We start from the raw sequence: 56,555 nt of genomic DNA, 5'->3' as shown, positions 1-56,555 counted from the left end.
GCGGCTCCAGGGCCGCGACGACCGCGCCGGTCGTGTTGCGCGGGCTGCCGCGGTGCTCGCCGTCACGGGCGTAGACCGCGACGGCGTTCGGCGGGAACACCGCCACCGCGGGCTCCCCCGGCACCACGTCGGCCGCCGGGAGGCCGCTGACCACCTCGCCGGACGCCGTCCGCAGCCCCTCCGCCACCGCGGTGCCGGCGACCAGGTTGAGGCCGGCGATCCGCGCGGTGAACGCCGTCCGCGGCGCCGACAGCACGTCACGGGTCGGGCCGCGTTCGACGATCCGGCCGTCGTTCATCACCGCGACGTGGTCGGCCAGCGCGAGCGCGTCCAGCGGGTCGTGGGTGACGAGCACGGTCGTCGGCCCGGTCTTGAGCACCCGCCGCAGCAGGCCTCGGATCGCCGGTGCGGCGTCGACGTCGAGGGCGGCGAAGGGCTCGTCGAGCAGCAGCAACTCCGGCTCGGCGGCCAGCGCCCTGGCGATCGCGACGCGCTGGGCCTGGCCGCCGGACAGCTGTCCCGGCCGCCGGTCGGCCAGCGGGACGGCGTCCACTTCGGCCAGCCAGTAGAAGGCACGCTCCCGGGCGGCGCGGCGGCCGGCGCCGATCGAGCGCGGCGAGAAGGCGACGTTGTCCGCCGCCGAAAGGTGCGGGAAGAGCAGCGCGTCCTGGGAGAGCAGCCCGATGCCACGGCGGTGCGGCGGGACGCCGGCCAGCGCCCGGCCGGCCACCGTGATCTCCGCCGACGCCGGCGCGATCAGCCCGGCCAGGCAGCCCAGGACCGTCGACTTGCCCGAGCCGTTCGGGCCGAGCAGCGCCAGCACGTGCCCGGCGGGCACGGCGAGCTCGACGTCCAGGGAGAACGAGCCGCGCGCGGCGGTGATCCGGGCGGCGAGGCTCACCGGAGGCCGCCTTCCCACGAGCGCGGCCGCGCGACGGCGATCACGACGACCGCCACGGCGATGAGCAGCAGCGCGAGCGCCACCGCGCTGTCGATGTCCACTTCGGCCTGCGTGTAGACCTCGAGCGGCAGCGTGCGGGTGACGTCTTCGAGACTGCCCGCGAAGGTGATGGTGGCGCCGAACTCGCCGAGCGCGCGGGCGAAGCTGAGGACGACTCCGGAGCCGAGCGCGGGCAGCAGCAGGGGCAGCGTGACCCGGCGGAACACCGTCCACGGGCGCGCGCCGAGCGTCGCGGCGACCTGCTCGTAGCGGTCGCCGGAGCCGCGCAGCGCGCCTTCGAGGCTGACGACGAGGAACGGCATCGCGACGAACGTCTGCGCGATGACGACGGCCGCCGTGGTGAACGGGACGGATTCCCCGGTCAGCGCGGTGATCAACGCGCCGAGGAAGCCCTTGCGGCCGAGCAGGTAGAGCAGGGCGAGACCACCGACGACCGGCGGCAGGACCAGGGGCAGCAGCACGATCGAACGCAGCAGCCGGACGCCGGGGAACCGCGCCCGGGCCAGCACGACGGCCAGCGGCACGCCGAGCAGCACGCAGGCCACTGTGGACAGCCCGGCGGTGACCAGCGACAGCCGCAGCGCGTGCAGCGACGACGGCGAGACGATCAGCGCGGGCAGCCGGGTCAGGTCCGTTCGGACCAGCAGCCCGACGACCGGCAGAACCACGAGCGCCAGCGCGAGCGCGGCCGGCACCCCCAGCACCCAGGGGACGCGCGAGTGGCCGGCGGGGGCGGCACCCCGCCGGCCACTCGCGGAACGCCTACTGCGCAGAACCGAACCCGGCCTTCGTCAGCTCGTCCTTGCCCTGGGCGCCGAGCACGAACTGCTCGAACTGCCGGGCCAGGTCCGCCTGGCCGCCCTTGACCGCGGCGATCGGGTAGCTGTTGACCGCCTGGGCCGCCTCGGGGAAGTCGACCTTCTCGACCTTGCCCGCGGCCGACGTCGTGTCGGTGACGTAGACCAGGCCCGCGTCGGCGTCACCGGAGGCGACCTTGTTCAGCACCTGCTTGACGTCCTGCTCTTCGCTCTTCGGCTTGAGCGTGACGCCGGTGGCGGTCTCGACCTTCTTCGCCGCCGCGCCGCACGGCACCTGCGGCGCGCAGGTGATCACGGTCAGGCCGGGCTTGTTCAGGTCGGCGAAGGACCTGATGTTCTTCGGGTTGCCCGGCGCCACGGCGATGGCCAGCTTGTTCGTGGCGAACACGGCGGCCTGGCCGTCGATCACGCCGCCCTGGACGGCCTTGTCCATGGTGGCCTGGTCGGCCGAGGCGAAGACGTCGGCCTTGGCGCCGTTGTCGAGCTGCTGGACCAGCCCGGACGAGCCGGCGAAGCTGAACTTCACGGTGACGCCGGGGTGCTGGGCTTCGAACGCCTTGCCGAGTGCGGTGAACGACTCGGTGAGCGACGCGGCGGCGAACACGGTCAGCGTGCCGCCACCGGTCTTCGCGGCCCCCTTGGGCGCGGGCGCGGTGACCGACGCGCCGGGCTGCGTGCTGGGCTCGTCCGAGCTGCTGCACGCGCCCGCGAACAGGGCGACTGCGGCCACGGCGAGAGCGAGCTGTGACATCCGGGACTTCGTCCCGGGCCGGGGGCTCCGCCACCCGGACCCCCGAAAAGCAAGGTTCTTCATCGATTTCCTTCCGGTGTCTCCACCACAACAGTGGTCGCCTTGACGACCGCGACCGCGAGCACCCCCGGGCGCAGGCCCAGCTCGCGGACGGCTTCGGTACTCATCAGGGACACCACGCGGTGCGCCCCGCACTGCAGTTCGACCTGGGCCATCACCTTGTCGGCGATGACCTCGGTGACCAGCCCCACGAACCTATTGCGGGCGGATCGGCCGACCGCCGACGGGTCGTCGGGCGCGGCGGCCTGCGCGCGGGCGAACCCGGCCAACTGGGCGCCGTCGACCACCTTGCGGCCGGCGGCGTCGTCGGTCGTGGTCAGCTGCCCCGCGCGCACCCACCTCCGGACGGTGTCGTCGCTGACCCCGAGCAGGCGCGCGGCCTCGGACAACCGAAATTGCGGCATGCCGGAGACGTTATCTCCGCAGTTGAGGAAAAGCTACGCGGGGCGCGCGTTCCCCATGACTTCGGCGCGCAGCTCGTCGAGCATGACGTTCTGATAACGCTCGATCACTTTTCGCTCCGCCGGGGAGAACCGCGCGAGCAGGTCCCGGAGGGTCTCGAAGGCCGACTCGAAGAGCGGGGCGAAGCGTTCGGCCGCGCCCGGCACCACCTCGACGAGGACCTTGCGGCGGTCCTCGGGGTCGCGCACGCGGCGGACCAGCCCGACCTTCTCGAGCCGGTCGATGACGCCGGTGACCGCGCCGGTGGACAGGCCGGTGAGCCCGGCGATCCGGCCGGCGGTGAGCGGCCCGTCGGCCTGGATCAGCAGGTCGAACGTCTTGTGGTCGGTGCCGGACAGGCCCATCCGCTCGGCGATCCGGGCGTGCCGCAGGACGGTGAACGTGCTGCCCTGGCGGCCCAGTTCCGCGAAGCGGAAGAGTTCCTCTTCGGTGACCGGGTAAGTCTTTTCCGTCACAGGCCCTCGTTAGTTCGCTCACTGAACCACTTACTACGCAAAGTATCCCAGCGGGCGTTCGGAGAGCTACTCTGTGCGTAATGACAGCAGTGGATCTCGGGTTTCCTCGCGTCCCCGGTACACGAGGATCATCTCGCGTGCCCCGGCCCGAGAACCCCCATCTCATCGACACCTTCGGCCGGGTGGCCACCGATCTGCGGGTTTCCCTGACCGACCGGTGCAACCTGCGCTGCACCTACTGCATGCCCGCGGAAGGCCTCGACTGGATGCCGGGCGAGCAGGTGCTGACCGACGACGAACTGGTCCGGCTGATGCGGATCGCCGTCGAGATGCTCGGCGTCACCGACATCCGGCTCACCGGCGGGGAACCGCTGCTGCGGCCGGGCCTCGAGGACCTCGTCGCGCAGATCACGGCGTTGTCGCCGCGGCCGCGGTTGTCCATGACCACCAACGGGATCGGGCTCGCCAAGCGCGCGGCCGGGCTCGCGGCGGCCGGGCTGAACCGGATCAACGTCTCGCTCGACACCGTCGACCCCGAACTGTTCAAGACGATCACCCGCCGCGACCGGCTCTCGCATGTGATCGCCGGCCTCGCCGCGGCGCGCGACGCCGGGATGGCGCCGGTGAAGGTCAACGCCGTGCTGATCCGCGGGCTCAACGAGACCGAAGCCGTGCCGCTGCTGAAGTTCTGCCTCGAGCAGGGCTACCACCTGCGGTTCATCGAGCAGATGCCGCTGGACGCCCAGCACGGCTGGAACCGCGGCGAGATGATCACCGCGGCCGAGATCCTGGAGATGCTGGGCTCGGCGTTCACCTTGACGCCGTACCCGGGCTCGCGAGGCGGCGCGCCGGCCGAGCGCTGGCTGGTCGACGGTGGCCCGGGCGACGTCGGCGTGATCGCGTCGGTCACCCGGCCGTTCTGCTCGGCCTGCGAGCGGACGCGGCTGACCGCGGACGGCGCGGTGCGCTCCTGCCTGTTCAGCAACGACGAGACGGATCTGCGGTCCCTCGTGCGCGCGGGCGCGCGCGATGAGGAGGTGGCGGACGCCTGGCGGGCGACGATGTGGGGCAAGCTGGCCGGGCACGAGATCAACGACGCCGGGTTCGCGCAGCCGATCCGGCCGATGAGCGCGATCGGCGGTTGAGGTGGCGACGGTGACCATCGTGGTGCGGTACTTCGCGGCGGCGCGGGCCGCGGCGGGCGTGGAAGAGGAGAAGGTGCAGCTCCCGGCCGGGGCATCGGTCGCCGACGCGGTCGCCGAACTGCGTCGCCTCCACCCGGAAGGCCTGCCCCGCATCCTGGACGCGGTCAGCTACCTGCTGGACGGCATCGCGGTCCGCGACCTCACCCGCCCCCTGCGCGACGGCGCCGAACTCGACGTCCTCCCGCCCTTCGCCGGCGGCTGACGACCCGCTCGCCTCTTCGAAGGGTCGACTCGCGTGATCGAGCAGTCGACACGCGTGATCGAAGGGTCGACACGGTCAGGGAGTTGCTCCGTCCGGAGTAGGCACGCGAGTTCGTTCTGCCTGTAGAACGGCGACCGCTCGGGTACGGAGGCCGACCGCTCGGCGACGGGCGTTCCGGGCCCTCGGCGTGGCGCGTCACCGATTCCGGCTGTTCGCGAGAAGCTGATCGCGACCGGTCGCCACCCGTCCGGTGACCTGTTTCACCTGGTCCGTCGCCCTGCGTCGGCGCCCAAGCGCAAAGCCGGCGGCAGGCCTCGCTCCGACCGTGGCCGGAAACCCCACGAACAGGTGGGACTACTGTGACTCTTGAGGCAACTGGGGCAGGATTGTCAAGTCTGGCGCCGCGCCCCGGAGGCCCATAAGATGCGCGCCCCAATCGCGATCCGGGCGTCGCGAACGGCCCATTCGCGACGCCGAACACGTGATGCAAGCCTCACGATCCGTGTTTTATCTCGGGTAGGAAACGGGCAGATAACGGCCCTCTGACCTGCACAAACAGTGGTATCGACCGAGGTTGCGAGCCGTTACTGTGACGTAGGTCACGCCCCGAATAATTTCCGATCACGGCGATCGTTACGTACCGTCGCTTTTCGGTTGGCCCCGACCGACCGAAGCAAGACCGGGAATCCGTAGCGCCTAGCCCTGTCCAACGGATCCCCGGACCCATACCCCGAGCGAAAGCATTTCCGGACAGGGACGAGGGGACGACGAAGACGCGTTGTGCGTCGGACTCGCCTGCCGGCCTGGGATGGCCGGCGCAGGACCCCGATCCTGACCCTCACATCGGTTCGTAGGCGCTGGGAAACCGAGAAGCATCCAAATGTCTTACCGAGGCAAGCACCGCAAGATGTCCGCCGCCACCCGCACCGTCGCTCGCGTCGCCATCGCGGGCATCGCGGTCGGCGCCCCCCTCGCGATCGCCGCGACCCCCGCGTCGGCGACCAACTGGGACGCCATCGCGCAGTGCGAGAGCAGCGGCAACTGGAACACCAACACCGGCAACGGCTACTACGGCGGCCTGCAGTTCTCGCAGAGCACGTGGAAGGCCTACGGCGGCACCGGCAGTGCGGCGAACGCTTCCCGCGAGGAGCAGATCGCCGTGGCCGAGCGCGTCCTGCAGGGCCAGGGCATCGGCGCGTGGCCGGTCTGTGGCAAGAAGGGCGGCAGCGGTTCGGCTGCCCCCAAGGCCACCGGCAAGACCACCAAGAAGGTGACCCCGAAGAAGAGCACGACCGCGACCGCCCCCAAGAAGGCGGCGGCGGCCCCGGCGGCTCCCGCGGCGACGGCGACCGGTGTCAGCAGCTCCAACCCGGCCGGTGACTACACCGTCGTGGCGGGCGACACCCTGTCCAAGATCGCCAAGCAGTTCAACGTCCAGGGCGGCTACCAGAAGCTGCAGGACCTGAACGCGAAGTACATCCCGAACGCGGACCTGATCCTCGTCGGGCAGAAGATCGCCACCAAGTGACGATCACGCAGTGATGCGCGAGTCCGGTCTCGAGCCGTGACCTGACAGGGCTCCCACCGCCGATCCCCCGGGCGGTGGGAGCCCTTCACGCGTTTCCGCGGCCGATCCGGCGCCGTCAGCGCGCCCGGATCCGCTCCGCCTCCGCGAGCTGCATCCGCTCGCCCTTCCGCAGCACCTCGATCACCAGCTCCAGCTGCTCCGGCGTGTACTCCGCCAGCAGCGCGCGCCCGGCCCGCTCGATGGGCCCGTAGACCTCCTCCAGCAGCTCCGCCGCCGTGGGCGTCAGCTCCACCACCGCCCGGCGCCGGTCGTCCGCGTCCGTGCGACGCGTCAGGTGGCCCGCGTTCGTCAGGCGCTGGATCGCCGTCGTGGTCGCGGCCGGACTGAGGTTCGCCTCCGTGGCCAGCCGGCCCGCCGTCAGGCTTCCCGCCGCCGCGACCAGGCCGATGATGCGCAGGTCCGTGCGGTTCACGCCGAACGCCGCCGCGGCGGCCTCGTCCACCACGTCGTTCGCCGCGCCGAACGCCGCTGCCGCGTGGGTCGCCTCGGTGACCAGTGATTGCTTCGACACTCGAAAGAGTCTACCTTGGCCAGCAAGTATTTCGATCGTCGAAAGGATTTGCCGTGCCGAGCACCCGTCAGGCGCTGCCGCGCTGGCTCCGCCCCGCCAACCGCCTCATCCGCCTCCTGACGCGCCTGGGGCTGCGTCTGGGCACCGTGCACGTCCTGACCGTCCCCGGCCGCCGCTCGGGCGTTCCACGGCCCACTCCGGTCTCCCCGCTGACCGTCGACGGCCACCGGTACGTCATCGCCGGGCTACCGGACGGCGATTGGGCGCGCAACGTCCGCGCCGCCGGCCGGGGCGAGCTCGCCTACGGGCGCGAGAAGCAGGCCGTCACGCTCACCGAAGTCACCGACGACCGGCTCCGCGAGCGGGTGCTGCGCGCCTTCCCGCGCGAGGTGCCGCACGGCGTGCCCATGTTCGTCCGGCTGGGCCTGGTCACCGGCCCGGACCCGGACGAGTTCGCCGCGGCCGCCTCCCGGGTCGCGGCGTTCCGGATCACGGCGAGTTGACCCACTCGTCCGAGCCGTCGGTGAAGTGCTGGTGCTTCCACACCGGCAGCCGCGCCTTGACCTCGTCCACGAGCTCCAAGCACGCCGAGAACGCCTGCCCGCGGTGCTCCGCCGCCACCGCGCACGCCAGGGCGACGTCGCCGATCGCCAGCGCACCCAGCCGGTGGCTCACGGCCACCGCGCGGACGCCGGTCCAGCGCGCCGACAGGTCCGCGACGACCTCGGCGATCACCTGGCCCGCGCTCGGGTGGCCCTCGTAGGTCAGGTCGCGGACGCCCTTGCCGCCGTCGTGGTCGCGGACCACCCCCGCGAACGTCACCACCGCGCCCGCCGCGTCGTCCTCGACCAGGCGGGCGTGCTCCTCGACCGACAGCGGCTCCTCGGTCACCAGTGCCCGCGCCACGCGCACCTCAGGCGCGGCGGCGGCCGGGCGCGGGTGGTCGCCGCCTGCCAGCTGGTCGACGGCGTGCTCGAGGATGCCGTCCAGCACGCCCAGGCCGTCCTTGACGCCGCCGCTGGAGCCCGGCAGGTTCACGACCAGGGTCCGGCCCGCCACGCCCGCGAGGCCGCGCGACAGCACCGCCGTCGGCACCTTCGGCAGCCCGGCCGCGCGGATCGCGTCCGCGACGCCGGGCAGCTCGTGGTCCAGCACCGCCCGGGTGACGTCCGGGGTGCGGTCGGTCGGCGAGATGCCGGTGCCGCCCGTGGTGAGCACCACGGCGACGCCGTCGGCCAGCGCCGCCCGCAGCGCGGCGCCCACCGGGTCGCCGTCTTCGACGACGACGGGCGCCGGCACGTCGTACCCGCGGTCGGCCAGCCAGGCGGCGATCACCGGGCCAGTCTTGTCTTCGTAGACGCCCTTCGCGGCGCGGTTGGACGCCACGATCACGCGCGCGGTGCGCTTCACGGCCGCTCCCAGGTTCCGGTCTTGCCGCCGTCCTTGCGGAGCAGGCGGACCTCGTCCAGCGTCGCCGCCGGGTCGACGGCCTTGATCATGTCGTGCAGCGTCAGCCCGGCGACGGCCACCGCGGTCAGCGCCTCCATCTCGACGCCGGTGACGTCGGTGGTCTTCGCCGTCGCGCGGATGCCGACCTCGGCCTCGCCGAGGGTGAACTCGACCTTGACCCCGGACAGCGCGATCTGGTGGCACAGCGGGATCAGCTCGGGCACCCGCTTGGCGCCCATGATCCCGGCGATGCGCGCGGTGGCGAGGGCATCGCCCTTGGGGAGGCCGTCGGTGGCCAGCAGCCGGAGCACCTCGGCGGTGGTCCGCACGGTGCCGGCGGCGACCGCGGTGCGCGCGGAGGCGGTCTTCCCGGAGACGTCGACCATCCGGGCGGCGCCGGTCTCGTCGACGTGGCTGAGTTCACTCACACGCCGAGGTTACTTCCGCACGACCGCTTCGCGGCGACGACCTCCGGGTCGGCCGCGTGGCTCAGCGCTCCGCGAGCACGGCCTTCCGGACCGCCTCGGCGACCGCCGGCGCCACGGCGCTGTCGAACACGCTCGGCACGATGAACGAGGCGTTCAGCTTCCCGTTGTCGACCACGTCCGCGATCGCGTCGGCCGCGGCCAGGAGCATCGAGTCGTCGATGTTGTGGGCGTTGGCGTCCAGCAGTCCGCGGAACACGCCCGGGAACGCCAGGACGTTGTTGATCTGGTTCGGGAAGTCGCTGCGGCCCGTGGCGACCACCGCCGCGTGCTTCTGGGCCTCCAGCGGGTCGATCTCCGGGTCCGGGTTGGCCAGTGCGAAGACGACCGCGTCCTTGTTCATCGTCGCCACCTGCTCGGCTCCGAACAGGTTGGGCGCCGAGACGCCGATGAACACGTCGGCGCCCGCCAGTGCTTCGTGCAGGGTGCCGCTGACCTGCTGCTTGTTCGTGTGCGACGCGATCCAGGCCAGGTTGTCGTCGAGGTTGCCGCGCGCGGAGTGGACGATGCCGTCGATGTCCGCCGCGACGATGTCGCCCGGGTTCTTCTGCAGCAGGAGGCGGATGATCGCCGACCCGGCCGCGCCGACGCCGCTGACCACGATCTTGCAGTCCTCGATGCTCTTGCCCACCACGCGCAGGGCGTTGCGCAGCGCCGCGACGACCACGATCGCCGTGCCGTGCTGGTCGTCGTGGAACACCGGGATGTCCAGCTGCTCGCGCAGGCGCTTCTCGATCTCGAAGCAGCGCGGGGCCGCGATGTCCTCGAGGTTGATGCCCGCGTACACCGGGGCCAGCGCCTTGGCGATCAGGATGATCTCTTCGGTGTCCTGGGTGTCCAGGCACACCGGCCACGCGTCGACGTCGGCGAACTTCTTGAACAGCGCCGCCTTGCCCTCCATCACCGGCAGCGCCGCGGCCGGGCCGATGTTGCCGAGGCCGAGCACCGCGGACCCGTCGGTGAGCACCGCGACGGTGTTGCGCTTGATGGTCAGCCGGCGCGCGTCCTCGGGGTTGGCGGCGATCGCCTGGCAGACGCGGGCCACGCCCGGGGTGTAGGCGCGGGAGAGGTCGTCACGGTTGCGGAGCGCGACCTTCGGCGTGACCTCGATCTTGCCGCCGAGGTGGATCAGGAACGTCCGGTCGGAGACCTTGCGGACCTTGACGCCCGGCAGCGAGTCCAGCGTCTGGGTGATGTCGTTCGCGTGGTTCTCCGACAGCGCGTTGGCGCTGATGTCGACCACGATCGAGTCGGAGTGGGACTCGACGACGTCGAACGCGGTCAGCACGCCACCGACGCGCCCGACGGCCGCGGTCAGATCACCGGCCGCGGTGACGGAGGACGGGGCCTCCACCCGGACGGTGATCGAATATCCGGGACCGGGAACCGGCATGGCACTACCCCCGTGTGGGAAAGCTGGGCTGGGACGGGTGGAAACCTACTCCCGTGACCGCCCTCACGAGGGCCCGATACCGGTACTGACCAGTAACTATGCGATCAGCGATTGATCTCGGTCTCGGGGTGCACGTAGGGCACCGTGTCGAGCGGGAAGGTGACGTCGCCGAACGGCGACAGCGCGCCCTGGCGGTCGGACGCGAGCTCGGTCACGGGGTGCTCGCCGTCCTCGCCCGGCCAGGTCGGGTCGATGCCCTTGTGCTTCTTCTCACCCTTGGCCACAACGTCCTCCCACCACCGGTCTTCGGCTAACGCAGACAGTCTGCCTGAGCCCGCGCGGCCCGGCGCAACCGCCCGGTACCCTGGTCTTCTATGCCCGCGACCTCTTTGGCGGACTGGCTGCGTGCGGAGTCCGACGACGCACTCGCAGAGCTGCTCCGCACGCGGCGCGACCTGTCCACGCCCCCGCCCTCCGACAGCACCGTGCTGGCCACCCGGGCCGGCACGCCGGGCTCGGTCGCGCGCGCCTGCGAGGACCTCGACACCTTCACCCTGGCCGTGCTCGAAGCCTGCCTGCTCGCCGGCGCGGACCGCGACCCCGTGCCGGTCGAGGACGTCGCGAAGCTCGTCGGCACCGACATCACCGAGCCGCTGGCGTGCCTGCGCGCGCGGGCGCTGACCTGGGGCCCGGACGACGCCCTGCGCGTCCCGCCCGCCGCACGGGAGGCCCTCGGGCCGTTCCCCGCCGGGCTGGGCGCGTCCTCGCCGGCACTGGCCGACGAGGACCTCGACGCGCGGCTCGCCGAACTGCCCGACGACGAACGCGGCGTGCTGACCGCCCTCGCCGCCGGGCCGCCGATCGGCCGCACCCGCGACGCCGGGCTCGACCTCCCGCTCGGCAAGGCCGAGACGCCGGTGCAGAAGCTGCTCGCCCGGGGCCTGCTGCTGCGGCGCGACGACCAAACCGTCGAGCTGCCGCGCGAGCTCGGCATCGCCGTGCGCGGCGGGGTGTTCGCGCCCGGCACGCTCACCGAGCCCGAGCTGCCGGTCCACCCGCACCAGCCATCCACTTTGGACGAGGCGGCGGCCGGCGAGGCGATGGAGTTCCTGCGCCACACCGAAGCGCTGCTGCGCGCGTGGTCGGCGGCGCCGCCGCCGGTGCTCAAGTCGGGCGGCCTCGGCGTGCGGGAGCTGAAGAAGCTCGCCAAGGACCTGGAGATCGACGACACCCAGGCGATCCTGGTGGCCGAGCTGGCCGTGGGCGCCGGGCTCGTCGCCGACAGCGAGACGACCGTGCCCGAGTGGGTGCCGACGACGCTGACCGACTCGTGGCTCGCGTCGCCGACCGCGCAGCGGTGGATGACGCTCGCCCAAGCGTGGCTGGAGCTGCCGCGCCTGCCGGGGATGGCCGGCGGCCGCGACGCCAAGGACAAGCCGATCGCGCCGCTGTCGGAGGACCTGCGCCGCCCGCTGGCGCCGGTCGCCAGGCGGCGGGTCCTCGCCACGCTGGCCGACCTGCCCCGCGGCGCCGGCGTGAAGAGCGTCGACGAGCTCGTCGCGGTGCTGGCCTGGCGCGCGCCGAGGCGGGGCGGGCGGCTGCGGGACGAAACCGTCCGCTGGACCATGGCCGAGGCGAGCGCGCTGGGGATCGTCGGGCTCGGCGGCGTCACGACGGCGACGCGCGCGCTGCTCGCCGACGACCGGCCGGGCGCGGTCGAGGCGATCCTGGACGCGCTGCCCGCGCCGGTGGACCGCGTACTGCTGCAGGCCGACCTGACGGTCGTCGCGCCCGGGCCGCTGGAACCGGAACTGGCGGCGGAAATCTCGGCCGTCGCCGATGTCGAGTCGGCGGGGCACGCGACGGTCTACCGGATCACCGAGGCGTCGGTGCGGCGCGCGCTGGACACCGGCCGCACGGCCGACGAGCTGCACGCGCTGTTCAAGTCGAAGTCCGCGACCCCGGTACCGCAGGGGCTGAGCTACCTGGTCGACGACGTCGCCCGCCGGCACGGACGGCTGCGCGGCGGCGTCGCGGCGTCGTTCCTGCGGTGCGACGACGAGGCCTTGCTGGCCGAGGTGCTGGCCCACCCGGTCGCGGCGGAACACGCGCTGCGGCTGATCGCGCCGACGGTCGTGATCAGCCCGGACCCGCTGCACGACGTCCTCGCCGCGCTGCGCGGCGCCGGATTCGCCCCGGCGGCGGAGGGCCCGGACGGCCGGGTGGTCGACATCCGGCCCGGCGGCCGCCGGCTGCCGGCGAAGGCGCGGGCGGCGCGCCGCAGCCCGGGCGAGCAGGCGGTGCTGACCGAAGACCAGGCGGCCCGGATCGTCTCCAACCTCCGCGCGGGCGACGCGGCTTCGGCCCGCCGCCGCGGTTCGGCGGTGCGGGCGCCGGTGGGCGGCGGCGCGGACACGTCGGCGACGCTCGAACTGCTGTCCCGGGCGACGCTGGAGCGCCGCGAGGTTTGGATCGGCTTCGTCGACTCCCGGGGGACGGCGAGCCAGCGCGTGGTGCGGCCCGTGCGCGTCGGCGGCGGGGTCCTCGAAGGGGAGAACAACGAGCGGTACTCCCTCCACCGGATCACGTCCGCCGCGCTCGTGGAGGACTGACGCCGGATCCGGTGAACCTCCGCCGCGCCGCGCCGGAGCGGTGGTAAGCCTGGCTCATGAAGCGGGGAACGCGCGTGACCGCACTGGCGGCCGCGGCGATCGTGGGCGGGACCGGGTTCGCCGCGGCGGCCCACTCGGCCTACACCGTCCGCGGGACCACGCACATCGCGAAGGCGGACGCCGATCTCGAGCTCGGGCCGGGCCGGTTCGACGTCGACACGCTCGCCGGGCCGGGCTCCTTCTCCGGGACGATCACGCTGCCGCCGGTGCCGGTCACCCGGTCGCTGCCCGGCATCGGCAAGGTCAGCGGAACCATCAGGCTCGGCCCCGGGCACGCCGAGGGCTCGCCGGCCGGCGGCTTCTCCGCCTCGGCGACCTGGCCGGTGCGGCTGTCCGACGTCCGCGTCAACGGCGTGCCGTACGACGTCGGCGACGACTGCGGCCCGGCCGAGCCGCTGACGACCGAGCTCACGTCGGAGGACTTCGCCGCGGGCCGGGGCGGGCGCCTCGAATCGACCTACGCGATCGGGGCCTTCGCGAACTGCGGGGCGGCGACACCGCTGATCAACGGCGTCGTCTCCGGTCCGGGCAACACCCTGGTCCTCGACCTCACCCCGGCCGGTTAGAGGGCGCGCAGGCCGGCCAGGACGCGTTCCATGAACTCGCGGGACGACCGGTCGCCGAGGATGAGCTCGGTCTGGTGGATCAGCACCAGGCCGATGTCGGCCATGTCGCCGACCAGCACCTTCACCACGCCCAGCGGCAGCCGCAGGTGCGCGGCGATCTCCGCCACGGACCGGGTGTCCAGGCACAGGTCGCAGATCCGGCGGTGCTCGACCGAGCGGACCCCGCGGTAGCGGCGCCCGTCGTCGGACGTCGAGACCAGGGCTTCGAGCGCCAGGTTGTGGTCGGACCGGGTGCGGCCGCCCGTGCGGGTGTACGGGCGGACCCGTGAGCCCGGCGACGCGACGGGCACCGGGCTCGCCACCCGGGCCGGCTCGTTCCAGGCCGGGTCCTCCCACGGCTCCGGCTGCGGGATCCAGCGGGTCTCCGGGTCCGGCGGAGGTGTCCAGTCGGCGGGCGGCGGAGCCCACGCGGGCGGGGGCGCCGCCTGGCGCGCCACCGGAGCGGGCGGACGCGACACCGGGGCAGGCGGCCGCGGCGCCGGGGGACGCGGAACGGGTGGCCGAGGGGCCGGCGGCCGCGGCGGAGCGGGCGGCCGGGCACCCCGCGGCGGGGTCCACGCCGGTTCGAGCGGCGGGGGTTCCGGCTCATAGGACTCCTCGTCCTGCCACTCGGGCTCGACGGGGTCGTAGCCGTCTTCGTCGACTACGGGCGAGTGCGGGCCCTGGTAGCCGAAGGGGTCCGGGTGGTCGGCGGGCTCGGGCGACCGGTGGACCGGGTACGCGCCCGACTCATCACCGAACTCCCGCGGCCGGTGGACCGGGTACGCGCCCGAATCCGGGCGACCCGGCTCATCCCCGAACTCCCGCGACCGGTCGACCGGGTATGCCCCCGACTCATCACCGAACTCCCGCGAACGGTGAACCGGAAACGCCCCCGACTCCGCACGACCCGGCTCATCACCGAACTCTCGCGAACGGCGGCCCCGGTACCCCCCGAAGGCCGGGCGGTCCCCTGACTCCGGACGTGCGTACTCCGGCGGGCGCCGACCGGGGAGGACGCCGGGCTCCGGGCGGGCGTGGTCGTCGGCGGCGTGTCCCCGCGCGGCGGAACGCCTGCCTGCGTAGTCAACGGGCTCCGGGGCTTCGTGCTCCTCGTCGTCGGCCGACGGGCCCCACTCGCGGGTGTCCTCGTCGGTGTAGCCCTGCGCGTCCGGCTTCGGGCGGGACGGCTTCCGCTTGGGCATGATCATCGACAGCGTCGACATGTCGAACTTGCTGGGCGAATCGAAACCCTCGCGCTCGGTGCCGCGGTGCAGTGCGTCCCAGCCGCTGGAGTCCGGATCGTCGAATCCCGAAATCCTCATCTCGCCCTACCCACGCACGCCGCCCTGGAGCTGGGCGCGGAGCTCGGGGGTGATCTGCTGGCCGACCCGCTCGACGAGCAGCGTCATCTCGTAGGCGACCGTGCCGATGTCGCACGTCGGCGCGGCCAGCACGGCCAGCGACGAACCGTCCGAAACGGACATCAGGAACAAGTAGCCGCGCTCCATCTCCACCACGGTCTGGTTGACGCCGCCCGCTTCGAAACAGCGCGCGGCGCCCGCCGTCAGGCTGATCAGCCCGGACGCCACCGCCGACAGCTGCTCGGCGCGTTCCTGGGGCAGCCCCTCCGACGGCGCCAGCAGCAACCCGTCCGCGGACACCAGAACGGCGTGCGCGGCACCGGGTACCCGGCGGACGAAGTCCGTGATGAGCCAGCCGAACGAACCCTGGCCGGAAGCCGTCACTCCTGCTCCTCCTTGCTCGTGCGGCGTCGCCCGCCGCACCCCGGAGCGCCCGGCACGGCCGGTCGGCGACGCCACGGTAAAGCGTATTCGCCCCGCCGGTGGTGTCGAGCCCGCCACCGGCCGGCCGCTGGGCACCCTACGGGTGCGCCCGGCCGAGTTCTGCGGCAGCCCGGTCCGCCTCCCCCATCCGGGGGACACGCGACACCGTCGTCCACGGCTTCCCGGCGACACCGGGTCGACGCAGGTCAGGCCGGGTGCCGAGGCCCCTGCCGACGGCACCGGACCCGGCGCCGGACGACGGTCAGGGCCGGCTGCTCCTCCGGACGGTGACGGCACTCCCCGAAGTGGGTGAAGCCCGCGGAGTTCACTCCAACGGCCGCATCCGGATCGGGGCGTCATGGGCTATCCCGCGCGCAACGCCGAATCGTGCGCGATCGCGTGCTGCACGACCGAGATCAGCACCTGCTTCGCGGACTCCCGCTCCCGCGCGTCGCACGCCATGATCGGGACCGACGGCGCGATGGTCAGCGCGTGCCGGACGTCCTCGATCTGGTGGTGCAGCAGCCGGTCGAAGCAGTTGATCGCCACGACGTAGGGCAGCTTCCGGTTCTCGAAGAAGTCGATCGACGGGAACGCGTCGGCCAGCCGCCGCGTGTCCACCAGCACGACCGCGCCGATGGCGCCGACCGCGAGGTCGTCCCACATGAACCAGAACCGGTGCTGACCGGGGGTGCCGAACACGTACAGCACCAGGTCCGAGTCCAGCGAGATGCGCCCGAAGTCCATCGCCACGGTGGTGGTGGTCTTGTTGGGCGTGGCCGAGGTGTCGTCGTGCCCGACGCTGGCCTCGGTCATCATGGCCTCGGTGGTCAGCGGGTCGATCTCGGAGATCGCCCCGACCAGCGTTGTCTTCCCCGAACCGAACCCGCCGGCGACCACGATCTTGGCCGACGAGGTCGGACCCGTCACCTGCGGCGCGTTCGCGTCGGAGTCAAATTCTCCGAAGCCCACTGAGCACCCTTTCCATGAACTCGATACTCGGGCGGTCGCCCACGGTCGGGCTGCTGGAGTGCACCAGCACCAGCCCGAGGCCCGCCACGTCACCAATCAACACGCGCACCACGCCGAGCGGCAGCCGCAGCAGCGCCGCCACCTCGGCCACCGACCTGGTGTCGAGACACAGGTCGCAGATCGACCGGTGCTCGGGCACCCGGACCCGGTCGAGCATCCGGCCCTGTTCGCTGGTCGAGATCAACGCCTCGATGGCCAGGTCGAGCGTCGCCTTCGTCCGGCCCCGGGTCCGGAAGTACGGCCGGACCAGGCCCGAGGTCTCCATCTCCGTCGCCGGCGGCTCGTCGACGTACTCCTGGTGGGCCTGCCGCGGCAGCGCCGCGGCCAGCTCCCCGGAGTCCGGTCCCGACGAGAAGTCCCGCTCGGTGCTGTACGCGGCGAACTCGTGCGCGTCGTACAGCGGCCCGCTCGACCCGCCGAACAGCTCCGCGCCCGGACCGCCGAGCAGGCGGTCGCGGTACTCGGTGCCGCCGGCGATCGGCCGGAGCGGTTCCTGCCCGGCATTGCTGTCGGTCAGCCAGTTCGGCGGCTCCCGCACGGGGTCGCTGTCGGAGGCCTGCACCCGTCGCGCGCGCCACTCGCGGTCGACGCGGTCCCGGAACGACTGCCAGTCCTCGCGGCTTTCGTCCGATTGCTCGGACCACCCGCCGGAGAAGTCGTCACCGAGCCGCCCATCACCCCTCAAGCGCCCGTCGTCCACGGCTCTCTCCTCGGTTTCCCAGGTCCTCAGCGGCGGACAGCCGAACCTTGCAGTTGCGCCCGCATCTCCGGAGTCAGCTGCTGGCCGACCCGCTCCACCAGCAAGGTCATCTCGTAGACGACCAGGCCGATGTCACTCTCCGGCGATCCCAGAACCGCCAGGCACGAACCGTCGGAAACCGACATGAGGAAGAGGAAACCGTTGGCCATCTCGACCACGGTCTGTGCCACCGTGCCGCCCTCGAACACCTTGGCCGCGCCGCGCGCGAGGCTGGTCAGCCCCGACGCCACCGCGGCCAGCTGGTCCGCCCGGTCCTTCGGCAGCCCTCGCGAGGCCGCCAGGAGCAGGCCGTCGGCCGACACCACGACCGCGTGGGCCGCGCCGGGCACCCGGTGCACGAAATCCGTGATCAGCCAAGCGAAGCTGCCGGCATTGTTCGCCTTGGCATGCGCCTGGCCGTTCGGCTGCGCGGAGCCACCCGGCTGCATTGCACCCGCCCGTGTCACTTTCACTCCTCACTGCTGTCTGTGGTGTTGCCACGCCCCGGAACCCTGCTGCCTTGCAGCTGTTCTTCGGCCGGGAGTTCCTTCAAGGCGTGCCGTCCCGAGGTGTAGCCCCGTTGGAAGCTTGCCATCCGGCTCCGCGCCGCGGACGCCGAGCGGGTGATCGCACCCGTTCCGGGCATGCCCGCGGTGTTGTCCGCGAAGCTGTTCTGCGGCGGTGCGTCGGCCGAAGGACTGCTGATCGACCCCGGCACCAGGTAGGCGTTCGGGACGCGCTTGGGCAGCCCGGCCGGGGTGATCTCCTCGTTCTTGGACTCGAGCAGCGACTGCGCCTTCTGCCAGCCGTCGTCGGAGGCGCTGTGCCAGCCGTCGTCGGCGGGCAGCAGCGGGTGCCGGGTCGCCGCGGTCGGCTGGAGCTCGTCGCGCGACGGCTCGGCGGGCGACGGCTCGGCGGGCGCGGAGGGCTCGTCGGTGCCGGTGAGCGGCGGCAGGTTGGGGTCTTCGCCCTCGCTCTGCGACGCCACCGGGTCGGCGGCCGAGTCGTCACCCTCACTGAACCAGCGTGACAGCACCGACTGGTAGATCGGCAACCGCCGGGTGGGTACATCGTCCTCGAGCGCCGACGAGCCCACTCCGGCCGCGGGTGGCGGCGGCGCCGGGGGTGGCTCCTCCGGCGGCACGAACTTCGGTTCGCGCTTGGGCAGCACGAGCGGCGCGAACTGCGTGTCGGCGGCCCGCGAGCTGGCCCCGTCGCCGTTCGGCGACGGCGTCAGCGGCGCCAGGTCCTCGGCGGTCGGCCAGGCCGGCGTCTCGGGTTTCGGCAGCTCCGGCGACAGGAACGGGCCCGCCGCGCGGCCGCCGCTGACCAGGTCGTCCAGGCTGATCGGCTGGTCGAGCGGCACCAGGCCGCCCTGGTTCGCCACCGGTTCGTGCATCGGCGGCGGAGGCGGCGGCGGCGCCGAGGGCGCCGGCGGGGTCTGCGCGAACGACTGCGTTTGGTCGAAGTCCGAGCGCGCGGCCGGGATCGGCGGGATGCTCGGCATCGACATCGACGTCTCGGACCGGTTCGCCGGCGGCGGCGTCTGCCGCTGCATGCCCGGGCGGAGCTGGGTGAGCAGCTCGGCCGGGACGACGACCCGGGCGATCACGCCGCCTTCGATGTCCTCGTTCTCGCGCAGCCGGACCTCGATGCCGTGGCGCTTGGCCAGCCGCGAAACCACGTACAGACCCATTCGCCGGGTCACCGACACGTCCAGGTCCGGCGGGTCGGCCAGGCGCGCGTTGACCTCGGCCAGCCGCTCCTCGCTCATGCCGACACCGTGGTCGGTGACCTGGATGGCGAGCGCCTTGCGGCGGGTCACCACGGCCCGCACGATGACCTTGGTCTCCGGCTCGGAGAAGTAGGTCGCGTTGTCGAGCAGCTCGGCGAGGACGTGCACGAGGTCGTGGATCGCCAGGCCCTGGACCGCCACGTCGGGCACGATGCCGACCTCGATCCGGGCGTACTGCTCGATCTCGGACACCGCGGCGCCGATGACGTCGGCGGCGGGCACCGGCTTGGGCACCGACTTGGCCAGGCCGGCGCCAGAGAGCACCAGCAGCGACTCACCGTTGCGCCGCAGCCGCGTCGCGAGGTGGTCAAGCTCGAACAGGCTGGCCAAGTGGTCCGGGTCCTGCTCGTCGGCCTCGAGCCGGTCGATGACGCCGAGCTGGCGTTCCACCAGCCGCTGCGACCGGCGGGAGAGGTTCACGAAGATGCCGTTGACGTTCTCGCGCAGGAGGGCCTGCTCGGCGGCCATCTTGACGGCCTGTTCGTGGACGATGTCGAACGACCGCGCGACCTCGCCGATCTCGTCGCGGGAGGTGACGGGCACCGGCTGGACGGCCTTCTTGGAGGCGCCGACCGGGTCCGGGTCGTCGAGGATCGCCTGCACGGTTTCCGGCAGCCGGGTGTAGGCGACGTCCAGCGCGCTCTTCCGCAGGATCCGCAGCGGGCGCAGCATCAGGCGGGCGACGACGAGCATCAGCGCGACCGCGAGCGCCAGGGCCGCGAGCACCACGGCACCGCCGACCCACGCGGAGTTGACCGCCGCGGTGGCGAGGTCGTCGGCGCGGGTCTTCAGCTGGGCCAGCAGGTTCGACTCGACCGCGTGCAGCTTGTCGGCCGACACGGTGCTGTCCTTGCCGAGCGCGGTCGTGTCGATGTTCGGCGGGTCACCCAGCTGGGCGAAGGAGAACGCCGAGGTCTGGATCCGGCGGCGGTCGTCGACCTCCGGGCCGGAGTAGGTGTCGTTGTAGAGCTGGCGCTGGTCGTCGTCGGCGTTCGCGAGGAAGGCCGCGACGGAGGCGTCCGCACTGGACGCCGACGCGCGCGTCTGGTCCAGGAGGTCGCCGGGGAAGCTGCCGCGGAACGCGGCGATCTGCAGCTCGGCGTCGGAGCGGGTGGTGAACTCCTTGGCCTCGCTGATCGCCTGCGTGCTCGTGCCCAGCCGCAGCACGTCCCGGTCGGTGACCGCGGTGGTCACCTCGCGGCCGAGCTCGATGAGCGAGTCGAGGATGCCCGAGTAGGCGGTCAGCACCGTGATGTCGGGCAGGCCGTTCGCGGTGTTGAACGCCGCCCGCAGCGGGCGCAGGGCGTCGAGCCGCTGGATACCGCGGGTGTAGCGGTCCTTGGTCGCCTGGTCGTCGTACTCGAGGACTTCCTTCGCGGCGCGCAGGTCGGCGACTTCGCGGTCGACCTTGGCGATCTGCGAGTCGAGCCCGGTCTGCAGCAGCGGGTTGTTCGACGCGATCCGGGCGACCGCGAGCGAGCGCTCGTTCTGCAGCTCGTGCACCACTGTGGTGACCTTGACGGCGAACGCCACCTGGTCGGCGGTGCGCTGGAACTCGGCCGCCTCGCGGGCGTCGTCGACCACGCGGAGCGCACCCAGCGCGAGCGCGGTCAGGGTCGGGATGATCAGGACCGCGGCCAGCTTGGACCGCAGCCGCCAGTCGCGCATGCCGGAGAACAGCCCGGCCTTCCGGCCCGGATCCGCTCCGGGCGACTGCGCGGGGGCCCCTCCCACCCCCGCGGCGTCTTCGTTCGGCACCGCCGCTCCACCATCATCGTTCGTGCTCGGGAAACCCTGGTCGGTCCAGCGCCCGCCAGGGCGCATCGCGTTCTCCTCAGCCACTCGTCTGCACGCTCCCGGCGTTCCGGCGCTCCGGCCCATCGGAAGGAGCCCAGCGCAAGACGCTACCCGTACGGGTGAAAAGATCGTCTCCAGTGTCGTCACTGGGGGTTCCTGAACCCCGTCCAGCCGGACGGAATCGGTTCAGCTCGAGCATCACGGTCGGGTCCCTGCGCTGGTCCTGCATTGGTCTGTTGGTCGGCCTAACCCACCGGCGCGGCGGTTGTGCCCGGCCAGGCAGTGGTCTTCGCGGGGAAGATTCTCTCAGGAAAAGCACAGTGTGTGCTGGTACACCGAAGCGGAACTCCTTGATCGGCCATCCAGGCACTCTCTCTCACTACATCGGAGGTTGATACCTCCCCGCAGGTGCAGAGGGTAGCGAACGGCAGGGGAAGATGTAACCCTCCCGACAGGACCCGCTCAATCTTGCACAGCGTTCGCTCAGCTGACGCACAGAAGCCGTCGCCAATTCAGGAACCTCACCCTACACTGGGTGAACGGCTACGGCGAGTGGAGCAGTGGGTCTAGACCAGAGGCCGAAAGAGTGACGTGCGCCACTCGGTCAGGTAGTGATTCCACCCATTGTGAGCAAGCTGTCACGTTCTCTACAGTGGCCCGCGTGACTCCAGAGAATGAGTCACGCACTTCCACTGGAATCGGTTCCCCAACCGTCACTTTCTTCAAGGAGCAGGCCTTGCTTGGAAACGCCATGAGCAGTGGCCGGGTTCGCACTCGCCGCGCCGCGCTCGGGCTCGCCCTCACCGTCGCAGCCGCCACGGCCCTCACCGGCTGCAGTGCGCTCGGCTCGGACAGCTCGAACGCCTCGTCGAACGGGGGCGGCCTGGAGAAGTCGAAGATCAAGGTCTCGATCATGCCGACCACCGACCTGGCCCCGTTCTGGCTGGCCCAGGACGGCGGCTACTTCAAGAACGAGGGCCTCGAGGTCGAGCAGATCGTCGCCAAGAGCGGCCAGGAGTCGATGCAGAAGGCGATGTCCGGCGAGGCCGACGTCGCGCTCTCGACCTACACCCCGTTCTTCGTCGCCAAGAGCAAGGGCGCCGCGGACATCCAGCTGGTCGCGGACGGCACGTCGGTCAACGCGAAGAGCAACGCGATCGTCACGGTGCCGAACTCGCCGGTCAAGACGGTCAACGATTTGCAGAACAAGCGGATCGCGATCACGGCGCTGAACACCGCGTCGGACATCCTCACCAAATCGGTCATGAAGGACCACGGCGTCGACTCCAGCGGGGTCAAGTGGGTGCCGATGCCGCTGCCGAACATGGCGGCCGCGCTGAAGGACAACCAGGTGGACGCGGCCTACATGCCGGAGCCGCAGCTGTCCCAGGCGGCGAAGATCGTCGGCGCGACCCCGGTCATCGACATCAACACCGGCGCCACCCAGGACTTCCCGCTGACCGGCTACGGCTCGACGACGAAGTGGGTGCAGGCGAACCCGAAGACCCTCGCGGCCTTCCAGCGCGCGATGAAGAAGGCCACCAGCGACGTGATCAACGACCGCTCGAAGGCCGAGCCGCTGCTGGTGAAGTACGCGAAGATCGACGAAGACACGGCGAAGCTGCTCACCCTGCCGGGTTACGGCTCCACCCTGGACGCCCGTCGCCTCCAGCGCGTCCCGGACCTGCTGCTGCAGATGGGCGTCATCACCAGCAAGGTCGACGCCGCGCCGATGATCGCTCCTCAGGTGACCAGCTGACGTGGCAAAACCGCTTCGTGGCCTGGCCGGCCTGGTCGGCTTCCTCCTGTTCTGGGAGGCGGTCTGCCAGGTCGGCCTGGTCAGCAAGACGTTCATCCCGCCGCCGAGCGTCGTCCTGGTCACCATGGGCGAGCTGTTCGGCGACGCCGCCTTCGTCCGCGGCATCGTCGCGACCATGCTGGCCTGGCTGATCGCCATCGCCATCGCGATCGCGATCGCGGTACCCGCCGGCCTGCTGCTGGGCAGCATCCCGGCGCTGCGCACCGCGACCGCCGCGATCGTCGAGTTCCTCCGCCCCATCCCGGTCGCCGCCCTCATCCCGCTCGTGCTGCTGGTGATCGGGTCCGGACCGGAAGCGAAGATCACCCTCGGCGTGTACGCCTCGCTCTGGCCGATCATGTTCAACACGATCTACGGGATGAGCGAGATCGACCCGGTGCTCATGGAAACCGCGCGGGCCTGCGGGACCAGCCGGTTCCGCATCCTGTCGTCGGTCGCGCTGCCGCAGACCGCGCCGTTCGTCTTCACCGGCGTCCGGCTGTCCGCGACGATCGCGCTGATCGCCGTCGTCAGCACCGAGTTCCTGGCCGGTTCGGAAGTCGGGCTCGGCAGTTACATCATGGTGGTCAGCACCGGCTCGACGCGGTTCGACCTGGTCTTCGCCAGTACCGTGGTGGCCGGGGCGCTGGGGTACCTGATCAACGAAGGGCTGGAACAGCTGGGCAAGCGGCTGTTCCGGTGGAGCACGGTGGACCGGGAGGCGATCGCGTGACGGCGGCGACCCTTTCGGGCCGGGTGGGCAGGCGCGCGGCGCGCGGTGCCGCTTCGGTCCTGCGCAACTGGCTGCTGTTCGCGATCCTCGTGGTCGTCTGGGAGTTCGCCGCCCGGGCCGGCGGCAGCAAGTTCTTCCCGCCGCCGACGGAGATCGCGGTCACCGCCGGGAAGCTGTGGTTCACCGGGCCGGCGGCCCACCTGTTCCTCACCGACACGGTGTTCGAGAACGTGTTGCCCAGCCTCGGCCGGATGCTCGGCGGCTGGGCGCTGGCGGCTGTCGTCGGCATCCTGCTCGGCGTGCTGATCGGCCGGTCCGACCGGGCGCTCGACTACTTCGGCCCGCTGTTCGCGTTCTTCCGCTCGATCCCGCCGCCCACGCTGATCCCGGTGTTCGCGGTGCTGTTCGGGCTGAGCTCGGGCATGCAGATCGGGTCGATCATCTTCGGCGCGGTGTGGCCGGTGCTGCTCAACGCCATCGACGGCGTCCGCTCGGTCGACCAGGTGAAGGTGGAGACGGCCCGGTCGTTCCGCACCCCCCGCGGGTACTGGCTCGGCATGGTGGTGCTGCCCGCGGCGGCGCCGAAGATCTTCGCCGGGCTGCGGGTGAGCCTGTCCATCTCGCTGCTGCTGATGGTGATCTCCGAGCTCGTCGGGGCCTACCGCGGCATCGGCCGGTCGCTGATGAACGCCCAGCAGGACTTCGAGTTCCCGACCATGTGGGCGTGGCTGGTGCTGCTGGGCATCCTCGGCTACGTCTTCAACACGATCTTCCTGGCCGCGGAGCGGCGGGTGCTGGCCTGGCAGCCGGCCCGCCTCGGCCGCGACTGACACTTCGAAAGGCCTCTCCCCATGTCCACCATGCTCGAAGTGTCCGGCCTCAGCCACACCTACGGCAGCGGCGCGAAGGCGCACACCGCGGTGAACAACCTTTCGTTCACCGTCGAGGCCGGACAGCTGGCCAGCATCGTCGGCCCGTCGGGCTGCGGGAAGTCGACGCTGCTGCGCTGCATCGCCGGGCTCACCGCGCCGACCGACGGCACGGTCAGCCTGCACGGCGACCGCGTCTCCGGCGTGCCGGACGACCTGGCCGTCGTGTTCCAGGACTACAGCCGATCGCTGTTCCCCTGGCTTTCGGTGCAGAAGAACGTCGAATTCCCGCTGCGGTGGCGGCCGATCTCGCGCGCGGAACGCCGTGAACGAGCGGCGGAGGCACTGGAGCACGTCGGTTTGTCGGGCGTCGGCGGGAAGTACCCGTGGCAGCTGTCCGGCGGCATGCAGCAGCGGGTGTCGATCGCCCGCGCGCTGGCCAGCCGCCCGGCGCTGCTGCTGATGGACGAGCCGTTCGCCTCGGTCGACGCCCAGACACGCTTCGAACTCGAGGACTTGACCCGGCGCGTCCAGCGCGAGCAGGGCAGCACGGTCCTGGTCGTCACCCACGACATCGACGAGAGCGTGTACCTGTCCGACCGCGTGCTGGTGCTCTCGAAGTCACCGGCGTCGATCGTGGCGGACCTGCCGGTGGGCCTGCCCGCCACGCGGGACCAGATCACCACCCGCGAGTCGGCGGAGTTCGTGACCCTGCGCGGCGAAGTGGCGCGGCTGCTGCACGGCGGCACCCCGGCGGACGCCGCCACCGCGGCTTCCGACGCGGCGGAGTGGGAACTGGCCGAGCGGGCCAAGAGCGTGACGGAGACCAAGACCGGGAGCTGACCCGGCGTCAGCGCTCGTCGTGGGCGGTAAGGCGGGTTCCTACCCCCGCCTTACCGCCCACGACCGTCAGTACAGGGACTTGGACGACTGGGCGACCCGGACGTGGACCAGCGTCGGGCGCGGGTCGGCCAGTGCCGCCGTCAGGCCGGGGGCCAGGTCCGCCGGCTCGGTGATCGTCACGCCGTGGCAGCCCATGCTTTCCGCCAGCGCCGCGAAGCCGATGCCGCCCAGTTCGGTGCCCGGGAGCTTGGCGCCGCCGATCGCGTCGCCGAGGATGCGGACCGCCGCGTACTCGGAGTTGTCCAGGATCACGAACGTCACCGGCAGTTCTTCGCGCGCCGCCGTCCAGAGGGCCTGGATGCCGTACATGCTGGAGCCGTCGCCGATCACGCCGACGACCTTGCGGTCCGGGCGGGCGAGGGCCGCGCCGACCACGCCGGGGACGCCGTAGCCGAGCGTGCCGCTGGCCATGGTCAGGAAACCCGTGTCGGTGGCCGTGATCGGCAGGTGGTCGTGCAGGATGCCGCGGTGGCTGGGCGCCTCTTCGACGACCAAAGCGTTGTCCGGCAACACTTCCGCGAGCGTCGAGTAGACCAGTTCACCGGTCAGCGTGTCCCCGCTCGGCTTCGCGGGACGCTGCCGCGGAGCGGGCGCGGGCCGCGTGCCGCGCTCGACGACGTTCAGCAGCGCCCGGATGCCCAGCTTCGGCGTGGCGCGGATGCCGGTGCCTTCGAAGGCGCGCGCGAGGACCTGCTCGTCGTCGCTGACGATGAACAGCGGCGGCAGCGGAGCTTCCCCGCGCCCGCGCTCGACGTGGTAGGTGAAGGCGGGCGCGCCCAGCACGACGACGAGGTCGTACGGCGCGAGGGCATCGGAGACGGCACCGCGTTCGGGGTCGAGGAACCCTTGGAACAGCGGGTGGTCTTCGGGGAACGAGCAGCGGTAGGACATCGGCGCGACCCACACGGCGGCGTTGAGCCGTTCGGCGAGCGCGACGGTTTCGACGACGGCCGCGTCCTGGTCGACGGCTCCCCCGACGACGATCGCCGGCCGCTCGGCGGCTTCCAGTGCGGCGTTGAGCTCGTCGACGGCCTCGGGATCGGGCGCGAAGCCGCGGATCCGGGGGCGCGAGACGATGGGCCGTTCGGTGGTGACGGACCAGTCGTCGGCGGGAACGGAAACGAAGACGGGACCGGACGGCGCCTGGGTGGCGACGTGGTAGGCCCGCGCGAGCGCGGCCGGGACGTCCTCGGCGGAAGCGGGCTCGATCGACCACTTCACGTACGGCTTCGGGAATTCGGGCGCTTCGAGGGCACCGAGGAAGGGCTCGTGCGGGATGAGCGACCGGACCTGCTGCCCCGCGACGACGATCAGCGGCGTCCGGTTGCGGTAGGCGTTGAACAGGCTGCCGAGCCCGTGCCCGACCCCGCCGGCGGAGTGCAGGTTGACGAGCACGGCCTGGCGGGTGGCCTGAGCGTAGGCGTCGGCCATCGCCACGACGGCGGATTCCTGCAGGCCGAGGACGTAGTCGAAGTCGTCCGGCCAGTCGGTGAGGAACGGCACCTCGGTGGTGCCGGGGTTGCCGAACACGGTGGTGAGGCCGAGTTCGCGGAGGAGTTCACGGGTGGCGTCCAGCACCGTGCGCTTGATCATGCGGACAGGTTAACGCTTAGCCTTGCGAAGGAAAGCCCGCCAAGCGGCCGAACCGACGGCCAGGGTGCCGCCGGAGCGGTCCTTGGTGTCCCGGATCTGTGACACCGGCCCGAGGTTCACCTCCACGCAGTTCTCTTCGCTGCCGCTATAGCTGGACTTACGCCACATCACGCCTCCAAGTCGGCGATCACCCCCCGGATGAGCGCGCGGGATTCCTGCTCGCTCAGGGCCAGTGCCGCCATCGCCCGCTGGGCCGCCCGGTAATCGGCCACCTGCTGCTCATCGTAGAGGTAAGCGCTGCCCCGGTACTGCTCCAGGAAGACGATCGGGGGCAGGTCGGCGTAGTCGAAGATGACGAAGGAACCGTTGAGACCCGGGTGGAACTCCTCGCTCTCCGGCAGCACCCGCAGGCTGATGTTCCGCCGCTCGGCCAATTCGGCGAGGTGCCTCAGCTGCGGAACCATGATCTCGCGGCCGCCGAGCCGCTGCCGGATGACCGGCTCGGCGAGGAAAACGGTGTAGGGAGAAGGATCGCGGCCGGTCAGCACCTCCTGCCGCAGCAGGCGGACCTTCAACCTCAGCCGCAGCTCCTCCTCCGCCCGGCGCCGGCCGCCGGTACCGAGGATCGCCCAAGCGTATTCCGGGGTCTGCAGCAGCCCGGGGATCAGCAGGGGCTCCCAGGCGAAGATCGCCGAGGCCGTGCGCTCGTACTCGATGAAAGCCGAGAGCCGCGGCGAGATGCCGGGCAGGCTGTGCTCGAGCCAGTTGGGCTCGCGGGCGTTCCTCGCCAGCTCCAGCAACCGTTTCCGCTCCACCGGCTCGACCCGCAGCGCCCCGAGCAGCAACGCCACCTGCTCGATCTTGGGCACCCGCGTCCCGCTCTCCCAGTGCGAGAGGCTCTGCGCCGCCACCTTCGCCATCCGCGCGAGTTCGCGCACGCCCAGCTTCCGGGCCTCCCTCGCCGTCCGGAGGCCGAAGCCCAGCGCGCGGGACCTCGGAGTCGCTACCAGTGTTGCCATGCACACATTGTGTCACCGGCCACCGACAAAACCGGAAAACCGGGGCCGTCGCGAACGCGCGACAGCCCCGGCCTCCGTCCCTCAGCCGATCAGGCCGGACAGCCCGCCCGCCTTGAACGAACCCCAGCCCGTCACCTGGTCGTACCCCGTCCCCGCACTGAACCCGGTGGTCCCGTGGAGGGTGTTGTTGCCCGTCGTCACGTCGTGGAAGCCCGTGCCGTACGAGGACCCGTTGCCGATCGAGTAGAACTTCGGGTTCAGGTTGCCCAGCGCCCCGCCGTGCACCTGGTTCTGCAGGACCGCGAAGGCCGCCCACAACGGCGTCGCGCCCGACGTGCCGCCGACCGTCTCCCACGTTCCCGCGCTGTAGATGTAGTAACCCGACGTCGGCGAGGCGTCCGCCGACACGTCCGGAACCTTGCGGTACGTCGTGCTCTGCGCGGACTGCCACGACGGCGCCGTGAACACCGTCGAGATCCCGCCGCCGGTCGAGCCGCCGCTGCTGCCGTCGTTCCACACCACTTCGCCGCTGTAGCCGTTGGTCGACGTCACGCTCAGCTTGGTCCCGCCGACGCCCGAGACGTTCGGGCTCGACGCCGGGAAGTCCACGCCGCGAGCCGTCGAACCCGTCTGGCGGTAGCAGTCGGTCGTGCCGTCGTCGCCGGCCGCCGCGAAGTACGAGATGCCCTCCGCCGTGCCGGTCGCGATCGCGCTGCTGACGCTCTTCGCCGCGCTCGAACCCTCGGCCGCTTCGCAGGCGCCCCAGGAGATCGAGACGACGTCGACCGTCGCGTCCGACGCGATCTTCTGGTACATCGCCAGTTCGCCGGCGCTCGAGTTCGGCGCTTCGTAGACGTAGTCGTCGGCCGCCGCGGCCAGCGCGTGCACGACCTCGATGTCGAGCTCGACCTCGATCTGGCCGTCGCCCGGCGCCGAGTCGTAGTTCGCGCCGTTCACCGGCACGGTGGTCACCGAACCCGCGGAAAGGCCGTACGTGCTGTCGTACTTGGTGATGTCGGATTTCCGGTAGCCGTCGAACTCGACGAACCCGACGTGCACGCCGCTGCCCGTCGCGGACAGGCCGCTGGTGCCGTACGCGGTCTTGAGCACCGGCGGGGTGACGGACCTGACGACGTTGGGCTGGGCCAGCGGCTTCGCCGAATGCGTGCGCACCGCGTGGTCGTCGAGGCCGACGACGCCGCTCACGACGTCCGAGACGCTCGCCGGCACGGCCGGGACGGCGTCGTTGGCGAAGAAGTCCCGCCCGGAAACCCGGTCGTGGTAGGTGCCGATCCCGGTCCGGAACGCCGACTCGAGCTGCGCCGCCGAGCCGGTGAACGTGATCGCCTGCCGGTTGCCGGAAACCTCGATCCCGGTCAGCCCGGCTTTCCCGAGAAATGAGACGGCCTTGTCAACGTCCGCCTGGGTGGGGCCGAACCTGGCATTGAACTGCGCCGGGGACAGGAACCGGTGGTATTGCGGCGACGCCGGATTCTGCACGTCGGCGAGGAACTTTTCCAGCGCCTGCTGGTTGTGCAGTTTCAGCGAGAGCGCGGCGGTGATCGGCCGGTCGGCCGCCACGTCGCCGGTGCGGGCGCTGTTGATCAGCGGGGCCGCGTTGTCAGCCAGCGTGACCAGGGGTTCCGACGCCGCGGCGGCCGGGACGGCCACGGCGAGGCCGAGCAACGCAGGCAGCGGCACAGCGGCCGCGACGAGCTTGCGCAAGCGCATGGGGAATTTCCTCTCGGCGGTGGGGACCGGGCCTGCGCGGAATGCTCGCCGCAGGTTGCCGAGAAGCATAAGAAGCCACGATCACGCCGAGGAACCTACTTTTGTCTGTCCTTCGCCGGATCCCATTTTCATTTTCCGGCAGGTTTACCTGCCCATGGCAAAACGATTATTGTCCGGAATGCCCGACCATTTCGATGATTTCCCCGGCACGGGGGTCGCGCCGGTGGCGCCGGGCCGCGGCCGACAGCGTCCGCAGCCGCTGCCGGGTCCGGGGCGAGTGCAGGGTGCCGGCCAGCTCGATCGCCTCCCGCCCGGCTTCGGCCGCGACGTCGAGGTCGCCGGCCAACGCGTGCACGGTGGCCAGCCAGATCACCGTCAGGGACCGGCTGCGGGCCATTTCCGGGCCGTAGCCGGCGATCGCGTCGACGAGCGCGGGGATGCCGTCGCGGCCGTGCCGGACGTCGACGACCTGGGCCAGCTCCCCGTAGACCGTGCCGATCATCGCCGCCAGGTCGGTCGGCCCGAAGAAGGCCGCCCACGGCGACGGTTCCGCGCCCTCGGCGTCGGCGAACTCCCGGCGGGCCTGGTGCAGGCAGTTCAGCGCGGAGACGACGTCGGCCTTCTTGGCGTGCGCCCACGCCTGGTTGGCCGACAGGATCGCCTGGGCCAGCGGCGACCGCGCCCGCAGCGCCGCCTCGCGGCCACGCGCGAACTCCGTCAGCGCCGGGTCCACCGCGTCGTAGTGCAGCAGCAGCCGCCCCGCGCGGTACCGGATGTTGGCCTGGAGGTCGTGGTTGCCCGCTTCGACGGCCAGGTCCAGCGCCTGCGCGAACGCGTCCAGCGCGGCGTCCGGGCGGTCGTCGTCGAACCTGATCCAGCCGGCGAGGTTGTACAGGTCGGCGACGGCGGTGCAGAGCCGCGGCCGCACCTTCCCGCGCACCGTGCCGCCCAGCAGCCCCAGCGCGTGGGGCAGCACCTCCGCGACGGCCTCGTCGCAGGCACCACCGCCGTAGCGGTAGTCGCGGGCCCGAAGCCGCGCGACGGTGTCCTCGAGCCGTTGCACGTCGGCGAGGCCCACACGAGTCCGGCGGGATCCGTCCCGCCCGCCACTGCCGGTCATGGCAGCCCTCCGTCCGTAGAGAGCTGCCGATCGGGCAGCCCCGCTCATTCCCCTCCCGGCCGGGCCGGAGCCCGCTCCTTCGAGGGACTGGCACCGGGCAGCACCCCGGTGGCGGTCAGCACCACGCCCGTGGCGGTTTCCGCGATCTTGACGACGGCCAGCAACCCGGTCAGGGCCAGTGAGCCGCCGAGCCCCAGTTTCGCGAAATCCTCTTCGGAAGTTTCGGTTCCGCGTTGGCGCGGTATCGCGCCGGTCACGATTCGGCCTTCCCGCTCGTCGCGGCGACCCCCGCACGAGTGCCGCGGACAATCCGCCTTCGCAAGGTGGCGGATATCCACCCGGTCGTCAGGGTCCTGGTTTCCTGTCCACGCAACGACTTCCCGAACTGAATACGCGCGCACACGGCGCCGCCTCCCGCACTGCAGATCGATTTCTGAAGATCGGCCGGATCGCGAAATGCGGGACAACCGTAGCCAGCCGATAGCCGTGAAATCAGCCACCAACCAGGTCAAAAGTGGAACCGATCGTGCAGCCGCACGCGCAACCACGCGCGCGGTCCTGCACGCGGCGGATGCAATTTCACCCGCCGGTTCATGATAAGCGCAAACACACGAAAACTCCGGCAGAAATCGTTTTATTCCGCAGATTCTCCGTGAGATTCGCGGAGACGATCAGGATTTGACGAGGTCGACCCAGGTGCGCACGGTCGCGGCGTCCACCGGCGCCTGCCAGCCACCCGGCCGCACCGCGCTGCCGACGTGGAACCCGCGCACCCCGCCCGCCCGCAGGAGGTGGACCTGCTGCGCGCGCAGGCCGCCGCCGACGAGCAGCTCGGGCCCGCCGTCGCGCTGAGCGAGCCGCTGCAGCACCGAAAGGCCGCTGGCCACGCCGTTCGGGTGACCGGCGGCGAGCACGGTGTCACACCCGAGGGACGCCAGCTGGTCGTAGGCGCGCACCGGGTCGCGGGTGCGGTCGATCGCGCGGTGGAACGTCCAGGGCAGGCCGTCGACCTCCTTGATCAGCGCTTCGCAGGCGTCGAGGTCGATCTCGCTGTCGACGTTGAGGAAGCCGAAGACGAACTCCCGCGCGCCCGCGTCGATCAGCCGCCCGGTGTCCGCGCGCAGCCCTTCCAGGTCGCCGACGTCGAAGGAACCGTTGTCCCGCAGCATGACCCGCACCGGGAGGTCGGTCGCCGAGAGCACGTCACGCACGGTCTCGACCGACGGCGTCAGGCCGTCCTGCGCCATGTCCGCAACCAGTTCGAGGCGGTCGGCCCCGCCCGCCTGCGCGCCTTCGGCGTCCGCCGCGTCCAGCGCGATCACTTCCAGCAGGGGCGTCTTCGAGCTCATGCCTCAATCCGTTTCACTGGTTCCGGGTGTCGTCCCCCCTCGCATGCCGCCCTCGCCGGAAGCCGCCTTGAAGGCTCGTCATCCGCTCGCGCACCGCTTCCGGGGAAAGAGAGAGTATCGGCCGCTGTTCCGGGACCGCTCCCGGGCTCGCCGCGGAATCCAGCGGCTGCAGGAACGGCCAGGTGTCCTCGGCGCCGTCCTCTTGCTCCAGCTCAGCCGGGGTGGGCCAGTCGTACACGGGCTCGACCGCGGCAGGCGGCGCCACCGGCGTCAACCGCGGTTCGGTGTCCTCGTCATCCACCCCGCCCCGGGCACTTTCACGTGAAAGTGCCGCCTCGGCGGGGGCAGGAGCGGCACTTTCACGTGAAAGTGGCGCCTCGGCAGGAGCGGGCGGGGCACTTTCACGTGAAAGTGCCGCCTCGATGGGAGAGGGACGGGCACTTTCACGTGAAAGTGCCGCCTCGGTCGGAGCGGGGGCAGGGGGCGGGGGCGGGGGTGGCGGGGCGGCGAGGGCGTGGCGGGGCCGGGGGTCGACCGGGCGGGGGGCTTCGGCGACCGGGCGGGGCTCCGCCGGCTTGCGCGGCTGCTCGGGTGCGGCGGAGGCGTCGAACCAGCGGGACAGGACGTCGCGGTAGGCGGGCATCCGCTCGGTCGGGGCGTCGAGGTCCAGGTGGGCGTCGTCGTCGGCGGTCGGCCACTCCGGCGCCTGGTCGCGGGCCACCACCGGGGCCCGGCGCGGCGGCCCGGCCTCGATCGACGGCGGCGTCAGCTCTTCCGGCTCCGGCTCGGGTTCGGGCTCCGGCTGCGTGAGCGGGGCCAGCGGCGCCAGCAGCTCCGGCTCCGCGGCGGCGGCCGGCTCGGCGGGCGGGGGCGGTGCCGGCATCGGCGGCAGCTCGACGATCAGCGCCGCGGGCACCAGCACGGTCGCGACCAGCCCGGAGTCCGCGCCCGCGCTCAGGCTGACGTCGATGTGGTGGCGGGTGGCCAGGGTCGCGACGACGAACAGGCCCATCCGGCGCGACACCTCGACGTCGACGTCCGGCGGGTGCGCGAGCCGGGCGTTGGTGCGGTCGATCTCGGCCTGCGGCATGCCGGCGCCGTGGTCGATGATCTCGATCTGCCAATCGCCGTCGTGGGTTTCGGCGCTCGCCACGGTGACGACCTCTTCGCCGGAGTAGCGCGTCGCGTTCTCCAGCAGCTCCGAAACGACGTGCACGAGGTCGTTGACGGCCTCGCCGCGGACCGCGACCTGCGGCGCCGGGCCGAGCTCGATCCGCTGGTAGTGCTCGACCTCCGAGAGCGCGGCGCCGATGATCTCGTCGGCGGGCACCGGGCCGGCGTCCTCCCGCGCGGAGTCGTGGCCGGAGAGCACCAGCAGGTTTTCGCTGTTGCGCCGCATCCGCGTGGCGAGGTGGTCGAGTTCGAACAGGCCCGCCAGGGTGTCCGGGTCCTGCTCGTCGGCCTCCATCCGGTCGAGCACCGACAGCTGCCGCTCGACGAGGTCCTGGCTGCGCTGCGAGAGGTTGACGAACATCGCGTTGACGTTCTCGCGCAGCATCGCCTGTTCACCGGCGAGCCGGACGGCTTCGCCGTGCACGGCGTCGAACGCGCGCGCCACCTGGCCGAGCTCTTCGCGGGTGTACACCGGCACGGGCGCGACGGCGAGCCGTTTCCGCAGGTTCTCGGGGGCGGGTTCGGGCTCGGTGAGCAGGTTCTGCACGGCCGCGGGCAGCCGGTGCTCGGCCACCTCGAGGGCCGTCCGGCGCAGGATCCGCAAGGGGCGCAACAGGGACCGCGCGATGACCACCGACAGCACGCCCGCGACGAGCAGGACGCCGAGGACCACACCGCCGTCCCACAGCGCGGCCGTCCGCGCCTGCGCGGCCAGGGTGTCCGTGCGTTCCTGCAACTGGACCAGCAGCGCTTGCTGCACGCGGTGGGCGAGGTTCACCGTGTGCGTGGCCGAGGCGTCCCACTGGTTCGGGTCGAGGCCCGAGAGGTTCTGGCCGTTTTCGGTGCGGGTGAGCGCGGATTCGACCATGTCGTTGCCGATGTCGACGACCAGGCCGATCACCGTGTCGTCGAACATCCGCTGCTGGCCGGGCGTGGCGAAGGTGCGGTAGTCGCTGCGCGCGGCGGCCAGTTCGGCTTCCGCGCCGAGCAGGGCGCGCGTGCGGTCGCGGTTGAGGCTGCCGGCCGCGAGCGCTTCGGCCATCACCGCCCGCTTGACCGACATCTGGTCCTTGATCCGGGCCAGCGCGTTGCCCGCCAGCCGCATCCGCGCGAGTTCCGGGTCGGAGACGTCGGCCGCGGCGGAGTCGCTGATGTCGAGCAGGCCGGAGATCAGCTCGCTGTAGGACCGCAGCACGGCGTCGGCGGGGAACGCCGAATGCTCCGCGGAAAACCGCAGGCCGCCGAGCACGCGCAGCCGGTCGTCGGTCTGCTGCAGGCTTTCCGCGGCCTTCGCGTCGAGCCGCGGCCTGCTCTCGGCGAGCGTCCGCTCGAACGCGCCGATGGCCTGGTCCACGCGGGTGCGCTGGGCGGTGAGGTCCGCGGTGTCGCCCTGGCGGTTCTGGGCGACGAACCGGACGGTGAGGTCGCGCTCGCGCTGCAGCTCGTGCAAGGCTTCGGCGACCGTGTTGTCGACGCGGCCGCGGGTGGCGAACTCGGCCAGCTGCCGGGCGTCGCGCAGGTCGGAACTGATCCGCAGGCCGACCAGCGCGATGACGGCGAGCGCCGGGATGAGGAGGACGGCGAAGAGCTTCGTGCCCAGGCGCCAGTTCCGCAGCCGCCAGCGGCCGCCCGCCGGACGCGGATCCGCCGCGTCGCCGCCCTTGCGGGGACGCTTGTCGCGACGGGTCACCTGGTTTCCTTTTCCGCCGCGGGCGGGAACCCGCGGATCGAACGACACTCGAACCTACTGAACGGTAGCCCGCCCCATGAAGATCCGAAAGCCGCGCTGGCACGATACGGCCCTGCCCGCGATCGTATGGGGCGCGGACCATACGATCCAGCACGAGAACCAGATTCTCGCGGTAGGTGAAGGGTCATGAACGGACGCGGACGGCTGATTCCGCTGGTAGCGGCGCTTCTGGCGACCGCGGGCTGCAGCGTGTTCTCTTCCGGCACGCCCGCGCCCCCGCCGCCGCTGGAGCGGAGCACCCTGCGCGTCGGTGTGGGCAACGCCATCGACACGGCCCCGCTGCGGATCGCCGTCGCGGCCGGGAAGTTCGGCGCCGCCGGGCTGAACGTCTCCCTCGTCGAACTCGGCGCGGACGACGGGCTCGCGAAGCTGGCCGCCGGCGACCTCGACGTCACCTTCGCCTCCGACATCGCGATGTTCCGCGCCGCGGCCGGCGGGACGGCGTTGCAGCTGCAGGGCGAGGCCTACACGTCCGGCCCCAACACGATGGCGCTGGTGACGCTGCCGGACTCGGACTACACCGTGCCGACGTCGAAGCGGTCGCCGAAGATCGCGGTCAACATGCTCGACGACATCGGCGCGCTCGTCGCGCGTTCGGTGCTGGGCACCGCGGGCGTCGACGAGGCGAAGATCAAGTTCACCGCGGTGCCGTTCGACCGGATGCCGCAGGCCCTGCAGGCGGGCGACGCGGACGCGGCGCTGATGATCGAGCCGTACATCACGCGTGCCGAGAAGGACCTCGGCGCGCACATCCTGGCCGACGGCGCCCGCGGCTCGACGCTCGGCTTCCCGCTCTCCGGCTACGCGGCGGCGAAACCGTTCGCGCAGGCCAACCCGCGAACCCTCCGGGCGTTCCGCACCGCGCTGGGCGCGGCCCAGCAGAGCGCGACGGACCCGGCGATCGTGCGCGACGCGCTGCCGAAGTTCTCCGACATCGACGCGACCACGGCCGCGCTGATCTCCCTCGGCTCGTACCCGGCGTCGCTCAACGGCATCCGGCTGCAGCGCGTCGCCGACCTGATGCACAACTCGGGCCTGCTGGCGAACCGCCTCGACGTCCAGGGCCTGCTCCCCGACCAGACCGGATATTAGCTACCGCGAAAATTGCACTTGGTCTACTTTTGCACTCAGTCTACTTGGGGAGTGCACGATGACCGACGTCCTGATCGCCGGAGCCGGCCCGACGGGTCTGCTGCTGGCCGCGGAACTCGCCTTGGCCGGTGTCGAGGTGGCCGTGCTCGAACGCCGTTCCGGACCCGGGCTGCCCCGGCCGGTCGGGCTCCAGCCCCGGACCGCCGAGCTTCTGGACATGCGGGGCTGAACCCGGCGGACCAGGAGGTCGACGGCCCGAGCGGGCACTTCGCCGGGCTGCCGGTCGCGCTCGACCACAGCGTCTGGCGGACGCGCCACCCGCGCGTGCTGAACCGCACCCAGGACGACGTCGAGGCGATGCTGGCCGCGCACGCGGTGCGGCAGGGGCCGTGCTGCGGCGCGGGCACGAGGTGACCGCGGTCGACGTCGACGCGGACGGCGTCACGATCCACGGGCTCCGGGCGCGCTGGCTGGTGGCCTGCGACGGGGCGCACAGCACCGTCCGGCGGCTGCTCGGCGTGCCGTTCCCCGGCCGCACCGAGACCTACGTCGCCACGCTGGCGCACATCCGGCTCGCTACTGCGTCCCCGCTCGTCCCGGCCCGGGCGGCGCACTTCAGCCAGGTCACCCGGCAGGTCGACGGCTATTGGTCGATGCTCACGCCGCTCGGCGACGGCGGCCACCGGTTCGTCTTCGGCTCCACGACGCGGCAGCCGGGCCGCGACGCACCCGTGTCAGACGCCGAAGTCACCGAAGCACTGACGGCCCTGTACGGCCCCGAGACGCGGCTGGGTGAGGTGTACGGCGCTTCGCGGTTCAACGACGCGACGCGGCAGCTGGAGCAGTACCGGCACGGCCGGGTGCTGTTCGCCGGCGACGCCGCGCACATCCACCCGCCGCTCGGCGGCCAGGGGCTCAACCTGGGCGTCCAGGACGCGATGAACCTCGGCTGGAAGCTGGCCGCGACGGTCCGCGGCACCGCGCCGTCCGGGCTGCTGGACACCTACCAGGCCGAACGTCACCCGGCCGCCGAGCGGGTCCTGCGGCACACGGCGGCCCAGCGCGTGTTCACGGCGCCGGGACGCGGCGAGAACGTCGAGGCGCTGCGCGAGATCGTCGTCGACCTCCTGCGGCTGCCGGACGCCAACCGCTACTTCAGCGGGCTGCTGTCCGGCCTCGGCCTGGACTACCCCGGCGCGCGGCGCGTCCCGGACCTCGACCTGACGACGGCGTCCGGGCCGACGCGGCTCTCGACGTTGCTGCGGGACGGCCGTGGGCTGCTCCTGGACCTCGGCGACCACGCCACGCCGCCCGGCTTCACCGGCCAGGTCGGCGTCGTCCGGGCGGCGACCGGCGACCCCGAGTACCGCGGCCGGCTGCTGCTCGTGCGGCCGGACGGGTACGCCGCCGACCCGGCCGAGCTGGGGCGCTGGTTCGGCTAGATGTGCTCGCCGGTCTTGATCAGGCACACCGTGCGGGCCGGCGGCCCGGAGTAGGTGAACACGTCGTCGGCGCCTTCGCACTTGTCGTCGCGGTCGAAGCCGGAGAGGATCTCGACGCGCTCCTGCGCCGCCGGGTCGGTGCAGGAGACCTTGCTGATCGCGCTCTCGTCCTCGACGTCACGCAGGCAGTCGCCGGCCTTGACGTTGAGGGCCAGGCAGAGCATCCGGCCGCTGCCGGTACCGGAGCCGAGCCGGAACCGCACGTAGTCGCCGGGCGCGCACGCGATGCCTCCGCGGTAGACGTTCTCGACCTTGTATGTCGCGTTGTTCGCGTTGCAGCCGACGCGGTGGTAGGCGAGCTTGCCCGCTCCCTCGCGCGTCAGGTACAGGCAGTCACCGTCCGAGGGCGAGCCGCCGCGGATGAGCCCGGCGAAGCCCAGCGCCCCGAGCGCGCCGAGGCCCAGGGCGGCGACGACGCACGCGACCAGCGTGATCCGCACCTTCGTGGTGAACCAGTGCGGGATCGGTTGCCGCCCCGGTACCGGCGGCATCGGCGCGGGCTGCGGGTAGCCCGGCGACCGGAACGGATTGTCGTCGAACGGCGGTGTGGTCAACGTGCCCTCCAGTGATCCCCTCGGCACCTCGGCCCACCGGCGGACCCGCGAGAGGAGCGGACCGGAGCGAGGCACGTATAACAGTAGTTGTGACTGATGGCCCGCTGATCGTCCAGTCCGACAAGACCGTGCTCCTGGAGGTCGACCACCCCCAGGCCGATGACGCGCGCATCGCGATCGCGCCGTTCGCCGAGCTCGAACGGGCGCCGGAGCACGTGCACACGTATCGGATCACGCCGCTGGCCTTGTGGAACGCGCGCGCCGCGGGCCACGACGCCGAGCAGGTCGTCGACGCGCTGACGACGTACTCGCGCTTCCCGGTGCCGCAGCCGCTGCTGATCGACGTCGTCGACGTCATGGGCCGGTTCGGGCGGCTGCAGATCGCCAACCACCCGGCGCACGGGCTGGTGATGTCGACCACCGACCGCGCGGTGCTGACCGAGGTCGTCCGGAACAAGAAGATCAGCCCGATGATCGGCGCCCGGATCGACGAGGACACCGTCATCGTCCACCCGTCCGAGCGCGGGCGGCTGAAGCAGGCGCTGCTGAAGGTCGGCTGGCCGGCCGAGGACCTGGCCGGGTACGTCGACGGCGAGGCCCACCCGATCGCCCTCGACGAGACGGACTGGCAGCTGCGCGACTACCAGCGGCAGGCCGCGGAGGCGTTCTGGGCGGGCGGCTCCGGCGTCGTCGTGCTGCCCTGCGGCGCCGGCAAGACGATGGTCGGCGCGGCGGCCATGGCGAAGGCCGCGGCCACGACGCTGATCCTGGTGACGAACACGGTGGCCGGGCGGCAGTGGAAGCGCGAGCTGATCGCGCGGACGTCGCTGACCGAGGAGGAGATCGGCGAGTACTCCGGCGAGAAGAAGGAGATCCGGCCGGTCACGATCGCCACGTACCAGGTGATCACCCGCAAGACCAAGGGCGAGTACAAGCACCTGGAGCTGTTCGACTCCCGTGACTGGGGCCTGGTCGTGTACGACGAGGTCCACCTGCTGCCGGCCCCGGTGTTCCGCATGACGGCGGACCTGCAGTCCCGCCGGCGGCTCGGCCTGACGGCGACCCTGGTCCGCGAGGACGGCCGCGAGGGCGACGTCTTCTCGCTGATCGGCCCGAAGCGCTACGACGTGCCCTGGCGCGACATCGAGGCGCAGGGCTGGATCGCCCCGGCGGAGTGCACGGAGGTCCGCGTGACGCTGACCGACGCGGAGCGCCTCGAGTACGCCACGGCCGAGGCGGACGAGCGCTACAAGCTGGCGGCGACGGCGTTGACGAAGACCCCGGTGATCAAGTCGATCGTGGAGAAGCACGCCGGCGAGCCGACCCTGGTGATCGGCGCGTACCTCGACCAGCTGGAGATGCTCGGCGACGAGCTCGACGCGCCGGTGATCCAGGGCGCGACGCGCAACAAGGAGCGCGAGGAGCTGTTCGACAAGTTCCGCCGCGGCGAGATCCGGACGCTGGTGGTGTCGAAGGTCGCGAACTTCTCGATCGACCTGCCGGAAGCCTCGGTGGCGATCCAGATCTCGGGCACGTTCGGTTCCCGGCAGGAGGAGGCCCAGCGCCTCGGCCGGCTCCTGCGCCCGAAGGGCGACGGGCGGCAGGCGCACTTCTATTCGATCGTCTCGCGCGACACGGTGGACACGGAGTACGCGGCGCACCGGCAGCGGTTCCTGGCGGAGCAGGGGTACGCGTACCACATCGTGGACGCGGACGACCTGCTCCGGCCGCTCTGAGCCGACAGGCGGGTCCCTGCGCTCCACTGTGGACAAGTGGTGAAGACCGCCGCACAAGGGTGAGGGCCACGCCCCCTCGACGTGGCCCTCACCCTTACCCCCAGCGGTCGGCAACCTGTGAGCTGGTTGCTCCAGCCGAGGAAGCCTCCCCCGCGGAGATCAAAGAAACCTAAAAATCCGTTTTTGAACCGCTGACCAGCGGAAATCCCCGATCAGCGCCGGGCGGAAGGAAAGCCCTGAACCGGGTTCGAGAGCCGGAGCACCGGCCGGGGCTCCCGCGCCTCCCTGCTGCCGTGCAGCCGGAAAATGCCCACGGCCTCCGTCCACGCCGCTTCGGCGGCGGCGGTCTCGCCGAGGGCGTCGAGGGTCGTGGCGAGATCACGGAGGGTCCGTGCCCGCCACACCGGGAGCATCAGCGCGTCCCACCACTGGACGGACCGCTCCAGGTGGGCGCGCGCGTCCAGGAGCCGTCCGGCGGCGAGCTCCAGTTCGCCCAGGGTGCGCAGCATCAGCCCCTGCCCGAAGCCGTCTTGCATCTGGTGGCACGTGGTGAGGCAGGCGAGCATCGCCTCGCGCACCTCGTCGCCGCGGCCCTGGCGGATACGGACCTTGGCGAGCGACTGCACGGCGTAGGCGGACATCAGCGGGTCGTTGGCGGTGCGCAGCAGATCCACCGCTTCCTGGCTGCACCGGGCCGCCTCGGCGAGCCGTCCGGCGGCGCGGTGCACGAGGCCCACGGAGCGCAGGGCGAGCGCGCGGCTGCCGCCGTCGCCCGTCGTCGCGTGACCCGCGAGGGCGAGTTCGGCGACCACCAGGGCCTCGTCCAGTTCGCCCTGCTCGGTGAGGACGCGGCCGAGCCCGTGCAGTGCCTGGACCTCCGCCTGTTCCTCGCCCAGCTCCCGCAGTTCGGGCAGGGCGAGGTCGAGTGAGCGGCGGGCCTGGGCGAACTGGCCGTACTCGCACTGCACGACGCTGAGGTCGAGCCGGCTCATGGCCTGCCCGCGCCGGTCGCCGGCCAGCTCGTAGGCGGCGAGGGCCTGCTCGTGGTAGGCGATCGACTCGTCGAAGCGGTCTTGCTCGTAGCGCAGCCAGCCCAGACCCGAGAGCAGCCGCGCCTCACCGGTGCGGTCGCCGGTCCGGCGCGCGGCCGCGAGCGCGGCGTTGTGCGTGCGCCACCACTGCCCGAACAGGTTGCGCACGGCGAACACCGACGAGCACAACGCCGCGGCGAGCCGGGTGGCGACGTCGGTGAGGTCCAGCCCGCTGACGCGCTCGACCACCCCGACCAGTCCGGTCTGCTCGGCGTCGAACCACGCCTCCGGGTCGGCCAGGATTTCGCCGATCCGCGCCGGTGCCAGGTAGCGGGCCGGCGCGCTGCCCCTCGGCGGGCGCGTGCGGCGCCCGGCGGCCCGCGAGCTCGACGAGCCCGAGCCAGCACTCGGCGGCCCGCTCGGCCGACGCCTTGACCTCGTCCTCGGTCTCCTCCGCCTCCCCGCGTTCCCGGGCGAAGGCCCGCGTCAGGTCGTGGATCCGGTACCGCAGCGCGCCGCCGTCGTCGTCCACAGTGGACACATCGAGCAGCTGGGCGTCGACGAGCCGCTCGACCACCTCCTCCGCTTCGTCGCCGTCGCAACCGAGCAGGGGCGCCACCACCCACGCCCCGAACGAGGAGACGTCGAGGAGGCCGAGCCTGCGCAACGCGGTCCGTTCGCGGTCGGCCAAGCCGTCGTAGCTGAGCGCGAAACTGCCGCGCACCTCGAGGTCGCCGAGGGTGAGCTCCTGCAGGATCCGGTGCTGCCCGCGAAGGCGCTCGGTGAGCCGGCCGACCTTCCACTGCGGCCGGGCCGCGAGGCGCCCGCCGGCGATCCGCACGGCGAGCGGCAGGTTGCCGCACAGGCGCACCAGCTCGCGGGCGGCTTCGGGCTGCTCGGCCGCCCTGGCGTCGCCGATGACCCGGCCCAGGAGGTCCAGGGCTTCCGCTTCGTCCAGCACGGGCAGGTGCAGGTGGGCCGCGCCGCCGAGGGCGCCGAGGCGTTCCCGGCTGGTCACCAGGGCCGCGCAGGTGTGGCCGCCGGGCAGCAGCGGGCGGACCTGGCGTTCGTCGGACGCGTCGTCGAGCACCACGAGGATGCGCCGGTCGGCGAGCAGCGTGCGGTACAGCTGGCCGCGTTCCTCCAGCCGCGCGGGGATGTCCCCCTCGGCCACGCCCAGCGCGCGCAGGAAGCCCGCCAGCACCTCGGCCGGATCGGCGCGGACGGCCTGCACCCCGCGCAGCGAGGCGTAGAGCTGGCCGTCGGGGAACTGCTCCCGGACGCGGTGCGCGACGTGCGCGGCGACCGTGCTCTTGCCCGCGCCGGGTTTGCCGTAGACCGCGCACAGCCGTGACCCGCGGGCCCCTTCGGCGGACAGCCACCGCGTCAGCTCCGCCACCTCGTGCGCGCGGCCGGTGAAGTCGGCGATGTCGAACGGGAGCTGGCTCGGCGCCGGGACGCGCGGTTCGCTCCCGGGCCGGGCCGCCGGCGTCCCGGGTTCGTCACGCAGGACGCGCTCGTGGGCGGCGAGCAGCACCGGGCCGGGCTCCAGGCCGAGTTCGGCGAGCAGCGTGTTCCGCCCGTCCTGGTAGCAGGCGAGCGCGTCGGCCCGGCGGCCGCTCTGGTGCAGGGCGAGCATGAGCTGGGCCCGCAGCCGTTCACGCAGCGGGTGTTCGGAGACGGCCGAGGTCAGCTCCGGGACGAGCGACTCGCCGGCACCGGTCTCCAGCTCGACGTCGACGCGGTCCTCCAGCGCGGCGATCCGCAGTTCCTCCAGCCGGGCGCGTTCGTTCTCGGCCCACCTGCCCTGCGTGCCGCCGAGCGCGGGCCCTCGCCACACCGCGAGCGCCTGCCGGAGGTGGGCGATCGCCCGTGCGGGTTCCCCGGCGGCTTTGGCCCGGCGGCCCGCCGACGTCTCCCGGACGAAGATGTGCAGGTCGACCTGATCGAGATCGACGGCCAGCCGGTAACCGCCACCGCTGCGCGCGATGACCTCGGGATCACCGCCGTCGGCGAGCGCCCGGCGCAGGGTGGAGACGTAGGTGTAGACGGCGGCGCGCGCCTGTTCCGGGGGTGCTTCGCCCCAGACCGCGTCGATCAGCTGCTCCAGCGGGACCACGTGCCCCGCGTTGACGGCCAGCAGGGCGAGCAGGGTGCGCGGTTTCGGGCCGCCGAGGCCGGCCGCGCCGCCCGCGACCACCACCTCGACCGGGCCGAGCACGTGGAACTCCATACACCCCCTCCGGCGTCGTCTTGATCGTGTGGGAAGCCTGGCAACGGATCACCGGCTAAGCAAGATCCGCACAGGTGACCGTTCTGTCGGGATCGTCTCGTGTCGTCTGCGCCACCCCTTCGGCGCAGTGGCGCACCTCAGAAACATCTTGTGTCACAGGTGTCCCAGCGACGCTCTGACCTGCATGTTTGTTGATTCACTCGAACGGATGAGCGGCCGGAACGCTGGAAATTGTCGGACCCTCGAACTACTGTTCGAGATGCAGCAACCGAACACAAGTTCGAGGGGACGTCCATGACGATCGCACCGCTCCGCCCCGGTACGCCCGCGCCGCCGGTCCAGACCCTGCCACCGGGGTCCTGGCACGGCCGGCTGTGGGTGTCCGACCTCCCGCTGACCCGGCCCGAGCGCTACCTCGGCTGCGTGGCCGAGTTCGAGCGGTCCGGGCTCTGGCCGGTGCTGATCCCCCACGACCAGCGTTTCGCGGCGAACGGCGAAGACTGGATCGACGACCGAGGCAGGCTGGCCCCAGCGGGCCACCGCGTGGCCACGGCGGACCCCGCAGGAGCCCTGTCCCGCTGGTGGGACACCTCCTGCTGCGACGGCGCGTGCCTGCGCCCGTTCGGCGCACGGTTCCCGGGTCTGGCCAAGCGCAGCCCCCGCAGGTCGGACCCCTTGGCGGAGGCGGGCAACACGGGCTCGATCCTGGCCACGCGCGCCCCCCACCGGCTCGGCCTGGTGCAGACCGAGCGCCCGGCCGACATCCCGGCGCTGCTGGGCTGGACGGGAATGATCAAGTACACGGACCAGGTGGCAGAGCTGTCGGCGGTGCTGCGCAGCTGGGAGGACAGGTTCGGGGCAACACTGGTGGTGCTGGGGTTCGACGCGATCGAGCTGTCGGTGGCGGCCCCACCGCGCAACCAGGCCCGCGCGCTGACGGTGGCCGCGGAGCACCGGGCGTTCAGTTTGCCCACCTTCGCCGGGCAGCCGGGGAACCTGCGGGAGTACGCATCGGGGCTGGTTCAGTCGCGGCATTGGAGGTTTTCCTGGGCGTGAGGACGGCCGGGTTGGGCCGGTGGGCCGGGCGCGCCGGGGCTGGCGGGCTGGGCCGGGGGGGCGGGCCGGGGCCGCGCGGCGGGCCAGACCGGGACGGGCGGGCTGGGCCGGGGCTGGCGGGCCGGGGCGGCGGGCCAGACCGGCGGCCGGCGGGGTGGGGCTGGCAGCCCAGGCCAGCAGCCTCAGCCGAGGCCACCGCCGGCGGCCGAGGCGCACCCGGCAAGCCAGAGCAGGTGGTGAGCCAGAGCCGGCGGTGAGCGAGGGCCGGCGGCCCGGCCATCCAAAAGAGCTGGGTGGTCATCCCGTCGCCTGAGGCCGTCAAATCACTTTGAGCCAGGCCCGCAACCCACAGACCACGGCAAGCCACCAGCGCAACCTTGCGGGCCTGGCTCAAAGTGATAGGCCTCGCCCAGGCGACGGGATGACCACCCGGCGACCCCAACGCGAACGTGAGCCAAAAGCGTCCCCAAGGCCATCCCGGAGCCTGCCCGTCCGGCGAGGACAGTCGTCCCACCAAAAATACCCAAGGACGGCAAACCCAGGTCACTTGTCCCAACCCCCGGTCCACCCGTCCGACCGCCCCCGCGTTTGGCCGTCCAGCCGAACGGGAACCACCTCTCGCGGGAACGGGAAGGCGGGTGAGAACGATCGCCGAGATCCGGATCGGGACCTCTGGGTGGCGTTATCCCCCGTGGCGCGGGGTGTTCTACCCACCCGGGCTCGCACAACGACGGGAGCTCGAATACCTCTCGCGGCGGATGAACGCCGTCGAAATCAACGGCTCCTTCTACTCCCTCCAGCGCCCCGAGCGGTACCGCGCCTGGTTCGAAGAGACGCCCGCCGACTTTCGCTTCGCCGTCAAAGGTGGGCGCTTCATCACCCACATGAAGCAGCTTCGTGACGTCGAGACCGCCCTGGCGAACTTCTACGCCTCCGGTGTCCTCGCCCTCGGTGCGAAACTCGGCCCCTTCCTCTGGCAACTGCCTCCGAGGCTCGCCTTCGATGCCGATCGGCTCGAGAACTTCTTCGCCCTGCTCCCGCGCACCACCACCGACGCCGCCCAGCTGGCCACCAAGCACGACGACAAGCTCAAGGGCGTGCCCTACCTCGAGGCCGGCCCCCGGAAGCCCTTGCAGCACGCCCTGGAAGTCCGGCACCCGAGCTTCGCCGAGCCCGCCGCCAAGGAGCTGCTCAGCGCGCACGGCATCGCCCTCGTCGTCGCCGATACCGCCGGGAAGTGGCCGTTCCTCGAGGACCAGACCGCCGACTTCGCCTACGTCCGGCTGCACGGCGACGAAGAACTCTACGTCAGCGGCTACTCCGACCAAGCCCTGCGCAAGTGGGCCGACAAGATCCGGGCCTGGCACGACGACGGGCGGCGGGACGTGCACGTCTACTTCGACAACGACGTCAAAGTCGAGGCTCCCCGCAACGCCGAATGCCTCGCCGACCTGCTGGGAGTCACGCCGGGCACAAGACAGTCCTTGCCGGAAAAGCGCAGCTAGGCACCTGTTTGCGGAACCCGGCACGGTGGCATGATCGGCGTCGATGAAGGTCTACGCGATCCCCCTGCGCACCCGGTTCCGCGGCATCACCGTCCGTGAGGGCGTGCTGCTGCGCGGCCCGGCGGGCTGGGGCGAGTTCTGCCCGTTCGCCGACTACTCCGACGCCGAGAGCGTGCCGTGGCTGCGGGCGGCGCTGGAAGCGGCCGAAACCGGCTGGCCCGCGCCGGTCCGCGACCGGGTCGAGGTGAACACGACGGTGCCGGTGGTCGAGCCGGCGAAAGCGCATGAACTGGTCCGCGCCTCCGGCTGCCGGACGGCGAAGGTGAAGGTCGCCGACCCGCGCGTTTCCCTGGCCGACGACTGCGCGCGGGTGGAGGCGGTCCGCGACGCGCTCGGCCCGGGCGGCGCGATCCGCGTCGACGCGAACATGGCGTGGGACGTCGACACGGCGGTGCGCGCGATCGCGGACCTCGACAAGGCGGCGGGCGGGCTGGAGTACGCGGAGCAGCCGTGCCCGTCGATCGAGGACCTGGCCGCGGTGCGGCGCCGGGTGGACGTCCGGATCGCGGCCGACGAGTCGATCCGCCGCGCGGAGGACCCGCTGAAGGTGGCGGTCGCCGGCGCGGCGGACATCGCGGTCCTTAAGGTCGCCCCGCTGGGCGGCGTCCGGCGGGCGCTGGAGGTCGCCGAGGCGTGCGGGCTGCCGTGCGTGGTGTCGTCGGCGGTGGAGACGAGCGTCGGCCTGGCGGCGGGGCTGGCGCTGGCGGGCGCCCTGCCGTCGTTGGAGTTCGCTTGTGGACTCGGGACACTTTCGCTGCTGGAAGGCGACGTCTGCGCGTCGTCACTGTCTCCTGTGGACGGTTACCTCCCGGTGCCGCGCACCGCCCCGGAACCTGCCGAGGGGTACGCGGCAGGCCCCGGGATCGCGGCGGCCTGGGAAGACCGGCTGAACCGGGTCCGGCGTCAGGCCCACTTGTAGGCGTGCACCAGCCACCGGTTCGCCCAGTCGCGGTCGGGCTCTGCCGGCAGCGGCGACGCGCCCCGGGTCAGCCGGTCGAGCCGGTCTTCCAGCTCGGCCGCGGCGGCGACGGCTTCGTCCTGCGTGTGCTTCCCGCGACGCAGATCACGAAGCCAGGTCAGCCACGGCTCGGCGATCGGCAGCGTCATCCGGCCGGTCTCCAGCAGTTCGACGCCCTGCACGCCCAGGCGGACCATGTGCATCGCGTACTTCGTGTCGAAGCCGTACTTCGCGATCAGCTCGGGCCGGTTGACCTTCAGCGTCCCTTCGAGCATCCGGTTGCGCTGGGTCCGCAGGTACCCGGCGAACCGCAGCCCGGCCTGCCGCGAGACGATCCGCTCGGCGTTGGCGCGCAGCTCGTGGCCGAGCTCGGTGACGGACACGATTTCCGCGTCGGGCACGAACAGCGGCAGCAGGATGGTGGGATTCCCGGTCAGCGCCAGGCGCATCCACTTGCGCAGCGAGTAGACGATGAGGTCCAGATCGCCGGGCCCGGACCGCACGCCCTCGGGCTGGGTGCGGAAGACGTACTGCTCGAACCGCCGAAGCCCGGCAACGTACTCGGCGGGTTCGATGCACAGCCCCATTTCGTCGCGGTCGTCCTGACCGTCGACGGCGGTACCGTGCAGGCCGGACCCCACCTGGCAACGCAGGATGGTGCCGTGCTCGGCGATCGCGGCGAACTCGGGGTTGTCGTGCTTCATGGTCCCAGTTGTAGCGGGCGGGTCGCGCCGGAAGCACCTGGTTTTCCCCGAGGGCAAGTTCAGGGTCCGGGTCCGGGCCGTTCCCGATGTGGGTGGCCGCCCTCCGGAGACACCATTGAGCCATGACGAACAGCGTGTACACCCCGGAAACCAAGAAGCTCCGCCGCAGCCGGAGCGACAAGATGCTCACCGGCGTCTGCGGTGGGTGGGCCACCTACCTCGGCGTCGATGCCAACGTCCTGCGGATCGGGATGGTCGCCGCCGTGTTCCTCTCGGTCGGGATCGCCATTCCCGTCTACGTCGCCGCCGCCATTCTGACGCCGGAAGAGGACTCCTGAACCCGGGCGGGCGCGGGCTCGCAGGGGGAGCCGGCGCCCGCCCGATGGCGGGGGTGCGCGAACCGAACGGCCCGGACGGCAGGGGACGTCCGGGCCGTTCGGCCGCGCCCGTTGGGCCGAGCGGCCCAAAACCGCGACGCGGATCCCCTTCGAGGGGTTAGGGTTCGCGCTCGTGGATCACGGAAACACCGCCCCCAAGGTCGTCATCGGGATCTTGGGCGGGCTGTACCTGATCGCCGGGCTGGGGCTGACCGCGTTCGCCGCCTACGCCGTGCTGTCCTCCGGGGACACCGGTGGGGTGCGGGCCGGGCGGGTGGTGCTCTACACCGCCGCGGCGCTCGCCATCTGGGTGCTGCTCACCGGGATCGGCGCGATCGTCGTCGGGCTCGAAGCCGACGACAAGAGCACCGCCTGGCTCGCGGGTCTCGGCGTGCTCGCGCTCGGCGTCGTGATCGTCGGCGCCTACGCTGTCTGGTTCTTCACCAAGCCGTAGACACTTCGGGGTCCGGGGCCTGCCCCGGCGGGGGTTCGGGGCGCAGCCCCGATAAGAAGAGCCCGGCCCGCCGAAGCGGACCGGGCTCTTTTCGAGCGTGGCTCAGAAGTCCATGCCACCCATGCCACCGGACGGGTCGGCGGGAGCGGCCGAAGCCTTCTCCGGCTTGTCCGCCACGACGGCCTCGGTGGTCAGGAACAGCGCCGCGATGGAGGCGGCGTTCTGCAGCGCGGAGCGGGTGACCTTCGTCGGGTCCGGCACGCCGGCGGCGAGCAGGTCCTCGTAGACACCCGTGGCGGCGTTGAGGCCGTGACCCTGCGGCAGGCCCTTGACCTTCTCCACCACGACGCCGCCCTCGAGGCCGGCGTTGATCGCGATCTGCTTGAGCGGGGCCTCGACGGCCACCTTGACGATGTTGGCGCCAGTGGCCTCGTCGCCCTCGAGCTTCAGGCCCGCGAACGCGGCCTCGGCGGCCTGGATCAGGGCCACGCCACCACCGGCGACGATGCCCTCTTCCACGGCGGCCTTCGCGTTGCGCACCGCGTCCTCGATGCGGTGCTTGCGCTCCTTGAGCTCGACCTCGGTCGCGGCGCCGGCCTTGATGACGGCCACGCCGCCGGCCAGCTTCGCGAGCCGCTCCTGCAGCTTCTCGCGGTCGTAGTCCGAGTCCGAGTTCTCGATCTCGGCGCGGATCTGGTTGACGCGACCCTGGATCTGGTCGGCGTCGCCCGCACCCTCGACGATGGTCGTCTCGTCCTTGGTGATGACGGCCTTGCGGGCCTTGCCCAGCAGGGACAGGTCCGCGTTCTCCAGCTTGAGGCCGACGTCCTCGGAGATGACCTGGCCACCGGTCAGGATCGCGATGTCCTGCAGGATCGCCTTGCGGCGGTCACCGAAGCCCGGGGCCTTGACGGCGACGGACTTGAAGGTGCCGCGCATCTTGTTGACGATCAGGGTGGCCAGGGCCTCGCCCTCGACGTCCTCGGCGATGATCAGCAGCGGCTTGCCGGACTGGATGACCTTCTCCAGCAGCGGCAGCACGTCCTTGACGGTGGAGATCTTGGAGCCGAAGAGGAGGATGTACGGGTCCTCGAGCTCGGCTTCCTGACGCTCCGGGTCGGTCACGAAGTAACCGGAGATGTAGCCCTTGTCGAAGCGCATGCCCTCGGTGAGCTCGAGCTCGAGACCGAAGGTGTTGCTCTCCTCTACGGTGACGACGCCTTCCTTGCCGACCTTGTCCAGCGCCTCGGCGATCAGCTCGCCGATGGTGCGGTCAGCGGCCGAGATCGAGGCGGTAGCAGCGATCTGCTCCTTGGTCTCGATCTGGACGGCGGCCTTGTGCAGCTGCTCGGTGATGGCCTCGACGGCCGCCTCGATGCCGCGCTTCAGGCTGATCGGGTCGGCGCCGGCGGCGACGTTGCGCAGGCCTTCCTTGACCAGGGCCTGGGCGAGCACGGTGGCGGTGGTGGTGCCGTCACCCGCGACGTCGTCGGTCTTCTTGGCAACTTCCTTGACGAGCTCGGCCCCGATCTTCTCCCACGGGTCTTCGAGCTCGATCTCCTTGGCGATGGAGACACCGTCGTTGGTGATGGTCGGCGCGCCCCACTTCTTTTCGAGCACGACGTTCCGGCCCCGCGGGCCGAGGGTCACCTTGACGGCTTCGGCGAGGGTGTTCAAGCCGCGCTCAAGACCGCGGCGGGCGTCCTCGTCGAACGCAATCAGTTTGGCCATTGCGGTGTGGTCCTCCGGTATTGGGCGCCACCGCCGCGCTGTCCACAGCGGCGGCAGCAGGACTCTTCCTCGGCCAGGCTCGGTGCCCGCGACGGACGACTGATCCCGGGTGGGGGTTCAGCCTCACCGTCCCGACCTTTGGCACTCGACGGCGTCGAGTGCCAAGTCCGTGTTTAGCACTCTCGGGGGGAGAGTGCAAGAAGACCTGCTCAGCGGGGCACGATTCAGCTACTCGGCTTGATGGTGATCGACGTCGGGGGTGCGTTCAGCGACGATGTCGAGCTCGGCTGCGAGCTGCCGCCCGGGCCGACCGGGATGTTCGGCGCCGTCGTCTGGCCGCCGCCACCACCGCCGCTGCCGCTGTCGCGGAACAGGAAGATCGCGCCCACGACCAAGCCGGCCACGACGACGAGGCCGAGCAGGATGAAGATCCACTTCTTGCCACCGCCGCTCTTCGGCTGGTGGAACGCACCGGCGCCGCCGGCGGGCATGGGCGGGCGCAGGCGCATCGGGTCGCCGGGCGGGCCGTAGCCGGGCGGCGGGCCCTGCGGGGGCATGCCCTGCTGCGGCGGTCCCTGCGGAGGTCCCTGCTGGGGGTAGCCGTACCCCGGCGGCGGGCCCTGCGGCGGCATCCCGGGCGGCGGCCCCTGCTGCTGCTGGGGGTAGCCGTACCCCGGCGGCGGGCCTTGCGGGCCCTGCGGTCCGGGCCCCTGGCCGTAGCCGGGCTGCTGCTGTCCTCCGTACGGGTGCACGGGGGCCCCCTCTCCCTGCGGTGCGCTGTTCTGGTGCGGCCCCTGTTGTACCTGACCAGGACGCTGCGGCGCGGGGATTCCGCCCGAATGGGACCCCGGCGGCCCCGGCGGGGTGTCCGACGTCGCCAGCGGGCCGAGCGCGCGGCGCGCGGCCGCGACCATCTCGACGCAGCTGGGGTAGCGGTCGGCCGGGTTCTTGGCCATCCCGCGCCGGATCACCTCGTCGATCGCCGGCGGCAGCGCGACGGCGCGGGAGATCGCCGGCGGCTCGCCGTTGAGGTGGCCCTTGATGACCGTCGGGACGTCGCCCTTGAAGGGCGGGCTGCCGGTGAGGCAGGCGTAGAGGACGCACGTCAGCGCGTACTGGTCGGTGCGCCCGTCCAGCGGCTCCCCGCGCAGGTGCTCCGGGGCCGCGTACGTGGGCGAGCCGAGGAAGTCGCCACCGCGCGTCCGGTGCCCGGTCGCGCCGCGCCGGGTCAGCCCGAAGTCGGCGACGTACACGTGCTCGCGCGAGGTCTCCTTCTTCGTCACGAGCACGTTCGCCGGCTTGACGTCGAGGTGGACCAGACCACGGTTGTGCAGGGTGTCGAGGGCGTCCGCGACCTGGTCGAGCATCGTCAGGGCGCGCGCGGGCGCGATCGGGCCACCCGAGATCAACCCGGCGAGATCGCCGCCGTCAACCATGCGCATGGCGATGTAGAGCATGCCGTCGAGCTCGCCGAAGTCGTACAGCGGCACGATGTTGGCGTGGTCGATCGCGGAGGTGTTGCGCGCCTCGTCGACGAACCGCTCGCGGAACTCGGCGTCGGCCCCGAGGTGGTCACCGATGACCTTCAGGGCCACCTTGCGGCCGAGCCGCACGTCCGTGGCCTTGTAGGTCACGCTCATGCCGCCCTTGCCGAGCACCCCGTCGATGCGGTAGTTGCCCAGCCGGCGACCGGTGAGGTCCCCCGACACATCGCCTGTCACGCCCGCAGCCTAACGCCCCTGGTTCGGCGCCTGCCGGGGGTTCACCGATCAGCGAGGGGCCTGGTCACGAAACCTTTCGCACGTCGGCTGCCTGGCTACGGCCGTCACGCCCCGACTGCACTTCGAACTCGACGCGATCGCCTTCGTCCAGAGTGCGGAATCCTTCGGACTGGATGGCCGAATAGTGGACGAACACGTCCGGCCCCTCCGTGGATTCGATGAACCCGTAGCCCTTTTCCGAGTTGAACCATTTGACGGTGCCGACAGCCACGGCGCCCTCCCTCAGCACAAAGGATCCGCTGGCCCGAGCGGATGCCAGCGGCGGAGTGCCAATCACGCTACCGGAATTATTCCCCTCGGCAATGGGCAATTCGTCCGAAGATCACGAACCCGAAAGGCGTCGGTTCCGCGCGTGCACGAGCACCGTCCCGGGACCCGCGAAGTCGACGGCGAGCCCTTCGCCGGTGCGCAACGACTGCGGCCCGCCCGGATCGAGGGCGCGCAACCGGCACTGGATGGTGTCCGGGTAGGCCAGCAGGTAGTCCGGCCGGACCGTGACCAGCTCGCCTTGGCCGAGCTCGAACGCGTCCACCGGGCCGGGCGCGGCCAGCACGAGCGGCCCGGTCCCGCTGTAGTGCTCCAGGAACCCCGAATCCGCGCCGAAGAGCTGCTGCAGCGGCGCCCAGCCGGTGTCGTGCCGGACCGAAGACGGCCGCACCAGCACCGCGTCGCGGTGCACCGACCAGCCCGTGCCGCCACCGACGTCGAGCGGGTAGACGTCGCCGGGGCGCAGCGGCGCGAAGTCGATCCAGCCGCCGTCGGACGGTGCGGTGTAGACCGCCATCGCGCTCTTGCCCGCGCGGACGCCGCCGCGGCCCGCCGGTGCTTCGGTGACGCCGAACCGGCTGGCGAGCAGGGTTTCCGGGGCGGCCCGCACGGCCTCGCCCGGGTCCAGCAGGACGCGGGCGACGCCGAAGCCGGGCGTGTGCCGGGTCTGGACGCGCATCAGCGCGACGGGACGTGGGAGACGATCCAGCTGATCAGCGCGGACGGGTTGCGCGTCTGCGTCATGATCTGGCCGGGGCCGACGAAGTCGAACACGAGGCCTTCGCCGCTCTTCATCGACTGGATGATGCCTTGGGCGACCTTCCGGATCTGGTACTGCACGGTGTCGGCGTACGCGACGACGTGCCCGGTGTCGATGGTCACCATCTCGCCCTGCTGCAGCGTGATGGTCTCGACCGCGCCGTAGCAGGACACGAGCAGCTGGCCCTGGCCGGTGGCGTGGGTCAGGAAGCCGCCCTCGCCGCCCATCAGGTTCTTCATCCCGCCCCACTTGGTCTCGGTCTGCACGCCGTGCGACGACGCGAGCCAGCAGCCGCGGGTGACGGCCCAGCCGGTGCGGCCGTCGAGGGTGAGCACCTGGATGTCGCCGGGCAGGTTGGCGGCGACGTCGACCCAGCCGCCGTTCGGCGGTGCGGTGAACGTGGAGATGAAGAAGGACTCGCCGGAGAGGAACGCGCGGCCGAGGCCCTTCATGATCCCGCCCTGCGCCTGCGACTGCACCTGCACGCCGTAGCTGGTGGCCATCATCGCGCCGGACTCGACCTGGCACGGCTCGCCGGGCGCCAGCATCAGCCGGGCGACGGCGAACGAAGGCTGTTGACGGATTCCGACCTGCATGCGTGCTCCCCTGAGGCGTGCCTGTGACGGGGCAGAGTCTTGCACGAGCCCGGAAGCCGGGGAGGATGGTCCGGTGATCTCCGTCGACGACTACCGCGACCGCGTCGCCGCGCTCCTCGGCACGGCCCCCGCGACCACGCTGCCCCTCGCCGCCGCGGCCGGGCTCGTCCTGGCCGAAGACGTGCGCGCCGGCGTCTCGCTGCCGCCCTTCGACAACTCCGCGATGGACGGCTACGCGGTCCACGCGGCCGATGTCGCCGTCACGCCGGTGACCCTGCCGGTCGCCGACGACATCCCGGCCGGCCGGGTCGACGTCCGGCCCCTCGAAGCGGGCACCGCGCACCGGATCATGACCGGCGCGCCGCTGCCGCCGGGCGCGGACGCGGTCGTGATGGTCGAGGACACCGACGGCGGCACTTCCCGGGTGACCATTTCGGCGCCCGCCCGCGAAGGCGCGCACATCCGGTACACGGGCGAGGACGTCGTCGCCGGCGATGTCGCCCTGCACGCCGGAACCGTGCTGGGCCATTCCCAGCTGGGTCTCGCGGCCGCCGTCGGGCTCGCCGAGGTGCGGGTGCACCGGCCGCTGCGGGTGGTGGTCGCCTCGACCGGCACCGAGCTGATCGACGCGCCCGCGCCGCTGCGCCACGGCCAGATCTACGAGTCCAACAGCGTGATGCTCGCCGCGGCGATCCGCGGCCTCGGCTGCGAGGTCGAGGTCGTCCGCAGCGTCGTCGACGACGTCGGGGAGTTCCGGAAGGTCATCGAGCCGAAGCTGGCCGGCGCCGACCTGCTGGTCACCTCCGGTGGCGTCAGCGCGGGCGCGTACGAAGTGGTGAAGGACGCGCTGACCGGCCAGGGCGTCGAGTTCGCGAAGATCGCCATGCAGCCGGGCGGGCCGCAGGGCAGCGGGCGCTGGCAGGGCGTGCCCGTGGTGGCGCTGCCCGGCAACCCGGTCAGCGTGCTGGTGTCGTTCGAGGCGTTCCTGCGCCCGGCGCTGCTGACGGCCATGGGCCACACCGACGTCTCCCGGCGCCGGGTGCGGGCCCGGCTGACCGAGGCGATGAGCTCGCCGGCCGGGCGCCGCCAGTACCGCCGGGGCGTGTTCACGCCGTCCGACCGCGAAGTGACCGGGATCGTCGGGCCGCGCGGCGGGCCGGGCTCGCACCTGCTGGCCGCGTTCACGCAGGCCAACTGCCTGATCGTGCTGCCGGAGGACGTCACATCGGCTGCGGTTGGGGAAGAGGTGGACGTCCTGCTGCTCTGACCGGGAAGTCCCGCAGCTTCCGGTAGGGCGCGAGCAGCGGCAGCGCGATGATCAGCACGCCGGACGCCACCCACAACGTCTCGCGGACGCCGATCGCTTCGCCGAGCACGCCACCGAGCACCCCGGCCAGCGGGATCGTGCCGTAGGAGACGAGCGAGGCGCTCGAGGTGATCCGGCCGAACAGCTGGGGCGGGCAGTACTGCTGCCGGAACGTCGTGGTCAGCACGTTCGAGGCGACGATGCCGGCGCAGACACCGAACTCCGCGAGCACGAACAGGGCCAGTCCCCAGCCCGGTCCGCTCAGCGGCCCCAGCAGCATCATCGGGGCCGCGAACACCTCGCAGAGCAGAAAGGCGCGGGCCGCGCCGAAGCGCGCGCCGAGCCGGCCCGCCACCACCGCGCCGAGCACCCCACCCAGCGCGGCGAGCGCGAGCACCAGCCCGACCAGGCCGGGTTCGGCGCCGAGCGTGCGGGACAGGAAGACGATCTGGATGGCCTGGTAACCGGCGAGCGCGAGGTTCGAGACGGCGCCGAAGGTGATCAGTGACCGCAGGTACCGGTCGCCCGTGACGAACCGGAGTCCCTCGGCGATCTGGCTGCGCAGCGGCGAGCGTTCGGCGGGGGCGACGGTTTCGCGCGCCCGGATCGCCCGCACGCACAGCACGGAGACACCGAAACTGACCGCGTCCGCCAGGATGCCGCTGACCGGGCCGAACGCCTGGGCCAGCAGCCCGGCCAGGCCCGGCCCGGCGACCTGGGTCGCCGACTCGCTGCCCTGCATCTTCGCGTTGGCGTCCAGGAGTTCGCCGTCGCCGACGAGCGCCGGGAGGTAGGCCCGGTAGGCGAGGGTGAAGAACACCTTGGCGACCCCGCCGAGCAGGGCCGCGCCAAGCAGGTACGGCATGGTCAGCAGCCCGAAGGCCGCGGCGAGCGGGACGCTGCCGAAAACGGCCATCGAGACGAGGTTGCAGAGCTGCATGACCGGGCGCTTCGCCAGCCGGTCGACCCAGGCACCCGCGGGCAGGCCGATCACCAGCCACGGCAGCCACGCCACCGCCGTCAGCAGCGCGACCTCGAACGTGCTCGCCCGCAGCGTGACCACCGCGACCAGCGGCAACGCCGTCGTCGCCACCATGCCGCCGAGCATGCTCGTGGTCTCGCCGGTCCAGAGCAGCCGGAAGTCCCTGTTCCCCCAGAGCCCCTTCACGGCTGGCCCAGCGACGCCCGCGCGGCGAAGAAGACCGGACGGCGCTCGACGCCGTCACCGGGTTCGGTGCGGTTCTCGAACTCGCCGATCAGCAGGAAGATCCGCTCGTTCAGTTCGTCGAGCTCTTCGCGCGACAGCCGCACCCAGGTGTCGATGCTGAACGGCGCTCCGCGCCACTCCTCGGGGTAGGTCTCGCGACTGGCGATCCATTCGCGGGCGACCGCCGTCTGGTGGTCGAGCACGAGGATCTCGGCGGCTTCGGCGACCGGGTCGCCGGGGAAGTCGGCGGAGGCCCACCGCAGCGTCTTCGCACTGCGTTTCCACCAGCGTTCTCGCTGGTCCCGGGCCAGTTCCGGGGCCACCTCGACCAGCTTCGCGGCGGCCAGCACCTTCATGTGGTGGCTGACGTTGCCGACCGCCTGGCCGGTCTTCGCGGCGAGCATCGACGCCGTCGCCGGGCCGTCGAGGTGGAGCAGCTCCAGGAGCCGGCGCCGCAGCTGGTGCGACATGGCGGCCAGCACCTTCGAATCCCGGATTTCCCGGATGTCCTCGGTCATGACCCACAAGAGTAGTTGTACAAGACTTCTTGTGCAATGGCGCTTGTGCATCCTCCTCCCGTAAGCTGCGGGCATGGGTTTCGTCGCGTGGGTGATCTTCGGCGCGGTCGTCGGCTGGGCCGCGAACCTGGTCGTCGGCGGGCGGGAACGCCGACGGCAGGGTTGCCTGGTCAGCGTGCTCGTCGGCGTCGTCGGCGCGGCCTTGGGCGGGCTGCTCTACCGGCTCGCGACCGGCCAGGCGAAGACGTTCGACTTCGACTTCCCCAGCTTCGGTGTGGCCATCCTCGGCGCGGTCGTGCTGCTGGCGATCCTGCGGCTCGCG

General features: G+C 71.8%; 56 protein-coding genes (1 of these 56 running past the window's edge). 21 read left to right on the top strand and 35 right to left on the bottom strand.

Annotation, left to right across the window (positions count from 1 at the left end; all coding sequences use genetic code 11):
* The 5 genes in view from DV20_RS03445 to DV20_RS03425 are tightly spaced (at most 59 nt apart) and all read right to left on the bottom strand, a layout consistent with a single transcriptional unit that may run on beyond the window.
* Nucleotides 1-901, bottom strand: the 5' portion of a protein-coding gene (locus DV20_RS03445) for a sulfate/molybdate ABC transporter ATP-binding protein (protein WP_043776365.1). The gene continues 167 nt to the left of window position 1, outside the view; 901 of the gene's 1,068 nt are visible here — the first part of the coding sequence; the start codon lies at nt 899-901; the stop codon falls past the left edge of the window.
* The gene (locus DV20_RS03440) at nt 898-1,665 is read right to left on the bottom strand and encodes an ABC transporter permease (protein WP_043776363.1); all 768 of its coding nucleotides are present in this window, start codon (nt 1,663-1,665) and stop codon (nt 898-900) included. Before DV20_RS03440 ends, DV20_RS03445 begins: the two co-directional genes overlap by 4 nt.
* Nucleotides 1,666-1,723: 58 nt before the next feature.
* Nucleotides 1,724-2,530 carry a molybdate ABC transporter substrate-binding protein gene (modA, locus tag DV20_RS03435; protein ID WP_043776361.1) on the bottom strand — a complete coding sequence of 269 codons (807 nt, stop codon included), beginning with the start codon at nt 2,528-2,530 and terminating at the stop codon, nt 1,724-1,726.
* A gap of 59 nt (nt 2,531-2,589) precedes the next feature.
* The gene (locus DV20_RS03430) at nt 2,590-2,994 is read right to left on the bottom strand and encodes a TOBE domain-containing protein (protein WP_043776359.1); all 405 of its coding nucleotides are present in this window, start codon (nt 2,992-2,994) and stop codon (nt 2,590-2,592) included.
* 33 nt (nt 2,995-3,027) lie between these two features.
* Nucleotides 3,028-3,507, bottom strand: coding sequence for a MarR family transcriptional regulator (locus tag DV20_RS03425; RefSeq protein ID WP_043776357.1), 480 nt, complete (start codon nt 3,505-3,507; stop codon nt 3,028-3,030).
* Between the two features lie 137 nt (nt 3,508-3,644).
* Between DV20_RS03425 and moaA the strand changes: the two genes are divergently transcribed.
* From moaA to DV20_RS47155, 3 genes are all read left to right on the top strand, one after another.
* On the top strand, nt 3,645-4,652 hold the full coding sequence (gene moaA, locus DV20_RS03420; protein ID WP_043776355.1) for a GTP 3',8-cyclase MoaA: 1,008 nt from the start codon (nt 3,645-3,647) through the stop codon (nt 4,650-4,652).
* A gap of 10 nt (nt 4,653-4,662) precedes the next feature.
* On the top strand, nt 4,663-4,914 hold the full coding sequence (locus tag DV20_RS03415) for a MoaD/ThiS family protein (RefSeq protein WP_043776478.1): 252 nt from the start codon (nt 4,663-4,665) through the stop codon (nt 4,912-4,914).
* Nucleotides 4,915-5,794: 880 nt separating this feature from the next.
* Nucleotides 5,795-6,442: a LysM peptidoglycan-binding domain-containing protein gene (locus tag DV20_RS47155; protein ID WP_043776354.1), complete on the top strand. Its 648-nt coding sequence runs from the start codon at nt 5,795-5,797 to the stop codon at nt 6,440-6,442.
* Nucleotides 6,443-6,557: 115 nt separating this feature from the next.
* Here the strand turns inward: DV20_RS47155 and DV20_RS46350 are convergent, their stop codons facing one another.
* Nucleotides 6,558-7,013, bottom strand: a complete 456-nt coding sequence (locus DV20_RS46350) for a MarR family winged helix-turn-helix transcriptional regulator (protein WP_160169696.1) — start codon at nt 7,011-7,013, stop codon at nt 6,558-6,560.
* 53 nt (nt 7,014-7,066) lie between these two features.
* Between DV20_RS46350 and DV20_RS03400 the strand changes: the two genes are divergently transcribed.
* Entirely contained in the window at nt 7,067-7,516 is a 450-nt protein-coding gene (locus DV20_RS03400) for a nitroreductase/quinone reductase family protein (protein WP_043776352.1), read from the top strand.
* Here the strand turns inward: DV20_RS03400 and DV20_RS03395 are convergent.
* The 4 genes from DV20_RS03395 to DV20_RS03380 all read right to left on the bottom strand — a co-directional run bounded on the left by DV20_RS03395 (nt 7,503) and on the right by DV20_RS03380 (nt 10,624).
* Nucleotides 7,503-8,423, bottom strand: a complete 921-nt coding sequence (locus tag DV20_RS03395) for a molybdenum cofactor biosynthesis protein MoaE (protein WP_043776351.1) — start codon at nt 8,421-8,423, stop codon at nt 7,503-7,505. The genes DV20_RS03400 and DV20_RS03395 overlap by 14 nt on opposite strands.
* Complete coding sequence (gene moaC, locus DV20_RS03390) at nt 8,420-8,890, bottom strand: cyclic pyranopterin monophosphate synthase MoaC (RefSeq protein WP_043776349.1); 471 nt, start codon at nt 8,888-8,890, stop codon at nt 8,420-8,422. Before moaC ends, DV20_RS03395 begins: the two co-directional genes overlap by 4 nt.
* Before the next feature lie 61 nt (nt 8,891-8,951).
* Entirely contained in the window at nt 8,952-10,340 is a 1,389-nt protein-coding gene (locus DV20_RS03385) for an NAD-dependent malic enzyme (RefSeq protein ID WP_043776348.1), read from the bottom strand.
* 104 nt (nt 10,341-10,444) lie between these two features.
* Nucleotides 10,445-10,624, bottom strand: coding sequence for a hypothetical protein (locus DV20_RS03380; RefSeq protein WP_043776346.1), 180 nt, complete (start codon nt 10,622-10,624; stop codon nt 10,445-10,447).
* A 90-nt stretch (nt 10,625-10,714) separates the two neighbouring features.
* On the opposite strand from DV20_RS03380, the gene DV20_RS03375 reads away from it, so the two are divergent.
* Nucleotides 10,715-12,952: a helicase-associated domain-containing protein gene (locus tag DV20_RS03375; protein ID WP_043776344.1), complete on the top strand. Its 2,238-nt coding sequence runs from the start codon at nt 10,715-10,717 to the stop codon at nt 12,950-12,952.
* Between the two features lie 74 nt (nt 12,953-13,026).
* Nucleotides 13,027-13,578 carry a hypothetical protein gene (locus tag DV20_RS03370; RefSeq protein ID WP_043776476.1) on the top strand — a complete coding sequence of 184 codons (552 nt, stop codon included), beginning with the start codon at nt 13,027-13,029 and terminating at the stop codon, nt 13,576-13,578.
* Here the strand turns inward: DV20_RS03370 and DV20_RS47265 are convergent.
* The 6 genes from DV20_RS47265 to DV20_RS03340 all read right to left on the bottom strand — a co-directional run bounded on the left by DV20_RS47265 (nt 13,575) and on the right by DV20_RS03340 (nt 20,794).
* Nucleotides 13,575-14,942, bottom strand: coding sequence for a DUF742 domain-containing protein (locus tag DV20_RS47265; protein WP_043776342.1), 1,368 nt, complete (start codon nt 14,940-14,942; stop codon nt 13,575-13,577). The two genes, DV20_RS03370 and DV20_RS47265, sit on opposite strands and share 4 nt — an antisense overlap.
* 6 nt (nt 14,943-14,948) lie before the next feature.
* Nucleotides 14,949-15,365, bottom strand: a complete 417-nt coding sequence (locus DV20_RS03360; RefSeq protein WP_043776340.1) for a roadblock/LC7 domain-containing protein — start codon at nt 15,363-15,365, stop codon at nt 14,949-14,951.
* Nucleotides 15,366-15,767: 402 nt separating this feature from the next.
* Complete coding sequence (locus tag DV20_RS03355) at nt 15,768-16,376, bottom strand: GTP-binding protein (protein ID WP_043776338.1); 609 nt, start codon at nt 16,374-16,376, stop codon at nt 15,768-15,770.
* Nucleotides 16,357-17,136: a DUF742 domain-containing protein gene (locus tag DV20_RS03350; RefSeq protein ID WP_043776336.1), complete on the bottom strand. Its 780-nt coding sequence runs from the start codon at nt 17,134-17,136 to the stop codon at nt 16,357-16,359. Before DV20_RS03350 ends, DV20_RS03355 begins: the two co-directional genes overlap by 20 nt.
* Before the next feature lie 26 nt (nt 17,137-17,162).
* Nucleotides 17,163-17,624 carry a roadblock/LC7 domain-containing protein gene (locus DV20_RS03345; RefSeq protein WP_013230256.1) on the bottom strand — a complete coding sequence of 154 codons (462 nt, stop codon included), beginning with the start codon at nt 17,622-17,624 and terminating at the stop codon, nt 17,163-17,165.
* A gap of 20 nt (nt 17,625-17,644) precedes the next feature.
* Nucleotides 17,645-20,794, bottom strand: coding sequence for a sensor histidine kinase (locus DV20_RS03340; RefSeq protein ID WP_043776334.1), 3,150 nt, complete (start codon nt 20,792-20,794; stop codon nt 17,645-17,647).
* Nucleotides 20,795-21,518: 724 nt separating this feature from the next.
* Between DV20_RS03340 and DV20_RS03335 the strand changes: the two genes are divergently transcribed.
* Genes DV20_RS03335 through DV20_RS03320 form a run of 4 tightly spaced genes read left to right on the top strand, consistent with a single transcriptional unit; the run spans nt 21,519 to nt 25,010 of the window.
* Entirely contained in the window at nt 21,519-22,526 is a 1,008-nt protein-coding gene (locus DV20_RS03335; RefSeq protein WP_043776332.1) for an ABC transporter substrate-binding protein, read from the top strand.
* A gap of 1 nt (nt 22,527) precedes the next feature.
* On the top strand, nt 22,528-23,298 hold the full coding sequence (locus tag DV20_RS03330) for an ABC transporter permease (protein WP_043776330.1): 771 nt from the start codon (nt 22,528-22,530) through the stop codon (nt 23,296-23,298).
* Nucleotides 23,295-24,128 (top strand): ABC transporter permease, encoded by an 834-nt coding sequence (locus DV20_RS03325; protein ID WP_043776328.1) that lies wholly within the window; start codon nt 23,295-23,297, stop codon nt 24,126-24,128. The genes DV20_RS03330 and DV20_RS03325 overlap by 4 nt, the downstream gene beginning before the upstream one ends.
* Before the next feature lie 21 nt (nt 24,129-24,149).
* Nucleotides 24,150-25,010 (top strand): ABC transporter ATP-binding protein, encoded by an 861-nt coding sequence (locus DV20_RS03320; RefSeq protein ID WP_043776326.1) that lies wholly within the window; start codon nt 24,150-24,152, stop codon nt 25,008-25,010.
* A 66-nt stretch (nt 25,011-25,076) separates the two neighbouring features.
* Here DV20_RS03320 and mdlC read toward each other — a convergent pair whose 3' ends face one another.
* The 8 genes from mdlC to DV20_RS03285 form a co-directional block, all read right to left on the bottom strand.
* Complete coding sequence (gene mdlC / locus DV20_RS03315) at nt 25,077-26,663, bottom strand: benzoylformate decarboxylase (RefSeq protein WP_043776325.1); 1,587 nt, start codon at nt 26,661-26,663, stop codon at nt 25,077-25,079.
* A gap of 9 nt (nt 26,664-26,672) precedes the next feature.
* Nucleotides 26,673-26,831, bottom strand: coding sequence for a DUF397 domain-containing protein (locus DV20_RS43620; protein ID WP_167344358.1), 159 nt, complete (start codon nt 26,829-26,831; stop codon nt 26,673-26,675).
* A complete protein-coding gene (locus DV20_RS03310) occupies nt 26,831-27,682 on the bottom strand; it encodes a helix-turn-helix domain-containing protein (protein ID WP_084093296.1) in 852 nt (283 codons plus the stop codon). The genes DV20_RS43620 and DV20_RS03310 overlap by 1 nt, the downstream gene beginning before the upstream one ends.
* 81 nt (nt 27,683-27,763) lie before the next feature.
* Nucleotides 27,764-29,413 (bottom strand): S53 family peptidase, encoded by a 1,650-nt coding sequence (locus DV20_RS03305; protein ID WP_043776324.1) that lies wholly within the window; start codon nt 29,411-29,413, stop codon nt 27,764-27,766.
* Nucleotides 29,414-29,579: 166 nt separating this feature from the next.
* On the bottom strand, nt 29,580-30,533 hold the full coding sequence (locus DV20_RS03300; RefSeq protein WP_043776322.1) for a hypothetical protein: 954 nt from the start codon (nt 30,531-30,533) through the stop codon (nt 29,580-29,582).
* A 44-nt stretch (nt 30,534-30,577) separates the two neighbouring features.
* On the bottom strand, nt 30,578-30,790 hold the full coding sequence (locus DV20_RS03295) for a hypothetical protein (RefSeq protein ID WP_043776321.1): 213 nt from the start codon (nt 30,788-30,790) through the stop codon (nt 30,578-30,580).
* A gap of 414 nt (nt 30,791-31,204) precedes the next feature.
* Complete coding sequence (locus DV20_RS03290; RefSeq protein ID WP_043776319.1) at nt 31,205-31,882, bottom strand: copper homeostasis protein CutC; 678 nt, start codon at nt 31,880-31,882, stop codon at nt 31,205-31,207.
* Nucleotides 31,883-31,895: 13 nt separating this feature from the next.
* On the bottom strand, nt 31,896-34,745 hold the full coding sequence (locus tag DV20_RS03285; protein WP_200876344.1) for a sensor histidine kinase: 2,850 nt from the start codon (nt 34,743-34,745) through the stop codon (nt 31,896-31,898).
* Nucleotides 34,746-34,931: 186 nt separating this feature from the next.
* Between DV20_RS03285 and DV20_RS03280 the strand changes: the two genes are divergently transcribed.
* The 3 genes from DV20_RS03280 (at nt 34,932) to DV20_RS42940 (ending at nt 37,339) form a co-directional block, all read left to right on the top strand.
* Nucleotides 34,932-35,897 (top strand): ABC transporter substrate-binding protein, encoded by a 966-nt coding sequence (locus tag DV20_RS03280; RefSeq protein ID WP_043776317.1) that lies wholly within the window; start codon nt 34,932-34,934, stop codon nt 35,895-35,897.
* 58 nt (nt 35,898-35,955) lie between these two features.
* A complete protein-coding gene (locus DV20_RS46340) occupies nt 35,956-36,126 on the top strand; it encodes an FAD-dependent oxidoreductase (RefSeq protein WP_235190690.1) in 171 nt (56 codons plus the stop codon).
* A 160-nt stretch (nt 36,127-36,286) separates the two neighbouring features.
* Entirely contained in the window at nt 36,287-37,339 is a 1,053-nt protein-coding gene (locus DV20_RS42940) for an FAD-dependent monooxygenase (RefSeq protein WP_235190689.1), read from the top strand.
* On the opposite strand, the gene DV20_RS03270 is transcribed toward DV20_RS42940, so the two are convergent.
* The gene (locus tag DV20_RS03270) at nt 37,336-37,953 is read right to left on the bottom strand and encodes an LppU/SCO3897 family protein (RefSeq protein WP_043776315.1); all 618 of its coding nucleotides are present in this window, start codon (nt 37,951-37,953) and stop codon (nt 37,336-37,338) included. The genes DV20_RS42940 and DV20_RS03270 overlap by 4 nt on opposite strands.
* Nucleotides 37,954-38,042: 89 nt before the next feature.
* Here DV20_RS03270 and DV20_RS03265 point away from each other — a divergent pair, with 89 nt between their 5' ends.
* Nucleotides 38,043-39,689, top strand: coding sequence for a DNA repair helicase XPB (locus DV20_RS03265; protein ID WP_043776314.1), 1,647 nt, complete (start codon nt 38,043-38,045; stop codon nt 39,687-39,689).
* Between the two features lie 212 nt (nt 39,690-39,901).
* Here DV20_RS03265 and DV20_RS46335 read toward each other — a convergent pair whose 3' ends face one another.
* On the bottom strand, nt 39,902-40,888 hold the full coding sequence (locus DV20_RS46335) for a tetratricopeptide repeat protein (RefSeq protein WP_235190694.1): 987 nt from the start codon (nt 40,886-40,888) through the stop codon (nt 39,902-39,904).
* Nucleotides 40,806-42,953, bottom strand: coding sequence for an AfsR/SARP family transcriptional regulator (locus DV20_RS03260; RefSeq protein ID WP_235190688.1), 2,148 nt, complete (start codon nt 42,951-42,953; stop codon nt 40,806-40,808). The genes DV20_RS46335 and DV20_RS03260 overlap by 83 nt, the downstream gene beginning before the upstream one ends.
* A 294-nt stretch (nt 42,954-43,247) precedes the next feature.
* Between DV20_RS03260 and DV20_RS03255 the strand changes: the two genes are divergently transcribed.
* The 3 genes from DV20_RS03255 (at nt 43,248) to DV20_RS03245 (ending at nt 46,493) form a co-directional block, all read left to right on the top strand.
* Nucleotides 43,248-44,009 carry a DUF4253 domain-containing protein gene (locus DV20_RS03255; protein WP_043776313.1) on the top strand — a complete coding sequence of 254 codons (762 nt, stop codon included), beginning with the start codon at nt 43,248-43,250 and terminating at the stop codon, nt 44,007-44,009.
* A gap of 638 nt (nt 44,010-44,647) precedes the next feature.
* Nucleotides 44,648-45,514: a DUF72 domain-containing protein gene (locus tag DV20_RS03250; protein WP_063607771.1), complete on the top strand. Its 867-nt coding sequence runs from the start codon at nt 44,648-44,650 to the stop codon at nt 45,512-45,514.
* A gap of 43 nt (nt 45,515-45,557) precedes the next feature.
* Entirely contained in the window at nt 45,558-46,493 is a 936-nt protein-coding gene (locus DV20_RS03245; RefSeq protein ID WP_043776310.1) for an o-succinylbenzoate synthase, read from the top strand.
* Here DV20_RS03245 and DV20_RS03240 read toward each other — a convergent pair.
* Nucleotides 46,478-47,236 (bottom strand): nucleotidyltransferase domain-containing protein, encoded by a 759-nt coding sequence (locus DV20_RS03240; RefSeq protein WP_043776308.1) that lies wholly within the window; start codon nt 47,234-47,236, stop codon nt 46,478-46,480. The genes DV20_RS03245 and DV20_RS03240 overlap by 16 nt on opposite strands.
* 122 nt (nt 47,237-47,358) lie before the next feature.
* On the opposite strand from DV20_RS03240, the gene DV20_RS03235 reads away from it, so the two are divergent.
* Together DV20_RS03235 and DV20_RS03230 are read left to right on the top strand one after the other, a co-directional pair.
* A complete protein-coding gene (locus DV20_RS03235) occupies nt 47,359-47,574 on the top strand; it encodes a PspC domain-containing protein (protein WP_043776307.1) in 216 nt (71 codons plus the stop codon).
* A 172-nt stretch (nt 47,575-47,746) separates the two neighbouring features.
* A complete protein-coding gene (locus DV20_RS03230) occupies nt 47,747-48,067 on the top strand; it encodes an MDR/zinc-dependent alcohol dehydrogenase-like family protein (protein WP_043776305.1) in 321 nt (106 codons plus the stop codon).
* A 102-nt stretch (nt 48,068-48,169) separates the two neighbouring features.
* Here DV20_RS03230 and groL read toward each other — a convergent pair whose 3' ends face one another.
* From groL to DV20_RS03205, 5 genes are all read right to left on the bottom strand, one after another.
* Nucleotides 48,170-49,798 carry a chaperonin GroEL gene (gene groL, locus DV20_RS03225; RefSeq protein ID WP_043776303.1) on the bottom strand — a complete coding sequence of 543 codons (1,629 nt, stop codon included), beginning with the start codon at nt 49,796-49,798 and terminating at the stop codon, nt 48,170-48,172.
* Nucleotides 49,799-50,022: 224 nt separating this feature from the next.
* On the bottom strand, nt 50,023-51,519 hold the full coding sequence (locus tag DV20_RS03220) for a serine/threonine-protein kinase (RefSeq protein WP_200876343.1): 1,497 nt from the start codon (nt 51,517-51,519) through the stop codon (nt 50,023-50,025).
* Between the two features lie 64 nt (nt 51,520-51,583).
* On the bottom strand, nt 51,584-51,790 hold the full coding sequence (locus tag DV20_RS03215) for a cold-shock protein (protein ID WP_003085446.1): 207 nt from the start codon (nt 51,788-51,790) through the stop codon (nt 51,584-51,586).
* A 111-nt stretch (nt 51,791-51,901) separates the two neighbouring features.
* Nucleotides 51,902-52,525, bottom strand: coding sequence for an AIM24 family protein (locus DV20_RS03210; protein ID WP_043776300.1), 624 nt, complete (start codon nt 52,523-52,525; stop codon nt 51,902-51,904).
* Nucleotides 52,525-53,202, bottom strand: a complete 678-nt coding sequence (locus tag DV20_RS03205) for a TIGR00266 family protein (protein WP_043776299.1) — start codon at nt 53,200-53,202, stop codon at nt 52,525-52,527. The genes DV20_RS03210 and DV20_RS03205 overlap by 1 nt, the downstream gene beginning before the upstream one ends.
* A gap of 73 nt (nt 53,203-53,275) precedes the next feature.
* On the opposite strand from DV20_RS03205, the gene moeA reads away from it, so the two are divergent.
* Nucleotides 53,276-54,469: a molybdopterin molybdotransferase MoeA gene (gene moeA / locus DV20_RS03200; protein ID WP_043776297.1), complete on the top strand. Its 1,194-nt coding sequence runs from the start codon at nt 53,276-53,278 to the stop codon at nt 54,467-54,469.
* Here the strand turns inward: moeA and DV20_RS03195 are convergent.
* A complete protein-coding gene (locus tag DV20_RS03195) occupies nt 54,423-55,676 on the bottom strand; it encodes an MFS transporter (RefSeq protein ID WP_043776296.1) in 1,254 nt (417 codons plus the stop codon). The genes moeA and DV20_RS03195 overlap by 47 nt on opposite strands.
* Complete coding sequence (locus DV20_RS03190) at nt 55,673-56,233, bottom strand: helix-turn-helix domain-containing protein (protein WP_043776295.1); 561 nt, start codon at nt 56,231-56,233, stop codon at nt 55,673-55,675. Before DV20_RS03190 ends, DV20_RS03195 begins: the two co-directional genes overlap by 4 nt.
* 73 nt (nt 56,234-56,306) lie before the next feature.
* Between DV20_RS03190 and DV20_RS03185 the strand changes: the two genes are divergently transcribed.
* Nucleotides 56,307-56,555 (top strand): GlsB/YeaQ/YmgE family stress response membrane protein (locus tag DV20_RS03185; protein WP_043776473.1); only part of this gene is annotated, 249 nt, incomplete at its 3' end.

Origin of the sequence: Amycolatopsis rifamycinica (genome assembly GCF_000695625.1) — a bacterium.
GTDB classification, from domain to species: Bacteria; Actinomycetota; Actinomycetes; order Mycobacteriales; family Pseudonocardiaceae; genus Amycolatopsis; species Amycolatopsis rifamycinica.
This window is presented reverse-complemented; position numbering and strand designations above follow the sequence as displayed.

Coding starts and splice junctions, on each gene's coding strand:
- modA (WP_043776361.1), bottom strand. CDS start 2,530: ATGTCACAGCTCGCTCTCGCCGTGGCCGCAGTCGCCCTGTTCGCGGGC.
- DV20_RS03430 (WP_043776359.1), bottom strand. CDS start 2,994: ATGCCGCAATTTCGGTTGTCCGAGGCCGCGCGCCTGCTCGGGGTCAGC.
- DV20_RS47155 (WP_043776354.1), top strand. CDS start 5,795: ATGTCTTACCGAGGCAAGCACCGCAAGATGTCCGCCGCCACCCGCACC.
- DV20_RS03385 (WP_043776348.1), bottom strand. CDS start 10,340: ATGCCGGTTCCCGGTCCCGGATATTCGATCACCGTCCGGGTGGAGGCC.
- DV20_RS03375 (WP_043776344.1), top strand. CDS start 10,715: ATGCCCGCGACCTCTTTGGCGGACTGGCTGCGTGCGGAGTCCGACGAC.
- DV20_RS47265 (WP_043776342.1), bottom strand. CDS start 14,942: ATGAGGATTTCGGGATTCGACGATCCGGACTCCAGCGGCTGGGACGCA.
- DV20_RS03345 (WP_013230256.1), bottom strand. CDS start 17,624: ATGCAGCCGGGTGGCTCCGCGCAGCCGAACGGCCAGGCGCATGCCAAG.
- DV20_RS03340 (WP_043776334.1), bottom strand. CDS start 20,794: ATGCGCCCTGGCGGGCGCTGGACCGACCAGGGTTTCCCGAGCACGAAC.
- DV20_RS03335 (WP_043776332.1), top strand. CDS start 21,519: ATGAGCAGTGGCCGGGTTCGCACTCGCCGCGCCGCGCTCGGGCTCGCC.
- DV20_RS03320 (WP_043776326.1), top strand. CDS start 24,150: ATGTCCACCATGCTCGAAGTGTCCGGCCTCAGCCACACCTACGGCAGC.
- mdlC (WP_043776325.1), bottom strand. CDS start 26,663: ATGATCAAGCGCACGGTGCTGGACGCCACCCGTGAACTCCTCCGCGAA.
- DV20_RS43620 (WP_167344358.1), bottom strand. CDS start 26,831: ATGTGGCGTAAGTCCAGCTATAGCGGCAGCGAAGAGAACTGCGTGGAG.
- DV20_RS03310 (WP_084093296.1), bottom strand. CDS start 27,682: ATGGCAACACTGGTAGCGACTCCGAGGTCCCGCGCGCTGGGCTTCGGC.
- DV20_RS03305 (WP_043776324.1), bottom strand. CDS start 29,413: ATGCGCTTGCGCAAGCTCGTCGCGGCCGCTGTGCCGCTGCCTGCGTTG.
- DV20_RS03300 (WP_043776322.1), bottom strand. CDS start 30,533: ATGACCGGCAGTGGCGGGCGGGACGGATCCCGCCGGACTCGTGTGGGC.
- DV20_RS03290 (WP_043776319.1), bottom strand. CDS start 31,882: ATGAGCTCGAAGACGCCCCTGCTGGAAGTGATCGCGCTGGACGCGGCG.
- DV20_RS03280 (WP_043776317.1), top strand. CDS start 34,932: ATGAACGGACGCGGACGGCTGATTCCGCTGGTAGCGGCGCTTCTGGCG.
- DV20_RS46340 (WP_235190690.1), top strand. CDS start 35,956: ATGACCGACGTCCTGATCGCCGGAGCCGGCCCGACGGGTCTGCTGCTG.
- DV20_RS03260 (WP_235190688.1), bottom strand. CDS start 42,953: ATGGAGTTCCACGTGCTCGGCCCGGTCGAGGTGGTGGTCGCGGGCGGC.
- DV20_RS03255 (WP_043776313.1), top strand. CDS start 43,248: ATGACGATCGCACCGCTCCGCCCCGGTACGCCCGCGCCGCCGGTCCAG.
- DV20_RS03245 (WP_043776310.1), top strand. CDS start 45,558: ATGAAGGTCTACGCGATCCCCCTGCGCACCCGGTTCCGCGGCATCACC.
- DV20_RS03240 (WP_043776308.1), bottom strand. CDS start 47,236: ATGAAGCACGACAACCCCGAGTTCGCCGCGATCGCCGAGCACGGCACC.
- DV20_RS03235 (WP_043776307.1), top strand. CDS start 47,359: ATGACGAACAGCGTGTACACCCCGGAAACCAAGAAGCTCCGCCGCAGC.
- groL (WP_043776303.1), bottom strand. CDS start 49,798: ATGGCCAAACTGATTGCGTTCGACGAGGACGCCCGCCGCGGTCTTGAG.
- DV20_RS03210 (WP_043776300.1), bottom strand. CDS start 52,525: ATGCGCGTCCAGACCCGGCACACGCCCGGCTTCGGCGTCGCCCGCGTC.
- DV20_RS03205 (WP_043776299.1), bottom strand. CDS start 53,202: ATGCAGGTCGGAATCCGTCAACAGCCTTCGTTCGCCGTCGCCCGGCTG.
- DV20_RS03190 (WP_043776295.1), bottom strand. CDS start 56,233: ATGACCGAGGACATCCGGGAAATCCGGGATTCGAAGGTGCTGGCCGCC.